Here is a 57,671-nt window from a genome sequence, read left to right on the forward strand (position 1 = left end):
CACATATCCGGATATATCACTGGTCGATTTGATCAGCATCACGGATGCACTGTCAACTCTCGATGAGTATGTGAAAATATGGTAATAGCATGGCGGGCCACTGCCCGCCATGAGCAATACAAAAATTTTGCCAGAAAACTAAGCAGCTTAATGACAGTTAAAATGAGCACGACTACGACAGCTCAGCTGGTCAGTAACAATAGGGCACAATAGGTCACCGGAAGAGATAGTAGAAATATTCTTCCGAACATTTATTCTATTTGCTGTCCTTGCAAAAAATAACAGTATAATTTTAGTATCACAAAGGCGAGCCCGGATTACCAGATACTCGCCTATTATCTCTCAACTGTATGGTTAAACAACTTCATGGGTTAAATTATTTGAACTTTAAATCTGTAATATGTGCCCTTAATTCTTTTACATTACGTATACTCATTAATTTTTTATCAGTAAGAAACTTAGCAATAATTATTTTTACAATTATAAATATTCTTTCTAATTCTTGACTTATCACTTTTTTATTTTTACCATGAGCTATTGAAGAACGTATAGTATACAAATCTTTTATTTCCTTCTCAAAACTTATTCTTTCGTTTCTTTCTTTACCAATTATAAACGCTACATACTCACTAATTTGTGCAGTAATACTTTTATTTATAAAACCGTCTTGTTCCATCAATATAGCCTCTAACGCTAAAAAACACTGCATGTATGCAATTCCATCATCATTTTGATGCGTAGCTTCTGATATACATATTATAGCTTCTTTTACCCTAGTTTCCATATCGTTTAGATATTGTTTTTCCATTAAATCCCAAACTCTTTTTGATAAATCAGATTCGAATAAATAATTAACGAACTTATCTATGCTTACGCTGCTCTTAATTTCAGATAATGAGACAAAGGTATTATTATTGTAACCATACATGCCAGATGTAGATTCATGATTCAGATTATAAAAGCCAATTCGTAATCTATCTGAATTATCATTTTTAAGTAAAAATCTAAAACAAGTGTCAATTAATTTAAATCTTTGAATTGCATATTCTTGTGCCTTATCCTCATCTTTCGCCGAACATTTTATTTTCATATAAATTACATCATCGTTTGTTTTAAGTTTATTATAAAAATGAGAGACTATTTCGTTATCTAATCTATTCTTATTTAGAAATTCTTCTATAAAATCTTTTTTTATTAGAGTTATGTCTCTATACTCTATAAAATCGGCACTATCAATAGTCATACCATAAGAAACTTTTATAAAATCAAACTCTTTTATTGGCTTCTTTCCATAATGTTTTACTATACTATTAAAATCATTAAATTCATTCAAACATATTAAGTGGTGTATGTGATGAGTAAATTCTTTAAGTGAAACGTCCTTTTCTACTTTGTATAGGCTCTTATAAAGTTCATTAATGTAATGATCCCATTTTTTTTATCTTCATTTAATATATATATTAGCGTCCCATTTCCTACATTTGTGATAAGTCTACATTTTGAATTATATTTATCAAAATTACAATCTACAAAAATAGTTTTTGATTTTATGTTTTCAATTATTTTATCCTCTTTCATAGAATCCCCCTAAATTTATATTCTCTTACATATTAAACCGTAATTTCACAAAAGAAAACCCCCATCTTTCGACAGGTGTATTAATTGTTAAACAATAGATTTTCAAAACGATATTGCAATGCCAATTAAATTATGTTATATTGAAGTTACAAAAGAGCAACCGCCACACAAGGTGGAAGCTCCCAGAAAATAGAAAAATGTCCTAACGGACACCGCCTATCCTGTTCGCATCAGGGTAGGCTATTTTTTTAACTTATTTATGTAAGTCAGCAATGCCAAGATGAACGTTGCAAATAGTATGATATCACTAAATGAGAACATATTTGACACCACCTCCCTTCTAATATGACGTAAAGACATAAAAGCCGGAAGGTTCCACCCTGTATTCGGTTACTCCTTTAAACATATTACCATACATTCCCTTAGTCCACAATCTTCTTTTCTGCAATCATACCCTGCAAACTGAAAAGGACAAATTCCCTTTTCGTACTTCATTCTACTTTTCCGGTAAACATTCCTTCCGCTTCTTCCTCTCTGAATTTTGCAAACAAAATAGCGTAGGAACAAGAAAATCCAAAACTGGATTATCCTATTCCCACGCCTTATTATGGCTTCTTTTTTACTATAATCTCATTTATTATTTTCATATAATCTTCATGATAAACTTCTTCTTGTTTAGAATTAACAAAAGCTCTGCTCTCTTCCTGTTGCGACATCGCAACTTCCATTCCCGGTAGTATTGGTAGCACACCGAGGTAATTCTTCACGATCACATATAGGTTTATTCACTATGCTACCGGGATCTGGTTACTTCTTACCTTCCCCCGGCCCGCAGCATTAATCTTTCCGGAAGTCCATTCCCATTAATACTATTGTATAAAGTTAATATTAAATGAACCGTCCTAAATTGAAAACAATATTAGAAAAGACTGAAAATTTTTTATAATATTATTTAAACCTCTGAGTTGGTACAATTTGCAATATAACTCAGAGGTTTCCTTTATGTCAAAGATCCCCCCTATAGTTCTGACTTTTTTGAAGCCGGCAGCTGTTAACGCTTTCACCGATTATTTTATATCTATATTTGGTACATCAATTAGTGCGCGGCCCTGCTTTACATCTGAAAATACTAATCGGGTAGGAGGCATTGACTAACCGCTGTCTTCCCAGTCGAGATGCAAATATAAATCTCATCGTCTCCGTTTCTTATATCGATCTACCGCCACAAGAAGCCGCTCCATCGCCTCTTCCAATACCCATAAAGGACAGGCAATGTTGATCCGCTCAAACCCTTTTCCGCCTGCTCCGAATATGTATCCCTCGTCTAAAAACAGCTGAGCCTCCATCTGCATAAATTTTTCCAGCTCCATATAATCCATACCCAGCCCATTGAAATCCAGCCACTGCAAGTAGGTTCCCTGAAGATCGTATACTTTCACTTCAGGCAGATTGGCGGCCACAAATTTCTCAATATATTTTTTATTGGCATCCAGATGCAAAAGCAATTCATCAAGCCAGGCCTCGCACTGGGTATAGGCAATCTCACACGCTTTATATCCCATCAAATTTAAGGAATGGTATCCTCTCGCCGCAGTGATTTTCTCCCTCATTGCTTCATCGGCGATAAAATGATTGGAGGTCTGAAATCCTGCCAGATTAAAGGTTTTGCTGGGAGCAGTGCAGATCACGCAGTTGTTCACATACTTTTCCTCCAGAGTACCCATGGAAACATGGTGATAACCGGGAAGAATCAAGTCAAAATGAATCTCATCAGAGATGATAAAGACTCCGTTTCTCAGGCAGATATCTGCAATCCTTATAAGTTCTCCCCTGGTCCATATCCGGCCTACGGGATTATGAGGGCTGCATAATATAAGAAGCGTTACATCCTCTTGTGCCGCTTTTTCCTCAAAATCCTCAAAATCAATCTCATAGGATACACCGGTATTAATCAGTTCTGTTGTTACCAGCTTCCGTTTATTATTTTCCACAGACATACGGAATGGATAATACACCGGTGTCATGATAAGAACTGAGTCCTCCGGTTCTGTAAAGGCAGCCACCATCTGGCCAAGCCCGGGCACCACCCCTGCTGTTTCTACAATCCATTCCTTTCTAGGAGTAAATCCATGTCTTTTTTCCATCCAGCCTATTACGCTGTCATAATAGGCATCGGTCGCTCCGGTATACCCTAATGTAGTCTGGTCTAAATAGGCTTTTAATCCTTCAATAATCTCCGGCGGATTTTTCCACTCCATATCTGCTACGGAAAGGGGCACAACGCTTTCCTTTATATCAGGATTTTTTTTCTTCATATCATTCCATTTAAAGGAACCTGCATTTTCTCTTCTCACCAGCGTTTCAAAATCGTAGTGCATTTTTCTTCCTCCATCTATTCTTTCTCTCTTACTCTTCACCGGCAGCCTGAGGATCCGTGATCCGCTTTAAAAACTGCCGCGTTCTAGGTTCCTTGGGATTCACAAGAATCTCGGAGGGTTTTCCTTCCTCTACAATGTTGCCTCCCTCCATAAAAATAATCCTTGATGCAACCTCTCTGGCAAATGAGATTTCATGAGTCACAACAATCATGGTGATCCCTGTCCGGGCAACGGTTTTTATGGTACTTAACACCTCACCTACCAGCTCGGGATCAAGCGCTGAGGTTGGTTCATCAAAAAGAATTACATCGGGATCCAGAATCAGTGCCCTCGCGATGCCTGCTCTTTGCTGCTGGCCTCCGGAAAGCTGGGACGGATAAAAATCACATCGCTCAGAAAGACCGACTTTGGAAAGAATTTCACGGCTCATTTTTTCCGCATCTGCTCTCATTAATTCTTTTACCGTTACCAGACCTTCCATGACATTCTCCAGAATGGTTTTATTCTGAAAGAGATTGTAGTTTTGAAAAACCATGGCTGTCTTCCTTCTCAGTTCAATGACCTGGGTCTTTGAATGCTTTTTACAGTCCAGACGGAAGCCATTTACCGTAACGCTGCCGTCATCGGCACTGTCTAAGAAATTGACAGTGCGAAGAAGCGTTGTCTTGCCCGAACCGCTGGGTCCCAGAATAACAACCACCTCTCCTTTTTCAATATTTAAATTAACTCCCTTTAAAATATGGTTTTTTCCAAATGATTTATGGATATTGTTCAGTTCCACCATATGTGCCATATTACCTGCTCCTTCCTCATTTTCATGTCCGCTGTCAGGCAGAAGCGCCTGCCCGGAACTTTTTAAGCCGGCTCTCACAGATGCGGAATAATTTATTAAATACAAAACTGATTGCTTCATAGATCAGAGTTGTCATGACATATGCTTCAATAAAATTAAGAGCCGGCATCGCCAATAAATTAGCGGTTGCCGTTATTTCATAAACTCCTACGTAATACGCAAGAGAGGTGCCTTTTACCAGACCGACAAAAATGCCGCCCAGATTGGGAATGGCTATGGCAAGCGCCTGGGGAAAGGTAATCCGCACAAGCGCCTGGGTTCTTGTCATTCCCACACTGAATGCCGCTTCCATCTGTCCCTCGTCTACAGCAGATAAGGCTGAACGGAATATCTCTGAGGAGTAAACTGCCTGATCAAGAACCAGCGCAATGATCGCATACACGATGGCAGGAACTGCATTGATATCAATGGTGATTCCAATGCTTAGACCGTAACTGTATAAGAGAATCGGTAAAGCATAGTAGGATATGTATAGAAGAATCACCATGGGTACGCCTCTCATGAAGGAAACGAACACGGCTGAAATCTGGGATAAAACAGGGACCCGGTGTTTTCTGATCAATGCAATGGAAAGACCAAGCAGCCAGCCTGCTGCAGCGGATACAAAGGACATGAAAAGCGTGATGGGAACTGCAAGCATGATCTTCGGCAACGCTTCTATAATAAATTTAAAATCCATCCTGTTTTCCTCTTTTCTTAACTTGTTGCCTTTTTCCGGCCCTTTGTATAAATCTTTTCTGTAAATTTACTGAAATACTCCAGGATAATACAAATGACCCAGAAAATGATTCCGGTTGCAATGTAGACTTCCAGCCGGTTCGCCCCATAACTGGAGGAGCTGATGGCCCTGGCTTTGCCCATCAAATCAATCACACCGATTGCAAACGCCAGAGATGTATCTTTAAACAGCATGATGATGTTATTGCCCAGGGCAGGAATTGCAATGCCAAATGCCTGTGGAAAAATGATCCGGTGAAACGCCGTAAACTCTTTCATTCCCACGCTGTATGCCGCCTCCCCCTGTCCCTTATCCACCGCCAGATAAGAGGCTCTCATCATTTCCGCCATATTAGCAGATGTTCCCAGAGAAAGACACGCAACGATAAATACGGTCTTGCTTACTTCCGATAAATCAATTCCTACGGTCTGTGCCAGCTGGGGAAGTCCCAGGTAGATGAGAAATATCAAAACCAGCGTGGGAATTCCTCTCATAAATGCGATGTAGCCATTTGCAATCACTTTCAGCCATTTTCTCTTTCCGATTCCGGCTATGGTAACGAGAGCCCCCAGTATCAGACTGATCAAAAGAGACAGCAGAAGAATCTCCATGGTAACAGGAAAAGCCCTTAATACGTCTGGAATATAACCTGGGATTGTGGCTGGTTTGAACGTGTTTTCCAAATCCTTTTCCCTCCATTCTTACTTAATCTTCACTCAGATAGATCGGTTATTTTGCTGTTATACTTACCATATCAGCATATTTGGAGAATACATCCTGACCAAGGTATTCCGCCGACAGCTTTGATAAGGTTCCGTCCTTTGCCATATCCTTCAATGCTCCGTCAATAGCCGTATTTAAATCATCTTTTCCTTTTGCGCACATGATGCTGGTATCCTCCACCATAACCACATCGGTGAGGGTGAGATTATCAAGGTTCAATTCCTTCTGCACACTGTCATAGGTGGACTGATAGGTAAGACTGGCATCTACCTGGCCGTTGGAAACCTGCTTGAAGCCGTCTGCAGTGGATAAATCGCTGACTGCATTGATCTTGATTTCTTTTCCCGGATTTTTTTCGTTGTAAGCCATCAGCATGGAATATTCGTAGCTTGTCGGCGACTGATTGATAGATTTTCCTGCCATATCAGCCAGAGTCTTTATTCCGCTGTCTTTCCTGACACACAGGGACATGGGGGAGAGACAATAATACTGCTCCGGAAATAAGTATTTTTCTTTCCTTGCGTCACTCTTTACAAGCTGATGAGATACCACATCCAGAGCACCTGAGTCAATAGAAACTATCAGAGTATTAAAATCCATGGACTGGATATCAAATTCGTATTTGTCCAGACGCTTATCAATCTCCTTTAATACCGCTACATCATAACCCACCGGTTCGCCCTTGTCGTCAAGGGAGCAATAAGGCGGCATAGCATTGCCGGTACCCACCTTCACTTTCATAGCACCGGAACTCTGGCTTTTGCCACAGCCAGCCAAAGATACTGCCAGTGTGAGAACCATAGCCAAACAAACTGCTTTTTTCATTATCTTCTTCATATTTTTCTCCTCCTGCATCTGCTCTCATAATTTGTATTCCGCTTCCATAAATTCCTGTCAAATGACAAAAAAGGCGTCTGCTTTTATGCAAACGCCTTTGTCTACCACCTGTTCCATTCCTTAATGGCTTCAGAACTGTTAGGCAAAGTATATTCCATTGCTTTCCCTTTGTCAATATTTTTTTATCAAGATAATAATATTTTATTATTTTCACAAATATTCATGATTCATCCTTTATTTTTAATACACTTTTTCACAAAATCATTAGATTAGCAGATAATTTACGGATAAGGATTTACAGATATGGACTTTTCGGTATATAATAATTAAAAATTTATCAGACCTAAAGGGGGGTAATCTCAATGACCGATATCATGAAACACTACGAAATGCTGACTTATTTTCTGGGAAATGTTTTAAGTGACAATTATGAAATAGCTCTTTTAGACTTAAGGGAAGGAAAACGATGCATAACAGCCATCGCCAACGGGCAGAACAGCGGGAGAACAGCCGGAGCCCCTTTAACCGATTTAGCTCTTAAAATCATCAAAGAAGGAATCTGGAAAAAGGAGCCATACCTGCTTAATTACAACGGTCTCACCAAAGACAAGAAGCCATTGATCTCCTCTACCCTTTTTATCAAAGACGGACAGGAATTGTTAGGCATGCTCTGTCTGAATGTGGACATACAGATTTACCGGGAATTGTGCCGTTCCATCTTAAATCTTGGAGGACTTTCCCCGGAACCTCCTTCCAGAGAGGTAATCAATTTGTCTCCGGAGCACACGGAGACATTTACAAACGACATTGGAGACATGATCACCAACACCATGCCAGATTATATCACGGAAAACAGGATACCTGTTAACCGGCTCACCCAGGATGAAAAGATCTCCATCGTAAGGCAGCTGAATGAAAAAGGGGTTTTTATGTTAAAAGGAGCCGTCAGCGAGGCTGCTTTGAAATTAAACTGCTCCGATGCCACCATCTACCGGTATTTAAGCAAAATCAGCAAATCCGAAACAAAAAAAACAGATTGACATTTAGAAAAAATGATGCTAAACTCCCTGATAATATTTTATTACAATAATAATTTTTTATCACGCTACTAGGGAGGCAACCAAATGAATACTATCATATTTTTTCATGCTCCGATAAAATCAGGTAAAAAAAGCCGCAGGGAAAGTTTGAGGTGGCTGGTATGGAACTAATGAAACTTTTACTGGTTTTTCTTGTAATTTTAGCACTTCTCTGGCTTAAAAGACCATTATGGCAGGCGATCGCATGCAGCATACTGCTGTCATTTTTCATCTTTAGAGTGCCTGCTTCCCGTATCTGCTCCATCCTTTCCCGCGCGGTTCTTTCCCGGAGCACCGCAACCATTCTTTTCAGTTTTTACACCATAACATTTCTGCAGCGAATGCTGGAAAAGAGGAATCTTTTGATGAAAGCCGAATCCTCTTTGAACCATCTGTTTCGAAACAGACGCATCACCGCTATTCTTGCTCCCATTTTCATCGGACTTCTTCCTTCTGCCGGTGCGGTATATATCTGTGGATCCATCGTTGATTCTTCCTGCGGGGACTATTTAAGCAGAGAGGATAAAACCTTTGTTACCAGCTACTACCGTCATATTCCGGAAAGCTTTCTTCCCACTTATTCTTCCATACTGATTGCACTGGGACTTGCAGATATTGAGACAGGAGCCTTTCTTCTTTCCATGCTCCCGGCTGTTTGTATCCTGATCTTTCTTGGTTATATTTTTTACTTAAGAAAAATACCGAAAGAAATTGCCGTAGACAAAGGTACCTCGAAATCAGCAGCATTCCGGCAGCTTGCCGGCAGCTTATGGAGCATTGCGGCGGCCATTGTTCTTATCGTTGTATTTCATTTTGAAGTATACATAGCCACTCCCCTTGTAATTATAGCGGCATTTTTCTATTACCGCTTTTCTTTCCGTGAGATCAAACCCTTTTTTCGCTCTGCCCTGGAGCCCAAAATCATTATCAATACACTTCTAATCATGATTTTCAAAGAGGTTCTGACTTATACGGATGTGATTTCCGGACTGCCTCAGCTTTTTGGTTCTCTGCCGTTTCCAACATACTTTGCGTTTGCGTTGATCTTCTTTTTCGGATCCATTATCGGCGGATCTACAGCAATTATCGTACTTTGCCTGCCTCTGGCCTTTGCTGCAATTCCAGATGGAGGAGCTGCTTTGATGATGCTTTTAATGTCCTCTTCCTACTGCGCCATGCAGATCTCCCCCACACATATCTGTCTGGCTCTGGTGACTGAATATTTCCATACAGGAATGGGGGATTTATTAAAGCGGACTCTTCCGGTCATCCTTATTTTCTTTTTACTCATTCTCATGTATTATCAGGTGCTGACTTTGTTCCCGTGACTTCATGGGGGAGTTATCCAGTAAGACCGTTTTTATTGATGGGACGAAACTGTAGGCATGTGTAAACAAGTATACCTTTGTATGGAAGAAATCCGTGGGGAAATGGGAAGAAAAGATGTTTGGAAACATAGAGAAAGCGATACAGCTGGTAAACTAAGAGCAGGGTAGGCAGCCAACGCCACACCATATTCTATGGCAGGATTTTGTCTACCCCCCTCAGAACCGTACGTACACCCTTCAATTATGAGATTTCCAAAACCCGGAAATATCAGAATGATTGTATCTTTCGTTATACTTTTAATAATACGGATAAACATATTCTTCCGCAGGCTTTTCAGCAGCTTCGATATTTTCTGCTTTTATGGTCGGATAACCATCCGTAACCTGAATTTTGCCTGTAACGGTAACCCAGTCATTTTCCTTAAAAGGAAAGCTTCCTTCATAATCGGTCATTAACCCCATGGGTGACATGTCTGCCGAACAGCACCACATGGACAAGCGGACCAGCGCAAATTCATTCTCTTTCCGTTCCTCCATGTCCAGGAATACGAACCCCTTCATAATGATGGTGTAACCCTGATACGCATCCGCGTTGGATCCCAGCTCATACATCCAGGTATAAAAATCTTCATCTGCAATGGTGATCGTCTTTGCTTCTTCATTGAGCCCGTTTAAGCCGCTGTCCGGCAGTGTTTCCTCTTCCGCAAGCTGCTGCCGGTCCACGGACCCATCCGTTGATGCATCCGGCTTTTCCAGATTCCCATCCATACCGTATCCATCATAAGAATCCGCCTCCTGGGTACTGTCAGACGCATCTCCGCTTCCCCCCGTGGGAGCGATTGGAATATTGGCGTTTGAATAACTTTTGATCATGGAGCCTGCAGCCGGCGGCGCAGGCGGAACCGCAAGGAGCAGAATGGGAATGATCAAAACCAGACAGCGGTGCAGCCGGCTTTTATACTTGGGTCTTAACATGTTTTTTCCGTTCACCGCCGCCCAGAAAAGCATCAAAGCAGACAAACCGTAAAGATAAGGCTTCATGCGCGGCGTCACATAATACAAATACATTCCGGTAAACGTGAGCCGGAACAACAATATTCCAAAAATCAGAAAACAGGCGCATTCGGTGAATGCCTCCAGATTGAATCCTTTTCCACGTAACCTCATATCCGGATCCCTCCGCTTCCCAAACTTGCAAACATCAGAACGGCCACAAAGCAGATGAGGAATGCAGTCACCAAAAGCCTTGCTGCAAATTTTGCCCGAAATCCGCCAAGAAGCATGGCAATATTTTTAATGTCCATCATGGGCCCGAATACCAGAAAGCCCATTAGCGCCCCAACCGGAAAAACGCCAGCCATGCTTCTTGCCACGACCGCGTCAGAGGAAGAGCACAAAGACAGGACAAATGCCATTGCCATCATGAAAAGGATGGAAGCCGCCAGAGGGATCCCGGCTCCTGACCGGATCATGGCGGGCTGCATATCCTGAAATACCGTTGAAACAAAAATACCCGTCAACAGATATTTCCCCACCGCAAAAAATTCATTCTGGGCATGGCGCATCATCATAAAAAACCGGGATGACCGCTCCGGATTTCCTGCAGGATCATCATAGACTCTGCAGCCTCCCGCCTGTCCCTGCATAAGGTCTGCTCCGCTCCGCAGACCACCTGCGTTTACCGGATGCCGGGCATCATCGGTTAAAAGGACCTTTTTGGGCGGGCAGACCAGACAGGTAAGGCCGGACAGGACCGCACAAAGAACGCCCAGCCCGCATCTGGCCGCAATCATTCTTACATTCCCGTTAAACGCATACCAGGTGGAGAGGATCACCACCGGATTAATGACAGGGGAAACCAGCATGAACGTCACCGCAGCCGGCATGGGGACTCCTTTTTTTACCAGACTCTTAAAAACCGGAATGGAAGCACAGTCACAGACCGGAAGACAAAAGCCTGCCACAATGGCAAACAGCTGGCCTGCTATTACCTGCTTCGGAAATTTCCTCTGGATCCATTCCGGCTGCACATATACCTGAATGGCAGAAGAAAGAAGGACTCCGATTGCCAGGAATGGAACAGCCTGCAAAAATACCCCCAGAAACACAGTAAAAAACGCCTGAAAGGAAAATCCAGACTGCCCCAGTGCCGGCATTACAGCCAGATAGAGAACCGTCAAAACTACAGCAGACAAAAGCCACATTTGCGGCTTTATGTCATAACGGAATAATCTTTTTGCAAAACGTTCCCATTTTCCCCCGGTAAAAATATGGATATCGGGATTGATATCAAAAAGCGCTTTCCCTTCCCCTGATATCTGCTCCGTCTCTCCCACCCGAAGATAGGCGCAGTCACTGGCCGCAATTTGCGACATGGATATGGCGCCCGCATCTGAAATCCGGCCCCGCAGTCTGTCTTCCTCGGCCGCATAAATAACCTTTTCGATACTGAGAACCGGCTTCATGGAAAATTGAAGGAGCATTTCTTCCAGCTTATGAAAATGTTCCATCCCGTTCCATTCAATTATGACCAGATCCACCGGGTTATCCATAAGAGAATCGCGGATGGACTCTGCGATTTCAAAAGGGGCTTCTTCCAGCCGGTCTTTGGAATAGACGAGCCTGCGGACCTGGCCGTTTTGTGTCAGAGGAATGTCACCGTTCTCAAACAGGATCGCCAGGATCTCCTGCTCCTCCAATTCTTCTTCAATCAAACGGTTCATTAATGTGGTCTTACCGGAATCCAGGAATCCGGTAATGACCCATGCAGGAGTGACCATACTATAATTCTCCCTCAAATAATGTTTTTATTTGCTGCTCACTCAGCCCTGTGCCGATAAAACAGACGCTGCTGCCTTCCGCCGTACAGGGCTCAATTTTCAGAATCCCCGGTATGTATTGGAATAACAGCCCCCCATCCCCGCTTCTTACGATTCCTTTTCCGCGTAAAATCAAACCGTCGGTATGCTTAAGCACCCTCGTTATCTTCTGCCTTAACTGGTCCTTTGACAGGGAGCCGCCGCAATCCAAGGTAACCGTAGTAAAAATCTCTCTGGCAAAGTGCAGGCGGGGATATCCTTTTTTCTCACCTCTCCCCCCAAATCTTATCATGCGGTTATACTTCGGGCCGGCAGACGTTACCGTCTCCAGCGTCCGTACTCCGTTTACCCTTTGCCCGGACTGGAACACTGAAACAGGGATGCTGTCCCAGAAATCAGCCAGGATCTGGGCTTCCTGGTTCATATCCCGTATCTTCCCAATGGTCTGTTCGATCTCATCCGCATGATCTCTTTGATGGCTTAAAAGAATCAGGTCCGCATACCGGATCTGATCCTGAAAGAACTCACCGTAATTTTCCTTGTATTTATCAAACTTCATCTCATCAACCACGGTAATGCACCTGTTTAACCGGACCAGATCCTTTTGCCTGAGGCAGGATTTTATAATGTCGGAAAGCTTTCCAACGCCGGAAGGCTCTACTAATATGGCATCCGGCTCATATTCCTTAACGATCCGGGCGATGGCCTTTTCAAAATCACCTGTCATGCTGCAGCAGATACAGCCGGCGTTCATGCTGGTGACCGTCAGCCGGCATTCCCGAAGCAGGCTGGCATCGATCTCCGCCTCCCCGAAATCATTTTCTATTACAACAACCTTCCGATCCCGGAAAACGGTTCTGACCATTGTCTGTATGAGAGTGGTCTTGCCGGCGCCCAGAAACCCGGAAATAATATAAATATCAGTCATTCTTAATCGCTCCTTACGGTGTTCTAGCCTTTTACTCCAAGCAGCTTCTTTCCCACAAAAATCAAAAGAAGGAAAATAACCCCCACCAGTACAATGGTACCTCCCGGCTTTAATCCCATATAGTAGGCTGCAAATAACCCTGCAATCATAAACACAACGTCAAAGCACACGGCATAGACTACGGTTTGCCTGTAATTCTTTCCAAACTGCATGGCACATGCCACCGGTATCACCATCATGGAGGATACGATGAGTGCCCCTACGGTCCTGGCTGCAATGGAAACCGTGACAGCCGTCAGTATGGTAAAAATAAAATTTACCCTTTTTACCGGAACTCCTGCCAGCCTGGCACTGCGCTCATCAAGGGCAATATAAAACAGTTCTTTATAAAGAAGCAGAAACAGGAGCAGGACCGTTAACGAAATCCCGATGACCAGGAACATTTCCATATCGCTGATTGCTACAATGCTGCCAAAAAGAAAACTGTTAAAATTCGCGGAATTCTTCACAAATCCCGATAAGACTCCGGCCAGGCCGATGCCTGCGGCCATCATGATCGCGATGGACATTTCCGAATACCGGGGCAGTTTTCTCCGGATCGCCTCAATGCCAAATGCTGCAAGAACACAGGCGGCTGCCGCACCGGCCACGGGATTGATCCCCAGGATCAGACCGGCCGCTACTCCGGCCAGTGATGTATGGGACAGCGCGTCACCGATCATGGACAGCCTTTTTAATACGATCACGACTCCGATACAGGGAATTACCATTGCCAGCAGGATGCCAACAAGAAACGCCCGCTGCATAAAGGCATAATTAAATATTTCCATTGTCATCCGCCTCCTGATCATTCGGGATCCTCTTCATTCCGCCATCCTCCAGCTGCCAGATGTCATCTGCCAGCCCCTGCAGGTGTTTTCTGTCATGGGTGACCATAAAAACCGTCACCCCTTCTTCGCGATTGAATTTCCGGATTAGCCGGTAGAATTCTTCCGTATTTCTCTCATCCACGCCGGAAGTCGGTTCATCCAGAATGAGGAGCTGCGGCTTATTTACCAGCGCCCGGGCAAGAAGGACCCGCTGCTGCTGGCCCCCTGACAGCTTTCCGATCAGACGTTTCCGGTACGGTTCCATACCTACCTGGCAAAGCGCACGGTGCACCTGCTCTTTTTCCTTTTTCCCCGCAAACCGGAACATGCCGATCCGGGCGTATAGGTTCGCCTGGACAATCTCTTCCACGGACGCAGGAAAGTCCTTATAGGATGCCATCCCATTCTGGGAAACATATCCCACATCTTTCCAATCATGAAACTGCCTTAAATCATGCCCCATAAGCTTTAAACTTCCGGTTTCCCCTGTCAGGGGAAGTTCCCCCAGCAGCAGTTTTATGAGCGTACTTTTTCCGGCTCCATTGGCCCCGATTAGGGCGGCAAACCGCCCCTTCGGAACCGAAAGATCCACACCCTCAAGAACCGGTGCGCTTCCATATGAAAAAGCCAGCCCCTTTATTTCAATCGCATTCACAAGTCTTACTCCTGTCTCTTTTTATTCCAGCGCCTTTTTTAAAGCGGCCAGATTTTTCTCCATGACGGAGAAATAATCCCCGCCGGCATTGATCTCTTCCTCAGTTAAGCCTTCCATCGGATTNGGGCCGGCAGACGTTACCGTCTCCAGCGTCCGTACTCCGTTTACCCTTTGCCCGGACTGGAACACTGAAACAGGGATGCTGTCCCAGAAATCAGCCAGGATCTGGGCTTCCTGGTTCATATCCCGTATCTTCCCAATGGTCTGTTCGATCTCATCCGCATGATCTCTTTGATGGCTTAAAAGAATCAGGTCCGCATACCGGATCTGATCCTGAAAGAACTCACCGTAATTTTCCTTGTATTTATCAAACTTCATCTCATCAACCACGGTAATGCACCTGTTTAACCGGACCAGATCCTTTTGCCTGAGGCAGGATTTTATAATGTCGGAAAGCTTTCCAACGCCGGAAGGCTCTACTAATATGGCATCCGGCTCATATTCCTTAACGATCCGGGCGATGGCCTTTTCAAAATCACCTGTCATGCTGCAGCAGATACAGCCGGCGTTCATGCTGGTGACCGTCAGCCGGCATTCCCGAAGCAGGCTGGCATCGATCTCCGCCTCCCCGAAATCATTTTCTATTACAACAACCTTCCGATCCCGGAAAACGGTTCTGACCATTGTCTGTATGAGAGTGGTCTTGCCGGCGCCCAGAAACCCGGAAATAATATAAATATCAGTCATTCTTAATCGCTCCTTACGGTGTTCTAGCCTTTTACTCCAAGCAGCTTCTTTCCCACAAAAATCAAAAGAAGGAAAATAACCCCCACCAGTACAATGGTACCTCCCGGCTTTAATCCCATATAGTAGGCTGCAAATAACCCTGCAATCATAAACACAACGTCAAAGCACACGGCATAGACTACGGTTTGCCTGTAATTCTTTCCAAACTGCATGGCACATGCCACCGGTATCACCATCATGGAGGATACGATGAGTGCCCCTACGGTCCTGGCTGCAATGGAAACCGTGACAGCCGTCAGTATGGTAAAAATAAAATTTACCCTTTTTACCGGAACTCCTGCCAGCCTGGCACTGCGCTCATCAAGGGCAATATAAAACAGTTCTTTATAAAGAAGCAGAAACAGGAGCAGGACCGTTAACGAAATCCCGATGACCAGGAACATTTCCATATCGCTGATTGCTACAATGCTGCCAAAAAGAAAACTGTTAAAATTCGCGGAATTCTTCACAAATCCCGATAAGACTCCGGCCAGGCCGATGCCTGCGGCCATCATGATCGCGATGGACATTTCCGAATACCGGGGCAGTTTTCTCCGGATCGCCTCAATGCCAAATGCTGCAAGAACACAGGCGGCTGCCGCACCGGCCACGGGATTGATCCCCAGGATCAGACCGGCCGCTACTCCGGCCAGTGATGTATGGGACAGCGCGTCACCGATCATGGACAGCCTTTTTAATACGATCACGACTCCGATACAGGGAATTACCATTGCCAGCAGGATGCCAACAAGAAACGCCCGCTGCATAAAGGCATAATTAAATATTTCCATTGTCATCCGCCTCCTGATCATTCGGGATCCTCTTCATTCCGCCATCCTCCAGCTGCCAGATGTCATCTGCCAGCCCCTGCAGGTGTTTTCTGTCATGGGTGACCATAAAAACCGTCACCCCTTCTTCGCGATTGAATTTCCGGATTAGCCGGTAGAATTCTTCCGTATTTCTCTCATCCACGCCGGAAGTCGGTTCATCCAGAATGAGGAGCTGCGGCTTATTTACCAGCGCCCGGGCAAGAAGGACCCGCTGCTGCTGGCCCCCTGACAGCTTTCCGATCAGACGTTTCCGGTACGGTTCCATACCTACCTGGCAAAGCGCACGGTGCACCTGCTCTTTTTCCTTTTTCCCCGCAAACCGGAACATGCCGATCCGGGCGTATAGGTTCGCCTGGACAATCTCTTCCACGGACGCAGGAAAGTCCTTATAGGATGCCATCCCATTCTGGGAAACATATCCCACATCTTTCCAATCATGAAACTGCCTTAAATCATGCCCCATAAGCTTTAAACTTCCGGTTTCCCCTGTCAGGGGAAGTTCCCCCAGCAGCAGTTTTATGAGCGTACTTTTTCCGGCTCCATTGGCCCCGATTAGGGCGGCAAACCGCCCCTTCGGAACCGAAAGATCCACACCCTCAAGAACCGGTGCGCTTCCATATGAAAAAGCCAGCCCCTTTATTTCAATCGCATTCACAAGTCTTACTCCTGTCTCTTTTTATTCCAGCGCCTTTTTTAAAGCGGCCAGATTTTTCTCCATGACGGAGAAATAATCCCCGCCGGCATTGATCTCTTCCTCAGTTAAGCCTTCCATCGGATTTAAAACCTGGGTAACGGCACCGGTTTCTTTCGCAATTGTCTCTGCTACCTTCGGGCTTACCAGTTCTTCAAAAAAGATGGTTTTCACGTTGTTCTCTTTTACAAAATCAATCACTTCCGCCATTCTGGCCGGATCCGGCTCCGAATCCGGTGACAGGCCTTCAATCCCCATCTGGGTGAGCCCATAGGCATTGCAGAGATAGCCGAATGCTTCATGGGACACTACAATGACTTTATTCGGAAGGGGGGATAAGGTGTCTTTAAAAGACTGATCCAGTTCATCGAACTTATCTGCATAGGTTTTATAGTTGGCTTCGTAATAATCCTTGTTATCCGGATCGGCCTCTATGAATGCATTCTTAATATTCTCCATCTCTTTTTTGGCATTCAGCGGGCTGAGCCAAACATGAGGGTCATACTCCGAAGCCGTTTCATTTTCCTGATCCGCTTCTTCGGAGTCTTCCTCATGACCATGTCCTTCTCTAAGCGTAACCCCATTCGATGCTTCTACCGTTACCAGTTTCTGATTTTCCAGACTTTTCAGCACATCTTCCACCCAGTGTTCCATTCCTGCACCGCTGTATACGAATACATCTGCCTGTTCCAGGTTTGTGATATCGCGGGTAGCCGGTTCCCAGTCATGGGGCTCCGTACCCGCCGGAACCATGTTCGTTACTTCTGCTTTCTCCCCGCCTATTTTAACTGCAAAGTCATAAACCGGGTAAAAGCTTGCCATTACTTTCAGCTTTTCGCTGTCTGTTTCCTTATCTTTATCCGTACAGCCTGAAAGGATGACGCCGGCTGCAAGTACTGCTGCAGACAGTACAGGGATCAACTTCATTGATTTTTTCATCATAATTACTCTCCGATTTTCTAAATATTCGTTCATAAAAATAAACCATCCGGCTTCCGGCCGGACAGTAACCTTATGTATAAAAACAAGTCAGACCGGTTCCGCCCGGTAAGATTCAATCGTCTAATCGGATTTTTAAACGAACCAAAGAGACCGGAATCAAAAAGAATCCGGCAAGATAGGCAATGATAATTTTTTTCATAAATATATATGCAAAGATGCTGACTGCTCCGGCTCCCACTGCTTCTGACAGTACATGAAGCGTTGTCATACACGCTCCGATCTCAGCACAGACATGACAGCCCTCACCTGTACATTTATGGTCCATATGTGTTAAAACAAAAAAATAGGAAAAGAGAAGAATAACCGTTACAAGAACAGCTAAAACCCAAGCAGTGATCCGTCTGTAATGTTTCATATACTTCATGCTCTTCTTCCTCCCCTTCTTCATTAAGTCTTCTGGCATTTCCTGCAGCAGCCATACAGCACCATGTGCTGCTGATCCAGCTTGAATTGATGCTCCTCGTGAATGTGTCTGGAAAACTCATCCAGCCTGGAACACTCAAGGGGAATGATGCAGCCGCACTTCAAACATACCAGTTTTCCCACACTGCTGTTTAATTCTTCCCCCGTATACCGGAACTGTGCCTTTGAACCGTCTACGGATGGTATCTTTATTACCACTCCATCTTCGGTTAACCGCTCCAGCGCCCGATATACGGTTGTCTGTCCCACATGGATCCCATCCCGGCGGAGGCATTCTATAAATTGTTCCACGGTACAAAATACTTCTTTTTGCTTTTTTAAACAGTTCAGAATGATTTCCTGCTGTTTTGTCCGGTATCTCCCTCGTTCTGCCATACTCTTCACCCGTATTCGAAATTAGAAATCATTTTCATATTATACCATTGATTTCAAAATTGTCAAGGTTCGTTAATCATTTTTTTCTAATAACCGCTTTAACTGTAATGAGGAAAGATTGTAAGTGCTGTACGGATTGCTTTTATACATTTCAAGCTTATCACCCAGATAATATCCCGCATTGATTCCGTTCTGGACAGCATAAAGCATTCCGTCATCCGAAGTGCTGCAGATTGACCGCAGGTCTAAGTCCTCCAGTTTCCCCGCCTGATGCATTCTAATATTATATCTTGCTATATTTCTGTCTATATTGGAAAAACACAGCACCCCAAACATGATGACAAATGACAGCAGCGCATATTTTGCAATATGAAATTTAAAATGAAATTGTTTGATAATGATCAGCACAAATATGACAGCCAGAAGAATCATAAACCAGGATGTATAGACTCTTAACTGTGTCAGGCCATACTGTCCGATATACATCACCATTTTACTGACGGCAGTAGATATAATAAGTAAAGTAAACACGGACAGGACCGCAGAATACAGCTTAAGGATCACCGGCTTGTTTTCACCGCCCTGCTTTGGCAACAGGCTGATGAAGACAAGAACCATCAGATTTATCACGGATATCACACATAGTTCAAAAAAGCCCCTTCTGGCATATTCCGCATAGCTGTAATCCTGAGGCAGGTTTCCCCCAAAAGCCGCAATAAAATACCGGACCTGCGAGATAAAAAACAGAGCATATAAAAAGCAGATGGGAGTAACCGCTGAGTAAACCGCAATATTAGGAGTGACCTGGAGTTGTTTTAAGCCTTTCTCACACTGTTCATCCGTTAACAGATCTTTCTTTGCTTTCCTGACATTGGAGAATAACATTCCAAACAGATATAAGGCAACCGGGATTCCTAACATGAACTGCATGATGATTTCTACGCATTTAACGGAAATATTATCAAAAAACATCCCCAGCATATCCTTTACGCCTTTATCTGCACTTATTAACAGTCCGGCAACCATAAGGGTAAGCGGGATCGTGACGATAAGACCCAGGAAGGCAAGCCTTATGTTATTACTGGTCTTTGATCTTTTTGATGAATAAGCGATTACCTTCGGCAGCCTGGTAAAATCAGTAAAGGGCATGATTATGGCTGCTTTCAGTATGGAAAAGACAAAGAACCGTTCTACCGTATTTTTTTCACTGCATATAGAATAAACCCAATAAATTCCCAATAAGGTCACAAAATTAAAATCAAGAAATTTAATAAAGCGATTGGCTGTGATTGAAAACACCAGGCTGAACAATAATATCAATACACATAGAAAAATATGAAATTTATTCATATGAAATTTACTTCTTCTAAGGTAGGCCAGACAGGCAGACATTGTTGCAATAAAAAATAAAGTTGTAAAAAAGCCGGTAACATTCCATAAAACAAAGCGGATAAAACAGAAACCCAATAACAGCACAATATAAACAAATACATGATCGAATCTGCTGTAGCTTGTAACCTCTTCCGCTGTATTCATATCAGGTAACTTATCCTCCATCACTCTTCCTCCCTATATTCTAAAATATCACTTGGCTGGCATTCAAGTGTTTTGCATAGCTTTTCTAAAGTAGAAAACCGGATCGCTTTCGCTTTATTTGTTTTTAGAATTGACAGATTGGCCGGCGTAAGACCTATTTTCTCCGCAAGCTCACCGGAAGAAATTTTACGCTTCGCCATCATTACATCCAAATTAACTATAATAGGCATATTCTAACTCCTTATATTGTAAAATCATTTTCAATCTGCAAGGCAACAGCCTGTTCAAACACATTTTTGAGGACTCTTAATATAAGGCCAAAAAAAGCTGCTGCGAATGAAAGGAAGAAGTAAACAGGAAACCGGAAACCAAATACCATGAATATTATGAAATCAATGGATACGGCAAAACAACACCATGAGATAACCCGTAAAATGGTTACATTCTGATCAATGAATATCTGTTCCTTTCTGATGTTTGAAAGCAGCCGGTCAAGTGCCGCAATGATGATAAACGCCGGGATTAAGGCTATATAAAGGGATATACATATCGGTATGAATAAATCTGATCTGCTGGAAACTAAATCAAACCATTTAACCCCCGCCGGAATGAGAAAAACCGACAGTATTAGTGTAAAAAATACCATTTTAACGAGTACTACTGATAATTTAAGTGACTTACATTTTGTCCACATGGATCAAATGCTCCTTTCCTTACTTTCAATATAAAATTCCTTTTTCTCGCAACTCGCGCGATTATTTTCATGTATTATAACACACACAATATCCTTAGTCAATATTTATATATTGTTTTTCAATATCAAATTATTGTTTTATAATATCTTTCGTTTATACCAAAAAGAGGCCGATTCCCTCTCAATTTTTTTGAAATCAGAGAATCCACCCCTAAATCGGATCTTGCATAAAACGTATATCAATTTAATGATTAAAGAAATTATCCGGATATCCAATTGACCCGGTTGTCTCAAAATCAAACAAATGAATTTTGTCAAAGTCCGGCATAAAAAAAACCTGTTCTCCAGCCATGGGTATATTTTCAGTGCAGATCGAAATAAATTCTGCTCCGTCAATCTCAAAAAATACTCCAACTCTATTTCCGTAGTCTTCTTTATATTTTACAATCCCCATTAATGCATTCTCCTGCTTAGCGGTTGTTATCTTTGTATGCTCAGGCCTTATGCCAAAATAAAGCTTTTCATTTTTATTTTTTAATATTTTACTTAGCCATGGATCCGGAAGAGTAACTTGCTGTCTGCCGATAAAAAGACTCTTATTATGGTATTTGGCTTCCGTCACATTCATGGAAGGAGAACCAATAAATTTCGCGGTAAATACATTTGCAGGCCTGTTGTATACATTGGAAGGCGTATCCACCATTTGAAGAACCCCGCCGGACATTAACGCGATCCTGTGTCCGACCGTCATGGCTTCGACCTGATCGTGTGTTACATAAACAAGCGTCTGGTTGTAAAGCTCATGAATTTTCACAAGTTCTTTCCTGGCATGCAGCCTGAGCTGTGCGTCAAGATTTGAAAGCGGTTCGTCCAGCAGAAAATAATCCGAACGCTTAACAACCGCTCTCGCCAGCGCAACTCTTTGTCTTTGCCCGCCTGAGAGATGCTTCGGCTTTCTGTTTTCAAGGCCGTTTAAATTAAGCATTGTGATTGCGGCGTTCGTTCTGTCTTGTATTTCCTCTGGAGCCAGTTTATTTACTTTTAATCCATATGAAATATTTTCTTCCACGGTCATATGGGGAAACAGTGCGTAGTTTTGAAAGACCATGGCCACATTCCTTTTACTGCTGGGAATGCAGTTTACAATTTTATCTCCCATGTAAAGATTTCCCGATGTTATATTCTCTAAACCCGCAATCATCCGTAACGTGGTTGATTTTCCACAGCCGGAAGGACCCAAAAGCACAAGCCGTTCCCCTTCCCGGATATCAATATTAAGATCATTTACGACCAAGTTTTTGCCATATGCTTTATTTACTCTCTCAAATCTGATATTTTTCATTAATATCTATTCCTTTCGCGTGCTTAAAATCCGGCTTGCGGATTCCCTGGTTTAACAACTCAAAAAAAGGGGGATCTCTACCATATTTTTTCAACCATCATACTCATCCTTTTATGCCGGACATTGCAAACGTATTGATGATGAACTTCTGAAAAATAAGATAGAGGCCCAGAGGCGGAAGCATGGTGAGAACTGAAATTGCCATGGCGACGGTAAATTCTGTTCCGCCTTCTGCGCTGATAAACGTCTGCAGCGCGAGGGAAAGAGTATAGTTTTCCCCGGACTTTAATATTAACATAGGCCAGACGTATTCATTCCATGAATTAATAAAAAATATAATTCCGGTAGAAATGACCGCGGGGCTTACAAGAGGCACGACCAAATCCTTCATCAGCCTGAAGTCCTCAGCGCTTTCCAGATAAACCGCTTCTAACAGGGAACGCGGAATCGTTTTCATCGACTGCCTTAAAAGAAAAATCCCCAGTGCATCGCTCAGCTGCGGCAGGATGACGCCAACAAGACTGTCCCGCAGCCCAAATGCCGAAACAGTCAGGTAATTTGGAATCATAGTTACAGTAAATGGAATAAACATCGTACTGATCAACAAAAAATACAATACCGTTTTCCCTTTAAATCCATAGTAAACAAAGGCATATGCCGCGAGGAAGCTGGTGACCGTTTTAAAAACCGTCACCGTTGCGGAGATAATAAAGGTATTCATGGTGATTTTTAAAAACGGCAGTTCTTTCAGCACATGGATATAGTTTTCAAGAGTCGGATGATCCGGAATCAAATCAAAGGATTTGCTGTAGGCTTCGGACAGGGTTTTAAACGAATTTGATACGGCAAATATGATCGGCATAATTGAAGCCATGATAATGACGATAATCAGAACATGCCATTTCAATTCTCTTGCATTAGTTTTCATAATAGACTCCTTTTTCAACAAACTTAAATTCCAGGTATAAGAGCATGGCGAAAAGTACCATGGTAACGATGGAAAAAGCAGCAGATGAACCGGTCTTATAGAGGGTGAAGGCCTGATGGTAAGAGTTGTAGATCATATTGGAACTGGCATAATTCGGCCCGCCCTGGGTAATGACTTTGATCGGCGTAAAAACGTACTGGAGACCCTGCACAATGGTAATCACAAGTACATAAATCCCGGTGGCAGAGCTCATCGGGAGCACAATGTCCAGAAATATTCTTAAATCGGGGACATTGTCGAGCCTTGCAGCCTCAATTGCTTCTTTTGACACACCGGAAACCCCGGTCAAAAGCACAATAAAATTGTATCCGAAAACCTTCCACGATGTGATAATGCTGATGACGATTAATGCCAGACTCTCACTTTTGGACCATACCGGCAGCGTGATTCCAAACATTTTTGCCACGGCTGAGGCCGGACCGGAAATCGGGTTCAATATCCACAAATAAAGCATTGACCCGACGACAAGCGAGATGACGCCCGGCAGAAATATCGCTCCTTTATACAAATTCCGTCCTTTATTTATAATATTTGAGAATATGAATGACAGAATATAGGGCGCTGCAAAATTTAATATTAAAAGAATCAGTATGTAACAAATTGTATTTTCCATGATTTTATAAGTAAGAGGGTCCCGAAACAGTTCGATATAATTTTCAAACCCTACAAATTTCTTTGCCGGTTTGATCATATTCCAGTCAAAAAAGCTTAAATAAACCGTATTGGCAAGAGGCCAGAACATGAACACTGCAAACGTTAAAAAGGACGGCAAAAGAAACAGATAAGCCTTTGTTTTCCTGTTCATTTTTATTATTCTCCATTGTAATGTGATTTTTCAAGCTCCAGCAGGCCTTTTAAATTATCAAATATTCTGTCAGGTAAATTTACATCGTCCTCTGCGATATCGTCTCGTCCGGTGATTCCTGTCAAAACCAGATAAGACATCATGCCACAGTTTTTTGCGAATGCAATATCAGTGGCCATATTATCCCCGACAACACAAAAATGCTGACTTCTTCCGGCACTGCGTTTTAAAATCTTCACCAGAAAATGAGGACTCGGTTTTCCAACGATCCCTGGCTTCCGCTTTAAGGAATCTTCAATAACTGCGTTTATGAAGCCCGTGTGGGGATATGAGTGCCGCATTCCCGGTATAAAAAAATCGTCATTTGTTGACAGACAGACCGCTCCGTCATGGATGAAACGAATACAATCCTCGATTTCCGCAAAACGTGTATTTTTATCATAGCTTACAACAACAACCTTTGGATCTTGACTGACAAGCCGGAAGCCTGATTTCAAAAGATGACTTTTGAGCCATTCGGCGCCCGCAACAAAAATCCCGTCATTTTTATAACATTCATTCAGGATATCGGTCAGCACATCCGCAGCGGTAATTATATTTTCCGTTTTGACTTCCATGTTCAGGTTCTTTAGTTTTTCACATATATTCTGGGAAGACAGGGCGCATCCGTTGGTGATAATATAGAATTCCCTCCGATGATCATTCAAAAAACCGATCAATTCCGGCGCATATGGCGTTGCATCATCTTCTAAAGTCAGAGTCCCGTCCAAATCAAACAGGTATGTTATATCTTTTTTATTTTTTTTATTCATTTAATATCTCATCTTATTAATAATATTTGAATTTACTTCGATTCTCTTGGAAGTTTTCTCATAATCTAAAAGCCCGAGGCAAACACATATGGCATCGAGCAAAACAATGTGCGCGACTCTGGACGTGATTGCTTCCTGAAAAATCTGCTGTTCTTCTGAACATATGATAAGGCTGACATCCGCGACTTCCACAATTGGACTTTTCGGAGAACTGGTAATGGCAATGGCAGAGGCGCCGGAGTCTTTCGCAAGTTCCAGAAACTCAATCGTATCCTTCGTCCGTCCCGTATGGGAAATCCCTACGGCGACATCCGCTTTTCCAAGTAAGCTTGCTGAAATTTTTGCCTCATACTGGTCGGCAGCCGCATAAACGGGATAACCGATCCTGTGAAGCCTGTTATAAGCATCCCGTGCGATGACTGAGGAAGTATAAGCACCATAAAATTCGATTCTTTGGGCGTTTTGTAACAGTTCAACTGCTTCTTTAAAATCAGCTGTGTTTAGTAACCGGCTGGTGTTTTCAAGAACACGTATACTGGATGCAAACACCTTCTGAATCACCACTTCAACCGAATCCGTTTTGCAGATGTCCTCGTAAATCAGGTTTGCGTCCGGAGTAATATTTCGGGCGAGATTGATTTTAAGCTGGGTGAACCCTTTTAAATCCAAAATCTGACAAAACCGCACAATGCTTGATTCCGCCGTGCCGACGTTTGCAGCGAACTGCGCAATCGTCATATCAATTATTTTCTCTTGGTTTTCAAGAATGAAATCCGCAATTTTCTTTTCTACATTATGAAATGTAGGATACATATTTTTTATCAGAAGCCTGCAGTCCAAATTCTGTTCCATAATCCACTTTCTTTCCAAATTATATTATTTAAGAATCGTTTTTAATGTGTTGATCGGTATTTTTGCGGCCATTTTGCTTTTCGCCTGAACCATTTCATGACAAACAAATATCTCCCTATCTCCGACCGTGCAAAGCCCAAATCCACAGCGGTCGGATACAAATGCCGACTGATCATCATAATCAAACCCAAAAGCGGATGATTCCGCAACCGACTGAAAGATTCCTTCACAAATAAAGCTGCTGCCTTTGTGGGTGTGACCGCAAAACACACCTCTGTTATTTGATTCTCTTATGCTCCTCAACAGTCTGTCAGAGTTTTCAATGGCTAACAGTGGGTTGTCCCAGAAAAGAGGATGATGGGAAACAATGATATTTCCTTTTTCACAGGGTTCCGACAGACTTCTTAAAAGCCAGTCAAGCTGCCGCTCATCGATAACACCGCGTCCATGGCCGGCCTCAGCGCTGTCAAGAACAATCACTTTCAGCCCTTTTACCTTTTGGGAATAATAATACCGCTCCAGCGAATCTTCATTTAAAAATACTTTGTTAAATTTATCTTTTCGATCGTGATTTCCTAACGCCAGAAATATCGGTATACTTATCCCACTTTCCGTAAGAATTTTTTTCAGGCATTCATAGTCTTTCGTATCGCCCTCATGTACCAGATCGCCGCTTATAATAACAAAATCAAGATTCATTTGTTTTATTTTATCAAGCAATTCTTTCAGATTAGCATTGGGGTCTTTAACTTCCTTAAATACATAATCCAGATTGGTTTCCAAATGATCAATCTTTACATGCGTATCTGACAAATGCGCAAATCTTATACTGTCCATAAAATACCTCTGCTTTTTTGATTGAATGCGAAAGGCAGGAACAGGATCGCTCCTGCCTTTCATATCACTGATCAGCTAATAAATCATTAATTTTATCTTGCGTTTCCGTGAGGCCATCCCTGGCTCCAACGGAACCGTTTAATATCTGATCCCTGATATCGATCAGCATCTGTTCTGCTTCAAGTCCGGCATCTCCGGGGAACGATGCCCATGATGTCACTCCTTCCATTTGTGATGCCGCAGCGTTGAACATTTCGTTTTCCTCAACAAAGGATTTCAGGCCGTTTTCTGCATCAATAACATCTTTACGCGGAGGGACATATCCCGTGCCTTTTGTCCATGCCGCCATAGACTCGACGCTATAAAGATATTTCATAAACTCCCAGGCAGCTTTTTTCTGCTCCTCATCCTTTGCTGTGATTGCGAGGAAACAGCCGCCCGCGGGTACGACTCTCTGTTTGCCTTCCCAGACCGGCGAGCTTACCGCCCTGACATCAAACGTTGCATTTTTTTCTATACTTGCCATAAATGCGATTGTAGTATGCAGCATCGCAACCTTTCCGTTTAAAAACGCCTGGAAGCCTTCGTCCCATGATGCATGGATCGCTGATTCATCTTTTAAGACCATATCGGCATATGCCTGAAACGCTTTAATACCTTCTTCGGATGCGAATGCAGCCTTCGTCTTGCCGTTTTGAGTTGTGATCATTTTACCGCCGTTGCTTTCAATCAATGCCTGCTGAGTCCAGCTGTCCGGACCTTCCCTTGTGTAAAAGCCGTAATTGCCGGTTTGTTCTTTGATCTGTTTTGAAAAGCTGATCACTTCTTCCCACGTCGCAGGTCCGTCTTCCGGAAGACCTGCTTGTTTTAACAGGTCCGCGTTGTAAAAGAGGACCGGCGTACTAAGCGAATAAGGCATCCCGACCTGCTCCCCGTCGTTTGTAGCAGCGAGGTTTAAAACATTCGGAAGAAAATTATTGCTTAAGAAATCCTTATCTTCCGGAAAATACTGGTCAATAACATCCTGTGGCCCGGTATACGTGAAATTGTTGGCGAAATAATTCAGATAGGTCCACCCAACCTGAACAATCGCCGGCGCGTTTCCGGCGGCCTCCTCAGCCTGAAGGTTCTGCATAAGTCCCTTATATTCATCCGCATTGTACCTGTTTACTACCTCAATATGATCGTTTGACGCATTAAACTTATCAATTAACTCTTTAACCGTCTTGCCTCCGACGCTTTCCGAATTGATATTCCAATACTCAATAACTGTTTTCTCCCTGCTCTCACCTGCCGCCTGCGACGATACGGTTTCCCCGCACGAAGATGAGCAGCCAGTAAGAAAAACTGCCCCAGCCAATCCCATAGCTGCAATTTTCGTAAAAATTTTTTTCATCATTATCACCTCTGAATATTGATTTTAAAAGTGTCCTGCAAAATAGTTTTAAAAAATATAATACAATTTAGAATTTTATTCCTGATTTACTGCCGGCGGAGGAATTTTATTCTTTGAGTTGAGTTTACTATAACAACAGGCCCTCTGCTATCAGCAAGCAGTAAATTTTAAGTAAATTTTCTGTTAAGCAGATAAAATGGAAATATTTATTTAAACCTCTTGACACAGCAATTACAAACTGCTATGATGTTCATTAAATGGAATATTTATCTTTTTTTGAACAAAAGGAGGGTATTATGCAAGCAATTATTCTGGCAGCCGGAATGGGACGGCGTCTAAAAAAGCTAACGGAAAATCAGCCCAAATGTATGGTTCATGTAAACGGTATCCCCATGATCGAGCGCATGTTAAAACAGCTGGATCATTACCATTTGAACCAGATCATCATAGTAACCGGACATAAGGGCAAAGAGCTGCGTTCCTTTATCGCCTCCCTCTCCATACATACGCCGGTCACATACATCGACAACCCGGTCTACAAAACAACAAACAATATCTATTCCCTTTATCTGGCAAAAGACCACCTGCTTAAGGATGATACGCTTCTCCTGGAATCGGACTTAATCTTTGAACAGGAGGTGCTCACTCAGATCATAAACGATCCCTATCCCAATCTGGCTCTGGTCGCCCATTTTGAAAGCTGGATGGATGGGACGGTCGTGTTACTGGATGAACAGGACAATATCATGAAATTCCTGACGCGGAAGGATTTTAAGTTCGAGGATATTCATACCTACTACAAAACCGTCAATATTTATAAATTCAGCCGCAGCTTTTCCGCCACCCACTATGTCCCGTTTCTGGAAGCATACAGCAAGGCTTTGGGGAACAACGAATACTATGAACAGGTGCTAAAGGTCATTTCCCTTTTGGATGACCATGATTTAAAAGCCACCAGACTGGAAAATGGCTTCTGGTATGAGATTGATGATGAACAGGATCTGGATATCGCCGAATCCATATTTACGGACTCCCAAAGCAGGCTTACCCGGTTATCCAGGCGTTACGGCGGCTTCTGGCGGTATCCCGGCCTGTTGGATTTCTGCTACCTGGTCAATCCCTATTTCCCCAACAGCCGGTTAATGGGAGAAATAAAAGCCAGTTTTGAAGAGCTTGCCACCAGTTATCCTTCCGGCCTTGATGTCAATAACCTGCTGGCGGCAAAATCCCTGGGGTTGGACAGAAACCAGGTCCTCACCGGAAACGGAGCAGCAGAGCTGATCAAGCCCTTGATCCGCAGCTTCAAAAATGCCGTCGGTGTTCTGCGCCCGTCCTTTGAGGAATATGGAAGCTGTGCGCAGAATGCAATTCCTTTCGCTGTTCCTTCCCCGGATTTCACCTATACGGCACAGGATATTATGGACTTTTATAAGGATAAGGAGCTGGATGCCCTGGTCCTTGTCAATCCGGATAATCCGACAGGCAATTATATTCCAAAGGCTGATGTCCTCTCCCTTGCCGGATACTGCAAGGCAAGGAACACGGTTTTCATCCTGGATGAATCCTTTATTGACTTTTCCTCTGCAGAGGAATCGCCGTCTCTTATGAGCCAGGAGATACTGGATGCATACGAGAACCTGGTTCTTATAAAAAGTATTTCAAAATCTTACGGAATCCCGGGATTACGGTTAGGGCTGCTCACCAGCAGCAATCCGGAGATTTTAAACCTGGTACGGCAGGAGCTTCCCATATGGAACATCAACTCACTGGCAGAATATTTTCTCCAGATCTTTGAGAAATACCAATCAGACTACCACGAAGCCCTGGAACGTTTTAAAGGCACCAGAGAGGAATTGTACCGGTCGCTCCGTTCCATCCGGCAGCTGAAGCTTTACCCTTCTGAAGCCAATTTTATCATGTGTGAAATAATTGACGGCTGTTCCGCTTCCCAGATCGCGGAGCTGTTACTAAACCGCTACAACATTCTGGTAAAGGATCTATCCCACAAGCCGGGAATGGAAGGCAGGGAGTTTATCCGCATCGCAGTCAGAACAAGAGCAGACAACGAGCGTCTGGCGGATGCGCTGAAACATATATTACGTTAATCATAAGGAGGCAAATATGAACGCACAGGAAACAACACAGGAAACCTGGAAACAGATCTGGACGCGGAAAGGACTGAAAGAGGGCTCTGCCACGGACCTTCTGGCATACGACGGCTACGAAGCCACGAAGGTGGATATGGAAGAAGTCGCTTATCAGATAACGAAACGGCTGGATATACAGAAGGACGACAAGGTTCTGGAAGTGGGCTGCGGCGCCGGGGCTCTGGCTCAATATCTGGACTGTGATTACGTAGGAATCGACTACTCCCCTACGCTGGTTCAAAAGCATATTGAAATTCTTCATCACTCTGTTTTAACCGGTGAAGCCGCAGACCTGCCCTTTAAGGACAAATCCTTTGACAAGGTCATCTGCTACGGAGTTTATCTTTATTTTGACGATAAGGAATATGCAGACAGGGCGACAAAAGAACTTTTACGTGTGGCGAGAAAAGGAGTATTGATAGGAGAAATCCCCATGCGCTCTCACCGGGCGGAACACCTTCTTTTCCGCAAAGAGGAATTTAAAGGCTGGGATATCAGCGACGGGTTTTATGACCCTTATAGAAATGACCGGTTTAATGCAGTTTATATTTTCTCTTAATACCGGCCTTAACCGCAAAAGACGGGCTATCGCCGCAAGGCTGATAACCCGTCTGAATTTTTCTCTTTTCCGTTTTCCAGGTGGTTTATATGCACTTTCTGACATCATATCAGCATTTTCTTTCCCGATTATTTCCATATGAATTCCTTTCAGTTACTCCATCAATCAAACAGAAAAAATGGAAAAAATTGTATATAGCAAGTTTTCAAGAAATCATTATAATTATATCCAATATGATGAATTGGAAATTAGATTTCTGGTATTTCCAAAAGGAGTGATGACAGGGCAACGCATGAAATGAAAAATGGATGAAGCATAATTTCGGATAAAGGAAAATAAAAGTAAGAGTTCAGAAATTATCTGTATAGTTTATTGAATAATGATTTTCTCTTTATAATATTTTATATTTTTCTATATAATGAAATTTTTTCCATATTTTACTTTCAATATAGTGTTTTTTTTATTAGATACACACATTTTCACATACTTCCCATAAACATATCCATTTGCTATGCTTTATTGATAATTATTGTCATTAATTGCAATAAAAGACGCAGTTTAACCAAAACCACGCCCCCCTATTTAGACAAATATCGACACCATTTATTATATAATATAGGATTATTGTTTGTCAATCGAAAGAAAAATAGTATTGAAAATAGAATTCAAATGGATTTTAATAAAAAATATGAAGCATTTCAGGCGAATTTCAAAACATTCGCCGTCAAAAATTACGTCACATCGAAAAGGAGCAATTTGAATATGCCACGTAGAGGAGAAAATATCTATAAACGCAAGGATGGCCGCTGGGAAGGCAGGCAGTTAAAAGAGGATGGAAAGTATCAATATTTTTATGGCAAAAATTATCGGCTGGTCAAAGAAAAGATGAAAAATTTCTTAGAGAACGGAAAATCGATTGAAAAAAAGCACCTTTCACCGGTCAAAAATGCGGCCCTGCTATTTGAAGCCTGGCTGGAGGGGGAAACTCTTGAACGGGTAAAGCCCTCTACTTATGAAAGCTATTATAACTGCATCCAAAAATATGTCATTCCATATTTTGCAAAGAGTGAGAATACACAAATTACAGCAGATTCGGTTTCCGGATTTGTGAGATCTCTGAAAGAGGATGCTTCCATTTCTGTATCATACAAGAAAAAAATACTTGCGGTATTCAAAACAGCCTTGCGGGAAATACTGAAAAATTCCCGGGATTGTTCCATCATTCTGGAATCAGTCAAATTGCCAAAGACAGAGCAGAATGAGGTGCAGATCTTTACCACGAATGAACAGAGGCTTATTGAACTGACAGCGCTGAACTTTGAGGATAAACGGGCTCTTGGCATAGTTCTGTGCTTTTATTCCGGAATACGCCTCGGAGAACTCTGTGCTCTTAAATGGAGTGATTTTGATATAGAGGCCGGAACAATGTCCATTAAACGTACGGTAACCCGAACCAAAAATTTCGATTCAAACGAAAATAAAACTACTCTGAATATCGGAACGCCTAAAAGCCGGACCTCCTCAAGAAAGATCCCCCTTCCGGCGTTCCTTATAAGAATAGCAAAGGAATATATTCTTTGTGCGGAAAAAGAGAACTATTATATATTAACGGGAACCGATAACCCCCTTGATCCCCGCGCCTACCAAAAGCTGTACAAAAAGGTGCTGGCAAAAGCAGGCGTCAAGGATCGTAAATTCCATGCGATCCGCCATACCTTTGCTACGAGAGCACTGGAACTTAACGTGGATATTAAAACGGTGAGCGAGATACTGGGACATTCCAATGTTGCTATAACCATGAATGTTTATGTTCATTCCCTTATGGAACAGAAAAAAATAGCAATTGAAAAGTTCAATGATATGCATCTGGCAAGCATGGAACTTGCAGCAATCGCCGTCACTGCTTCCGTCATAACTGCCTGAAAATCCAGTAAAACCAGAGATTTTCAGCCGGCATAACACAGTCTTGGTTAAACTGCGAACTTCGTAATGTCCGCAAAATATTGTTTTTTATTGTATACCGAAAACGGAGCTTCGGACGTTGTGACGTATACAGCAGTTCGTGTTTTGAGGAACATGGCAGACGAAATAGAAGCAATTATACATAAAAAACGAATGAGAAAACCAGGAGGCTATCAGAATGAAAAAATTCAGCGATTTTAGTATTACTCGAAAACTGCTCACAGCTTTTTTAAGCATGGTAATTACAATGCTTTTAATCGGCGGCGTGGGCATCTTTGGCATGCTTCAGATCAATAAAATGGATACATTTATGTATGAAGAACAAACGGCCCCCATTGAACACCTGATCACTGCAACTAAAAATTTGTATCAGTTTCGTGCGGATTCCAATGCAATGATTATCCATGCAGGTGATGCAAAGGAAACGGAAACCCTGGAGCAAAATTATCTGACTGAAAAAAATAATTTTTTAAGCAGTGCCGCTGCTTATCGTACAAGCATTAAAAATGCGGAATCTCTTGCTTTGCTTGATGAATCAACACAGATATTTACCGATGCTTATGACCCTGCTATACAAAAATGTCTCACCGCAGCAAAAGCCGGAGATAAGGACGCTGCATTAACCGCTCTTAGCCAGGAATCGGATAACATTCAAAAGATATATGACAATTTCGACAAGCTGGTTAATCTTCGCATGAGTATGGCTCATCAAACCAGCAGATCAAATGATTCAACAGCAATTATGCTGACTGTAATTCTTTGCATCATTGTTGTGGCCGGTACCGTTTTTGCGGTATATTTAAGCCTTAAGATATCCCGAATGATCAGCAGGCCCATCGGACAGGTTGTGGAAGCTGCGAACAAAATCGCCCTGGGACATTTGGATATTGACCTTCAGGATGTTAATTCCAAGGATGAAACCGGCCAGCTTGCCTCTGCGTTTACCGAAATGCTGGAGGGCATCCGCAAGCAGGTGCTGATAGCGGAAGAAATCAGCAATGGTGATTTTACACAGGAAGTACCCCTTCGTTCCGGAGAGGATGTACTGGGTCTTGCACTGCAGAAGATTGAAAGAGATCTCAACCGGACGCTGCTTCTTATCAGCGAAGCTGCCGATCAGGTCAATACCGGTGCAGAGCAGGTATCCTCTGCTGCACAGGCGCTTGCATCCGGTTCTACCGAGCAGGCTGCAACCGTTGAGGAACTTAACGCAGCCATTTCCACAGTGGCAGGACAGGCAGATCAAAACGCCACCAATGTCCGCTTAGCCTCTTCGTATATGGAGCAGGCCGGGGCCGGAGTGGTTGAAAGCAATACCCACATGCAGAACCTTAACACCGCAATGAACAAAATCGGAACAGCCTCAGAAGAAATTTCCAACATCACAAAAGTGATTGAAGATATCGCCTTTCAGACAAATATCCTTGCTTTAAACGCCGCAATTGAAGCAGCCCGTGCCGGCAACGCCGGAAAAGGCTTTGCGGTTGTTGCTGACGAAGTACGCAATCTTGCAACGAAATCTGCGGAAGCTGCCAAAGAAACAGCAAACCTTATCATGCATTCCGTGGAAACCATTTCCGAAGGCGAAGAAATGGCAACCGAAGCCGCAAGGATCCTTGAAGAGGCCGCTGAGAAATCAAAACTCGTTGAACAGGCGATTCTGGAAATCGAATCTGCATCTACCGAACAGGTGGCTGCGATCGAGCAGATCAATCAGGGCCTGTCACAGGTATCTGCCGTAATACAGACAAACGCAGCTACCGCAGAAGAAAGCTCTGCCTCCAGCGAAGAGCTGGCGGCCCAGTCTCAGACATTACAGCAGGAAGTCCGGAAATTCAAATTAAACGGAGAAGAATCGGATTTCCGTAAAGAGTACGTTCCTGCCAGGAAGAGCCTGGATCCGGAATCCAACGCCAGACCGGCTGCCGGATACGGTTCCGGAAAATACTGAGAAAGCAGGTGGCATTGACGGATCTTTCGTCAATGCCACCCGCTTTTTTTGTGTCACATAGTTTCTTCAAAAGCCGTATCATACCATTCCAGGCAAAGCGCCTCCCATTCTTCCCATGCCCTTTGGCATTCTTCCTTTAACCTTTCATAGTCTCCGGCTTCTTCCCATGGTCCGCCGTTCCAGAATTCTTCCGATTCCATCCACTTTTCCTTCATCATTTCCACGCAGGAAGATAATTCTTCCACCCGTTCCTTTGCCGGCAAAAGCCTTTCTAAAACCAGACCAAGCTTCCAGTCCAAATAAGCTTCCTCCACCGGAATCTCTTTAAGCCTGTGCCGCTCTGCTTTTGGGACAGCCCGCATCCCGGCGATCAGAGCCTGTTCCTCAGCCTTCATCCGTGCGGCAATGTCATCTCCGCTCTCCGCTTTTCTTCTTCGCTCCAGATAATGTTCATAGCCAAAAGGATAGGAAAAGACAGTCCGGTCCTCAAATATCAGAACCGATTCTGCCACCCGGCTTAAAAAATAGCGGTCATGGGATACAAATAAAATGGTCCCTGTATATGCGCGGAATGCAGATTCCAGGGTTTCCTTTGCCCTTATGTCCATATGATTGGTAGGCTCGTCCAGGATCAGGAAATTGGGTCTGCTCTGCAAAAGCTCCGCCAGGACCAGCCTGGATTTTTCTCCCCCTGACAGAAGGTCCACCCGTTTCCCGGCTTCCTTTCCTCCGAACAGGTACGCCCCCAAAATGCTGCGGACCTCTTTTTCCGTCAGGGAGGGGAATAAATCATGGAAATGCTCTGCCACGGTTTTTGTGGAATTCATTTCTGACGAATGCTGGTCAAAATAGCCGATGGTGATCTGATTTCCCAGGGAATATTCCCCGGAAACAGGAGATAAAAGTCCTGCAGCCGTTTTTAAAAATGTACTTTTTCCGGCGCCGTTGGAACCAAGGATTCCGATCTTCTGACCTCTGCGGATTCTCATGGTTATCTCTAAAATAGGTTTATCATAACCGATTTTCAAGTGCTCTGATTCAAACACCCATTTGCTGCCTGGAAAGGCCGGCTCCAAAGGTCCGGTAAACATATGGATATCGTTCTCTTCCGGCCTTGGAACCGGAACGATCCTCTCGACCGCCTTCTTTTTCGACCTGGCAAACGCCGCTTTGTTCGGCTTATTCTTAAACCGTTCCACTATGGCCTCCAAACGCCTGATCTCCTCCTGCTGTCGTTCATAAGCCTTTGTCTGAAGCCGGACCGCCTTTCCCTTCTCTTCCCGGTAATGCGTGTAATTGCCCGGATAGCGGGTAAGCCTCCTCCCTGACAGCTCATACACGACAGATACCGTCTGATCCAGAAAAAACCGGTCATGAGATACCATAACCACCGCTTTTTCATACTGCTTCATATACTGCTCCAGCCACTCCGTTGTTTCGATATCCAGATGGTTGGTGGGTTCATCCAAAAGCAGAATATCCGGTTTTAAAAGCAGATGGCGTATCAGGGCGATTTTTGTCTGTTCACCGCCGGAAAACTCAGAAAGCTTCTTTTTTTTATCAGCTTTTGAAAATCCCAGTCCGGTAAAAAGCGTATCGTACTCCCGCTCATATTCAAACCGCTCTATGGCAAAGGAATCCGGACAGGGACAGGAGGATAAAAGCTCTTCCCAGACTGTCCTGTCCCTGTCCGCAAATGCCTGCTGCTTTAAATACCCCACAGTCGGCTTCCCGGAACAGAGGATTCCCGGGCCTTCCCTTCTATCATCCCGGTCTAAGTCCAGTTCACCGGCAATCAGCCTTAAAAGCGTCGTTTTGCCGGCCCCGTTATTTCCCACTACCGCTATTTTTTCTTTGCCATGTATTTCAAAATCAATATGTGACAGAATCAGATTCCCGCCGGCGGTGACTGTTCCATCCTTTATCTGATATAACATTTTTGCTTTCCTCTGATTTTTCTTTTTGCCTTACTGTTCATTCCTCCCATAGTATAACCCTTTTCTCATCTTAATGCCATAATGACTTTGCAAAGTATGCTTTATAATCGTTACCTACAGCGATACATGAGTCTTGGCCCTGGCGATCCTGTCACGGATGGATTGGAGTACCGGCACCATGAAGGTTGCGATGAGGCCGCCTGCAAACCCGTTGTTATAAAGGTTCATCCCTCCATATACGATCCCCACGTTAAGGGCCACGGAAGAATGGAGGAATCCTGCCAGGATTCCTGCGATAACTCCGAATTCCCCTGCAACCGGCGCCAGTGTTGTGGACAGAAGAAGGGCTAAGAGCGCATTGGGATCCGTAATGCTCCAGATTTTAGTACCGCCTCCCAGAATGACTCCCGCCATGACCGGTAAGATGTTGCGGATGTGCTTCCCTGTAGCGCTGAATCCCACAATGGTAAATATCCCGCCGATGGTAGGTCCATTTAAATCGCCTCCCACCATCAGTATGACCAACATTGATACAATGCCGTTAATTCCCATATTAAGTAAGGTCGGCGCAAAGCCCTCACTTTTTACATAATCGGTCCCGCTGATGCCATAGGTTTTTAATATTTCCAGGTACCGCCTTCCGACATTGTCCGATAACAGGAAGGAAAATATCACCATTCCAAGAAATAAAAACAGGAGCAGCCTGGCAAACAGCTCATTCTGGCCCACAGACCAGATCAGCCTGGCCTCAATATCAATCCCAAATGATTTCATCAGGGATACAATAACCGTGGCAATGATGCCGGAAGCAAAACCTACATTATAAAGGGAATATCCCTTATGAGAGTAATGAGTATGGGTAGATAAAGGCGGGAGCACAAAACCAATGCTCAGCCCGACGAAAATGCTTAGGATCAGCCTGACCGCCAAAGGAAGATTGCCGATCTGCATGATCTGCGTAATGACCGGGGACAGACAGGTCCCGTAAAAGCCCACATAAATATAACGTGTTATGGAAGTTTTGTGATAATAAGAATACAAACAGATTCCCATCATGATGGCCCATATGTTCAGGATATTTTTCCCAAACAAAGAAAAACCAAACATGAGGAAGCATGAAGTTATCGTATGGCCGCTCATCTCCATACCCAGAAAATACACAATTGCAATGCTTAATAAAGTTAATACGCCCGCGTTAACAAACGCGGCTCCAATGCCCCCAATGGCAATGTAATCCGTAATCAGGAAATCCGGCTCCCTGACGATCGTAATGATACCCCTCCAGATTTCATCAAACGGCTGCAGCAAGAATCCTGCAACAATAAAATAAATCGGCACCAGGGCAAGAATCTGAAATTTTGTCCGCCTGGACAGCGGTCCGCAATTTCTGAATTTGAATGAAGGTTGTCCTGTCATGTCGTTCCTTTCCTCTGTATGAAATTTTAGATACGGAAGTATTTTATCATTTTTAAAAAAGAGGTTCAACTCTTTTTTTCAAAGATTGAACCTCTTTTTCTCAGGGATTATTTTCTGCTCTCTTTTAATACTTTTATAAACTGTATGATGAGAGAAGGTATGATTGCAAGACCATATATAATACCGATCTGAACCCCGGAAAGGGCCGTAACGGAAAACAGTTTTCGGAGCAATGGTACAAACATTACAAGGCTCAGCAATGAAACACCGGCCACGAATGCTCCCAGGCTGTACCAGTTGCCGGAAAATCCCAGCCGGAAGATGGAATGGCTGCTTCTGCAGTTAAAACCGTGGAACAGCCGGGCCAGCGTCAGCGTACAGAAGGCCATGGTGCTGGCGGTGGAGGTACTGCCATTTCTTAATCCAATGTGGAAAGCCGTCATCGTACATGCGGCGATCAGCGCTCCCTGCAGTAATATCTTAAGCATAAATTCTTTTGTCAGGATCCCCTCCTTGGGATCCCTTGGTTTCCGGCTGAGCAGATCATGCTCCGCAGGCTCCATGCCGATGGCAATTGCCGGAAGCGAATCTGTAAGCAGATTAATGAAAAGCAGATGAACCGGGGCAAACGGCACCGGAAGAGCCATGATCGAGGTATAAAGAACCGAAAGGATCCCTGCCATGTTGCCGGAAAGTAAAAACTGGATGGCATTCTTTATATTCCGGTATACGTTTCGTCCGTTTGCAACGGCTTTGATAATCGTAGCGAAATTATCGTCTGCCAGAATCATGGAGGCCGCGTCCTTGGACACCTCTGTCCCGGTGATTCCCATTGCAACTCCGATGTCCGCTTTCTTTAATGCAGGGGCATCATTGACTCCGTCTCCTGTCATGGAAACAATATTTCCGCGGCGCTGCCATGCATCCACGATCCGGATCTTATTCTCCGGAGACACTCTGGCATAAACAGAAGTCTTTGTAATGTTCTGATCCAGTTCTTCATCGGTCATTGCGTCCAGCTCCGCACCGGTCACCGCCATATCGCCTTCTTCAAAAATCCCGATCTGCTTTGCTATGGCAGTTGCCGTAATCTTGTGGTCTCCGGTTATCATCACCGGCCGGATTCCGGCCCGTTTTGCATCTGCTACCGCGGCCTTAGACTCCTCTCTGGGCGGGTCTACCATGGAAATGAGCCCGAGGAAAATGAAACCATTCTCAGAATTTAAGGAAAGAACGTGTTCCTCATCCACTTCCTTATAAGCAAAGGCAAGAACCCGCAGGCCATTGCGGGAAAACTTCATATTCTGTTCTAAGATATCTTCCCGGTCTTTTTCAGTCAGTTCTCTCACACCCTCTGAGGTTCGGATGTGGGTAGTCCGGTCTAATAAAACATCCACCGCTCCTTTGGTTAATATGGTATGGATCCCATGAAGCCTGTACTTGGTGCTCATGAGCTTGCGGTCCGAATCAAATGGAAGTTCCTCCAGACGGTGCATCATATCCCGTATAATATCATGGCTTACGCTGACTTTCCCTGCCATTTCAAGGAGCGCATACTCGGTAGGGTCTCCAATCCCCTTTCCTTCCACAATGGAAGAATCATTGGTCAGGACCGCATCGTAGAGGAGATACCTGTGAAGCTGGCTGCGGAGGTCTAAATCGTCGGGCTTATACGTCCGGTTATCCACATAGACCTCCTGGACCGTCATCTTATTCTGGGTCAGCGTTCCTGTCTTATCCGAACAGATCACGGAAACACAGCCCAGACTTTCCACTGCCTTCAGCTCTTTTATAATGGCATTTTCCCTTGCCATCCGCTGGGTTCCCATGGCCTGGACAATGGTTACAATCGAGCTTAAAGCCTCCGGGATCGCAGCCACTGCAAGGGCCACCGCAAACATCAGAGAATCCAGAACCGGCATCTTCCGGTAAATGCTTAAAAGGAATACTATAACACAGATGACCATGATGACCATGGCAAGACGGCTGGAAAACTGGTCCAGACTGGCCTGCAGCGGTGTTTTCTTCTCCTTTGTGGCATTCATCAGACTGGCGATTTTTCCGATTTCCGTATCCATCCCGGTGCCCGTAACTGCCACAACGGCTCTTCCGTAAGTAACCAGACTGCCGGAATAAACCATATTCGTCCGGTCAGCCAGAGGCACTTCCTTCTCCAAGGTTCCTTCTTCTTTGTCCACGTTGGTGGATTCGCCGGTTAAGGAACTCTCATTTACCTGAAGGGAATAATTATTTAAGATCCTTCCGTCAGCCACCACCATATCTCCTGCTTCCAGAAGCAGTATATCTCCCGGAACCACATACTTTGAATCAATTTCAATTTTTTGCCCGCCGCGGATCACCCTGGCATTGGGAGATGACAGGGATTTTAAACTCGCCAGGGATTTCTGCGCCTTTTCATGCTGCACCGTACCCAGAATGGCGTTCAAGACAATAACCGCAATAATAACGATGGTGCTCTCTGCATTTCCGGAAAGCATGGAAATGACAGCCGCCGCTATCAGAATGACTACCAATAAATCGCAGAATTGTTCAACAAATACCTGAAGGGTGCTTTTTTTCTTTCCCTCCTCCAGAACATTCTCCCCTTTGCTGGCAAGAAGCCCGGCAGCTTCTTCCGCGCTCAATCCTTCTTTTGTCGTGTGAAGTTCTTTTAATATTTCTTCTTCTGTTTTTTGATACCAGTCTTTCAAACCTTCCTCCATTCTGCCGCCCTTTTTGGACGGCCCGCATCAAAATGTACTTAAGTCTCTGATTATTATTGCCATAAAAGGGAAAAGAAAAAGACTTTCAATGCACTTATTCTGAAAAATATTAACTGTTCAGAATAAACACATTAAAAGTCTGGTAACCATTATCTGGCATGCACCGCCAGACTGCCATCGACAGTCAGGATGTTGACAGTGCATTGAAACTACTCCCTTTTAATGAAACATATTTCATCGTAAATCAGAAACTTACGGCTTTGACTTAGACCATTATACGTGCTAATGTTTCATTTGTCAACAATATTTTCAATCCGGTCCCGGAGTATCATTTTTACTATAGTTCCATGTAGATTTTCCATTTATCCGGTCTTTTCTTAAAGCAATACACTTTTACATAAAATCAGGTTTTGCTGCTCCTGTCAAATACACAGGTACCATTTACAAAGGTCCCGCAAACTGCAACGTCTTTTATCCTCTCCGGGGCACAGCTTCTTAAATCTTCCGCCAGAACGGTAAAATCAGCCGCCATTCCGGGGATCAGCATCCCTTTTTCTTCTTCCTCAAAGCTGGCTCTTGCCCCCATGAGTGTATAGGTTTCCAGTGCTTCCTCCACGGTAAGAGCCTGATCAGGCAGAAAGGTTTTTGTACCATCCAGAGTCGTTCTTGTCACCGCGCACTGGATTCCGGCCAGCACACTGGGACGCTCCACCGGTGCGTCCGAACCATTGGAAACAGAAACCCCCATATTCAGAAGGGTTTTGAACTGATAGGTATAAAATGCCCGTTCCTTCCCGACCCTTTTTTCAACGACATGATTGTCATGATCCAGAAAAACCGACTGGATGTAAGCATGGAGCTTCAGTTTCCGAAACTTTTCAAGCAGCTTTTCCGTGGTGATCTGGCAATGGACGATTCCGTGGCGCAGTTTGTTTTCTGTGTGGCCTGCCATGGCCTTTTCCATGGCGTCCGCCGCCATCTCCATAGCGCGGTCTCCTATGGCATGGACCGCTACCTGCATCCCGTGTTCAGAAGCATATCCGATTCTTTCATCAAGCTCTGACTGGCTGTAGATCGAAATTCCACAGCCATCCGGTTTTTCAGGATCATCGGCATAGGGCTGACTTAAAAAAGCAGTCCTTGCACCCAGGGAACCGTCGGAAATGATCTTTAAAGGGCCGATGGTGAAAAAACGCCCCCCTTTTCCAGTCCGGTACCCACTGGCAATAAAACTCTTAAGCGCATCCATATCGGAAAGCAGGCATTGTTCATATACCTTTACCGTCATAAGGCCTTCCGCTTCAAGTTCACGGTAAGTTTTTAATACTACTTCATAGAAAATTCCCGGAAAAGCCGCCAGATCATCGCTCTGAACCGATGTGATCCCATATGCATTTAATTTTTTCATGGCCTGAAGGATACAGGTCCTGATCTCTTCTTTATCCGGCGCAGGAATTACCCGGCTGACCAGATTGATCCCATATTCCCGAAGCACTCCGGTCGGCTCCCCTTTTTCATCCAGATCAAAGCATCCCCCTTCCGGCTGGGCAGTCTTACCGGTTATCCCTGCTGCCTGAAGCGCTGCCGAATTGACACTGGCAATATGGCCGCAGGCCCGGTAAATGATAACAGGCCGGTCTGCAGAGACCCTGTCCAGATCATAGCGGTTGGGGAAACGTTTTTCATCCTGGAAAAAATCGTGGTTCCAGCCTCTTCCCACGATCCAGCTTCCGTTTTCCCCCTCATGTTCCGCTTTATATTTCAATAGCCCTTCCAGCATGCCGGACATGGAGGTGGTGCACGATGCCAGATCTGCAACCCTCAATCCGTAACCATATCCCAACAAATGCATGTGGGAATCGATAAATCCCGGAACCACAAAGCAGCCGTTCACATCACACCGGACATTCTCCGTTCCTTCTGCCCATTTTTCTACGTCTTCCAGATCTCCGATCACTGCAATTCTTCCGTTTTCCACGCCCATGGCTTTGACATCCATGCATTTTTTGACATAGAAAGTGCCATTATAATAAATATATTTCATATTTCTCCGCCTTTCCGCTTTTTTATACAAAAACAGACAGCAGAGAGATGCTGATCTGTCTGCTGTCTGCTGCACGGCATAGCCGTTTTATTATGATTCTTTTGTTTCTTCTTTGGCTTCCTCAGATTTTGCTGCAAGATCGCCGGGCTTCATGCTCAAATTGATCCTGCCCATCTTGTCGACTTCAATTACCTTAACGGTTACTTCATCGCCGATGTTTACTACATCCTCAACCTTTGCCACTCTCTTATCAGACAGCTTGGAAATATGAATCATACCATCCTTATTGGGAGCCAGTTCAACGAAAGCTCCAAAATTCATGATCCTTACAACCTTACCTGTGAAGATCTGGCCTGCTTCGATTTCGGTTACGATGCTTTTGATGATCTGGACCGCACGGTCAATCATTACCCGGTCCGTCCCGCATACGGATACATTGCCGTCATCGGAAATATCGATCTTAACACCGGTCTCTTCGATGATCTTGTTAATCACCTTGCCCTGCTTTCCAACCACATCACCGATCTTCTGAGGATCGATGGAAATCTGATCGATCTTAGGAGCATACTTGCCTACTTCCTTACGCGGCTCTGCAATGGCCTTTGCCATAACCTCATCAAGAATGTAAAGTCTGGCCTCTCTGGTCCTGCGGATGGCCTCTTCGATGATCGGTCTTGTAAGGCCATGGATCTTGATATCCATCTGGATCGCAGTGATTCCCTTGTGGGTGCCGCCAACCTTAAAGTCCATATCGCCGAAGAAATCCTCCAGTCCCTGGATATCGGTCAGGACAATATAATCGCTATCTGTATCTCCGGTCACCAGACCGCAGGAAATGCCTGCAACGGCTGATTTAATCGGAACACCTGCTGCCATTAAGGACATGGAAGAGGAACAGATGCTTGCCTGAGAAGTGGATCCGTTGGATTCCATGGTCTCGGATACGGTACGGATCGCATATGGGAATTCTTCCTCTGATGGAAGAACCGGAACCAATGCTCTCTCTGCCAGTGCACCATGGCCGATCTCACGGCGTCCCGGTCCTCTGGAAGGCTTTGTCTCGCCTACGGAGAAGGACGGGAAATTATAGTGGTGCATATATCTCTTGGAAGTTTCCATATCATCAATGCCGTCCAGTCTCTGGCTTTCCGATAACGGAGCTAACGTACAGATATTTAAGATCTGAGTCTGTCCGCGGGTGAACATGGCGGAACCATGCACTCTCGGAAGCATATCGATCTCTGCTGCCAGAGGACGGATCTGATCCATGGCACGGCCATCCGGACGCTTGTGGTCTTTTAAGATCATCTTGCGGACGGTCTTTTTCTGGTACTGGTAAATGGCTTCTCCCAATACGGACAGCCATTCTTCTTTTTCTGCAAAAGCTTCTTCCAGCTTCTCGGTGATCCTTCGGATGTTTTCCTCTCTTACCTGCTTCTCATCGGTAAATACGGCAACTTCCATCTCTTCCGGGGTGACGATTTCCCTGATTGCTGCAAATAACTCTTCCGGTACTGCACAGCTGGTGTATTCATGCTTCGGCTTTCCGCATTCTGCTACAATGGTGTCAATGAATTTGATGATCTCCTGGTTTACCTCGTGAGCCTTGAAAATAGCTTCGATCATCTTATCTTCCGGAACTTCATTGGCTCCGGCCTCGATCATGATGACTTTTTCTCTTGTGGAAGCAACCGTAAGGGCCAGGCCTGATACCCGCTTCTGGGCCTGGGTCGGGTTAATGACTAATTCCCCGTCTACAAGACCTACCTGGGTGGAAGCGCAGGGGCCGTCAAACGGGATATCGGAAATACAGGTTGCGATGGCGGAACCTAACATGGCAGTCAGCTCCGGGCTGCAGTCCTGGTCTACGGACATGACGATGTTGTCTAATGTTACGTCGTTGCGGTAATCTTTTGGAAACAGGGGCCTCATGGGACGGTCGATGACACGGGAAGTTAAAATGGCGTTCTCGGATGCCTTTCCTTCTCTTTTGTTGAAGCCGCCCGGGATTTTTCCTACAGCGTATAATTTTTCTTCATATTCTACGCTCAGGGGGAAGAAGTCGATTCCATCCCTTGGCTTGTCGGATGCAGTTGCGGTCGCTAATACTACGGTATCTCCATAATGCATAAATGCAGCGCCGTTCGCCTGCTTTGCTACTCTGCCGACATCAACGGTTAATGTTCTGCCAGCCAGTTCCATGCTAAAACTCTTGTACATAGTGGTATCTCCTTTTACTAAATAATTGATTTATATTAATAGTAGAAGATGCCGAAACTACTGATCTACGCGTAAGTAATGAGTTTGATTGTGTTGCCCGCAAGGGAATAAGCAGATTCTGCCGGAGGCAGAATCTGCAGCCGCAAACTCGGGACTGACGTCCCTCGTTCGCGGTTGCTCGCCAAAAGATTGGGATGCGGGCAGGATATGCGAGCATATCCTGCCCGCATCCCAATCTTTTGGCTCTGCTTATTACGCGCACATCAGCGGTCTCGGGGAATGCTTCTACTTTTAACATTCTTTTCTTAATAGACAGATAGGGTGGAGAAGTTCTCCACCCTAAATGGTTTATTATTTTCTGATTCCTAACTTCTCGATTAAGGAACGATAGCCTTCCAGGTCTGTCTTCTTTAAGTAATCAAGAAGGCCTCTTCTCTGGCCAACCATCATCAGAAGTCCTCTTCTGGAATGATGATCTTTGGGGTTCTTCTGAAGATGATCGGTTAATTCTGTGATTCTCTCTGACAGAATTGCGATCTGTACTTCCGGTGAACCTGTGTCGCCGGCTTTTCTACCATATTCAGAAATAATAGCTGCTTTCTTTTCCTTTGAAATCATGTTGATTTCCTCCTTTAGTCTTTTAATCTCACCTCATACCAGGTATCGGCTGGAGTATCCAAAATACTGGGTACCGGCGTATATTCATACTGCTACAGTTTACCACAGGGAAATATAGTTGTCAATTGCTTCCGTTTTGTCTGTATAACTTTTTCCGGCTGGCATACTTAAACCACAATGATGGTTCTTTGTTAATCTGAACTTATTTTGATGATAACCTTCTTATACACAATATTATGATCATGAAGCAGATTTTTCTCTCTATAAATTTTTTCCAGATTTGAAGCATTATAAACCTTTTTTCATATAGATAAAAAATTTCCTATAAAATGTTTCACATCATGTGGGCGGCAAAATCGGTCTTCTTCATCTTTTCCAAAAGTGCCTCCCTGATTTTTACCATGTCCGCCTTTAATAGTTTTTTATTTCTCACCAGGCATTCTCCTGCCACATACACTTCTTCTACATTGGAAGGATTGGCGCTGTAAACCAGGGCGGAATAGGGGTCATAAACCGGAAACATGTTGACTGAGCGTGTCTCAACCAGAACCAGATCAGCCTGCTTTCCCGGTACCAGAGAACCGGTAACAGGACCCAGGCCCAGGGCTTCTGCTCCCATAACCGTAGCCATTGCCACGACCCTTTCTGCGGGAAATGCGCTCCTGTCCCTGGTCTCATTTTTATGAAAATCAGAACAAAGTTTCATTTGCGTAAAAATATCCAGAGTGTTGCCGCTTGCCGGGCCATCCGTGCCAAGCCCCACAGGAACTCCCAGATGCAGCATGGCGCTTACCGGAGCCACGCCCTTTGCCGCCTTCGTATTGGAGCCGATACAGTGGGCCACTTTTGCCCTGCGGTCCTTTAAAAGCTGTAAGTCTTCTTCTGTCATGTGAATGCAGTGAACGGCCAGAGTCTCTCTCCCCAGAACGCCGATGCTGTCTAAGTACTGCACCGGGGTCATGCCGTATTCATCCCGGAAATAATCCATTTCATAATCCATTTCCGCCGTATGTAGGGTAAACGGGACCCCTAAGGACGCATTAAGGCGGTAAGCTTCTTTCAGTACCTCTTTCGAACAGGTACTGGTCCCGTGAGGTGCTATGCAGGCTGAGATACGGGGATGAGATTGATATTTTTTTATCAGTCTTTCGCCGTAGGCCAAGGCTTTATATGGGTCCGTAAAATCACAGGCTCCTTCTTCCATGACCGTCTGGCCTGCAATCCCCCTCATCCCCATCTCATCCATCGCCTTAGCGGCCTCTTCCTCAAAGTAATACATATCAAGGACCGAAGTGACACCGCCAAGCAGCATTTCCCCTGCAGCATAGCGGGTGGACAGATAAACCAGCTCTTCATCCATGGTTTTCTGTTCCATGGGGAGCAAAAATACCCGGAGCCGGTCCCTGCAGTCATCTCCAAGCCCACGGAACGGAACCATCCCCATATGAGTATGCAGATTCACCATTCCCGGCATAAGGATGCCATTCTTCCCGTCCACCAGTTTTGTATCCTTTTGCCTGGCCTCTTCCGGCAAATCGCTCATGACTCCTGCGCCTGTGATGGTATCGTTTTCAAACATCACAAAACCGGGATTATAGATTTCCCGCTTTTCATTCATTGTTACCACTGTTACATTTATAATTATCGTTCTCACACTGATCAACCTTTTCCTTATTATTGCCCACGTTCTTTGGGCATAAAGGGATACCCGAAGGGTGTTTCCTTATTATTGCCCATGCTTTTTGGGCAGGGCCCGCCACGCTTTATCGGGTGTAAAGGGATACCCGAAGGGTGTTTCCTTATTATTGCCCACGCTTTTTGGGCAGGGCCCGCCCGCCCCGCTTTATCGGGTGTAAAGGGATACCGCAGGGTATTTCCCTTTTTAACGCTCATATTTTTCTGCCAGCGGAACGCTCTGTTTCGTCTTCACATCAAACAGCCCTTTGTCGCTGAGCTTTAATTCCGGGGAAACCAGGAGTGTTAAGGTGGAAATGGACATGATGACATTATTGTTTACATACCCCATGGCCTCAATTTCTTCCCTTACTTCAGCCAGTTCTTCCGAAAGCTTTAAAAGGCTTCCATCCGACAGAATCCCGCCCACGGGAAGAGCCGCCGAAGCTGTCACCCTGCCGTTTCCGGCCGTCACATATCCGCCCTGCATATGAACCACCTGATTCTGGACAAGCACCATATCTTCCACAGAATTTCCAAGCACCAGCAGGTTGTGGCTGTCATGACTCCAGGTGGTTGCCACCGCGCCGGGAGACTTTAAGGCATTTTCCACAAGCCCGTAGGAAACACCGCCGGTTTTTCCATGACGCTCAAATACGGCTGCCAGACAAAGTCCCGCCTCCTGCCAGCAAATGCACCGGTTCCGGACCGGAATTTCCCTTTTCACATGCTTCACCCTTGTTCCAAAGCTTTGAATCTGCATTACATTTACGGTTGCCATTCCTTCGGATATCCCGCACCGGTTCAGTTTAAAGTCAGAGGCCAGAGCCAGCCGGCATTTCACGGACTGGTAAAAATGATCCGGGAAAGCAGCCCTGGGAGAATCCTTTTTTTCTTCATAACGCCTGCCGTTTTTGTAAACTGAGGCAGGGCGAAAGCTTATCAGATCATCAAGGATAACGAAATCCGCCCGTTTTCCCGGCGCGATCATCCCCCGGTCATGAAGCCCCATTCTGCGGGCAGGCGTTAAGGTCGCACAGTAAATGGCTTTTTCTGCCGGCATTCCCTGCTCCACCGCAAGGCGGACGATCTGATTCAAATGACCTTTTACCAGATGGTCCGGCATGGTATCATCTGTTACAAGAGCCACATTTTCATAAAGATCGTGGGATACCACCGTTTCCACCACATCAGGAGTCAGGGATTTGGCCTGCAGCTCCAAAAACATTCCCATATCTGTTTTTTCCAGAACCGATAACCGTGACTGCTGGGTATGGTCCGCATCAACTCCTGCCCGGATAAAGCCTGCCAGCTGTTCTCCGGACAGGGCAGGACAATGCCCCTCGATCCTCAGCTGGCGCCCTGCATCCTGACACAGCCTGACGATGCGCCTGATCAGGGTATCATCCCCGGAAACCAGGTCTAAGTCATTCATCACTTCACCCAGACAGAGAAACCGGTCATCCTTTAAGAGTTCCCGAACCTCCTCTTCCCCGATCTGCCCGCCGGAGGTTTCAAGACTGGTACTGGTGGACGGAACGCTGGACGGGATTCCGTAATAAATGTCCAGTTCCGTCTCCTGATCCATAAAGCTTTTGATCCCTTCCAAGCCGAAAACATTGGCGATCTCATGGGGATCCGCCACGACGCAGGTGACTCCCCACGGCAGAACCGCCCTGGAAAATTCTTCCGGATATGTCATGGAGCTTTCGATGTGCATATGAATATCGATCAGCCCCGGTATGATATATTTTCCTGTACCGTCCACCACAAGGTCTGCCTCATAATATGAGGAAGGGGAAATGTCATAAAACCTTTCCCCTGCAACCGCAATGTCCGCTTTTTCAAAACACTGCCTGTATGTCCGGTAGACCCACCCATTTCGAATTAATAAGTCAACCTTCATTTTGTCCCCGTTCCTTAGCTGTTGATAATCCGATTCCATTGATCGATCCAGTCGCTTAAGATGGGATTGACAAAGGAATAATCAAGGACCTTTGCATTTTCCGCTGCGGCTCCGTAAGTCATATTTACCGCATTTTCTTCCGCGATCTCAACCTGATTATTGGTAGGTGCTTCATTTAAAGCCTTGCTGGTTTTCCCCTGAAGTTCCTTGCTTAAACGGTAATTGATGTATGCGTAAGCTAACTCCTTGTCCTTGCAGTTTTTGGTAATGCTGATGGTATTAAAGTTAGCATAAGTCACATCCGGAGTTACATACTTAAGGTCCGGGTTTGCCTCTTTGATGGTCGGAACGCCGAAGTCACCTACAATGGCTGCTTTGATCTCACCGGAAGTAAACATATTGATTAAGTCGGAAGACTTTGCATAGGTCTTTACAAGGTTCGGCTTTAATTCTTCCAGAGCCTCAAATGCGGCTTTCCCGTTATCGCTTGTTACATCCACGCCCTTATAATCGCTTGCCATATAAACCATGGCAGGTCCGAAGGTGGTTGTAATAACCGGAATGGCAATGCTTCCTTTAAGCTCTGCCTTCCATAAATCGTCAAAGCTCTTGATTTCAAATCCAACAGCCTCCGGATCATACATGATGCCGATGCTGTTGATGGTGTAGGCAACCCCCTGTCCGGCATCTGCCATGGTCTTGGCTGTTGTGATCAAATACTGGCTGTTCTCGATCTTGCTTAAATCCAGGGGCTCAAACAGGCCTTCTTCGATTCCTTTTGCTGTCATGGACTGGGAAAGCTCGATCACGTCAATGGTGCTTTCCGTATTCGCAGAAAGCTTTGTATAGCGCTCATTGGTGCTTCCGGTCTCCGTGACGATCTTGCAGTTAAACTGATCCTCAAAGGGCTTGTACACTTCCTCCTCGGAAATGTCTTCGCTTAAACCATAAGTAGATAACACCAGTTTCTTCTCTTCCTTGCCGCTCCTACTTTCTCCTGCAGAACCGGCACTGCCGCAGCCTGTCAATACAATGGCCGCACAAAGGGATAATGCCAATACTCTTTTCATAATCGTAATCCTCTCTTTTTTTATAATTGACCGGCCTGGTCAGCCGTTGTTACCTTTGTTTCCCCTTTAATCCACAAGAATCAGCTTCTGTTCCGGCAGATAAAGACGGATCAAGCTGCCTTCCTCATAAGTCTCCTCCGCTGGCCTGTTTACCAGGAATTTCCCTGCCGCCGTAAGGACTTCATACTGGTAGCTTTTTCCGAGAAATGTCCGGACCCCTACCGTTCCTTCCAGGATATTTTTATTCTGCCCCTCTTCTGCCACCCGGATATCTTCCGGCCGTATGGTACCGATACAGGCATCCTCCCTGTGTGCAGTCTCTACGTTAAATACTGCGCCGGTCTCCGTTTTATATACATCTCCCTGCCTGTTCAAAGGAAGAAAATTTTCAAACCCGATGAATCTGGCCACAAATTCGGTTTCCGGCCTGCGATAAATATTTTCGGGCGAATCGAACTGTTCGATCACACCCTGATTCATGACCGCCACCTTATCCGATATGGAGAAGCATTCCTCCTGGTCATGGGTGACAAACAAGGTGGTTATGCCAAGCTTTTTCTGGATTCTCTTGATTTCCATGCGCATATTGATGCGCAGCTTGGCATCTAAGTTGCTGAGAGGTTCATCAAGCAGCAAAAGCTTCGGCTCGATCACCAGCGCCCTCGCCAGAGCCACCCGCTGTCTCTGCCCTCCGGACATCTGCTGGGGAAAACGTCCGGCAAACTCCGTAAGGCCGCAGATTTCCAGGATCTGATTTACCTTTTTACCGATCTCCGACTTATGGAGCTTTCTCATCTTAAGCCCAAAAGCCACATTGTCATAGACGCTTAAATGGGGAAACAGGGCATAGCTTTGAAATACGATCCCAAAATTTCTCCTGTGGACCGGAACCTTCGTTAAATCTGCTCCATCCAGCGTAAATACTCCGTTTTGAGCCTCGATCAGCCCGGCGGCCACCCGCAGCGTCGTGGTTTTTCCGCAGCCGCTGGGTCCCAAAAGAGAAACCAGCTCCCCTTCCTGTACCTCCAGGTTAAGTCCCTTTAAAATCTGTTTTTTCTTATCATAACGGACATCAATATCCTGCAGTGTCATAAATGCCATGGTTCTTTCCTCCTATTTCGCCAAAGCGGCAATTCCCAACGTTTTATCAACAATTACCATGATAAAGACCGTCACGGCCATCAGCAGCACGGAAACAGCCGATACGGTAGGGTCATAATTATATTCGATGTAATTCATCAGGGTCGCCGGAAACGTGGATACGCCGGGGCCCGAGAGAAACATGGAAACCGGAATATTATTAAGGGAGTTGATAAATGCAAGCATAAACGCAGCGGAGATTCCCGATGTGATATTGGGAAGCACCACCCGGAAGAAAGCTCCTGCCTTTCCGCATCCCAGACTCCAGGCTGCTTCTTCCACCGAAAAATCAAACTGGTCCAGGCTGGAACCCACCACCCGGATCACATAAGGCAGGGTAACCATAAAATGTCCGGCCAAAAGCCCGATAAACACCGGAATCCTTAAGGTCAGCACCAGGAACTGATAGAGAACGAAACCAATCACAATTCCAGGCACGATCGTCGGAGAAAGAAATACGGATTTTAAAATCCCATTTCCCTTCATACCGGACCTGGCCAAAGCATAAGCGGCCGGAATTCCCACAATGAGAGCGATCACGGTCGCAAGCATTGCGATTTCCAGACTGGTTAAAAATGAGATCCGGAAGGATTTTAATGCAAACACATTGGCAAACCATTGAAAAGAAAAGGAATCAATGGGAAACGTGATGGCACTTCCCTTTCCAAAAGCGGTCACAGTAATAATGATAAGCGGCAGGATCAAAAACGCAAATACCAGCACGGCAAAAGCGGTCAGCATTTTATTCTTACGCATGGCTTCCTCCTCTTCTGTCCAGTCGGGCCGCCAGGGCATTAAAGCCTTTGATGACAGCCAGGGTCACAACGATCATGATCAGGGAAATAACAGCGGCTCCATCCCAATCCCCCACACTCATGGCCCTCTGGTAAATAAAGGTGGACAGGACCATATTTTTATTGCCTCCCAGAAGCTGGGGCGTGGTATAAGCAGTCAGAGTTCCGGTAAACACCAGAATGCCTCCAACAATAATTCCCGGCAGGCTCATAGGAAAGATCACCTTCATAAAAGCCTTGAACCGGTCTGCTCCCAGGCTCATTGCCGCCTCCATCATATCATCGCCGATATTTTCCATGACACCGGCCACAGTGACAATCATCAGAGGAAGAAACAGATACACAGAACCGATGATGATGGCAAAATCCGTATACAGCAGCTTCACAGGTTTTTCCGCAAATCCGGCTGCCATAAGGAATTTATTGATGATACCATTGCTTCCTAAAATATTGATCCAGGCAAAGCTCCGGATCACAGAATTGGTCATCATAGGGAAAATGGAAACAGACAGCAAAATCCCTCTCCATTTTTTCCTGCACCGGCTGATAAAATACGCGGTCGGAACCCCTGCGGCCATGCAGAAAGCCGTGGTAAGGAATGCAACCTTAACCGTTCTCACAAAAATCTTCCAGTAATACCCGTCCCGGAAAAATTCAACATAAGCGCTGAATGGATAGTCCCCGGTATGAAAAGACGGGACCAGTACCTTCAAAAGCGGAAGGAACAGACACACTGCCAGAATCACAAGTCCCGGCACGATCAATACAAATGCACTACTCTTCTTCATCTCGACCTCTCCATGCTTTCTTCACGTCATTCATTGTTTTCTCTTATAGTTATTTATAAGTATTATTAATTTATCTCTGTACTTTTATTATAATTTATGATATACTGTACGTCAAATACATATAATCTATATTTTTTATGCAGTAAAGCTATAGTAAGACACCATTCCCGATGCCAAAGGAGGAATCACTTATGGAACTGAAAGAAGCAAGATACATCCTGGCCATTGCCAGACTGGGGAACATCAGCAAAGCAGCAGAGACTCTGTTTATCTCCCAGCCATCCTTAAGCAAATATTTAAAAAACTTAGAGCAGCAGCTCGGGACCCGCCTTTTTGACCGGATCGGAAGCGGGTACTTTCCCACTTACATCGGAGAGCGCTACATCCATTATGCAGAAAAGATCGTGGAATACGGCATGGAATGGGACATGGAATTCGATGATATTATGCACCGGAACCATGGCCGCCTAAACATTGCCATCCCCATTATGCTGGGAAACAGCCTGATCGGCCCGACTTTAATGAAATTCCACCGGCTGTACCCCCATGTCACAGTCAACATGATGGAGGAAGTCAATTTTGTAGCCGAACACACCCTGACCGACCATACCGTAGACTTAACCATTTACAACGTCCACGAGTTTCCAAACGATTTAGACTACCAGATCATCGGAAAGGAAGAAATCATACTGGTCTTATCCGCCACAAACCCTCTGGTAAAAAAAGCTGTTCGGAAACAGGGGTTTCAATATCCATGGATCGATTTAAGCCTGCTTCACCAGGAACCTTTTATCCTTCTCTTTCCGGACCAGAATACAGGCGGGCTTGCCCTGAAGCTCTTTGAAGATTACGGGATGGAACCAAATGTCCTTCTCCACACCCGAAACAGCGAAATGTCCATCCGGCTGGCCATGGAAGGCCTGGGGGCAGCCTTTGCCCCGGAAAGCTATTACCACTATTTAAAAACCCGGGAACCCAAGGCCTCGGTCTGTCTTTCCGTCGGGAAAGAAAAAATTGAAAACACCCTCATAGCCGCCTACCAGAAAAACCGCTATCTCCCCAAATACGCCAAAGCCTATCTGGATATACTGGCAGAATATTACGGAACCCGGCGAAAATAAAAAGGTAAAAAGCATTCTGCAAAACAACAGAATGCTTTTTACCTTTAACAATTTTTCGTATTTTATGTATGTTTATAAAATTACAGCGAGACCAATAAGAGCTATCAAAACCTGAATGACAATGCAAAGAACTAAGACAGCCGTACAGACCGCCAATGGGTTCTTGCTTTTCGGAGATATGGATTTCATAATAATAAACATTCCTCCAAATAAACCAGCCAGGATCCCAAACGCTCCGCTTAAGAACCAGCCACTGATGATTAACGCTATGGCAAACCCATGGGCCCAGCCCGGCATGCTGCTAAGCGGAACATATGGCTTTTTTGAATTTAAATAAACATCATCAACCGCCAGATCCACTTTTGAACCGATTGCCGTAAGATGCAGTGTTTTTCCTTCCAGCTCAATCGGCTCATCAAATAACTGGATGAACCAGCTCGTGTTTTTAACAGGAGTAGAAACACCATCTACGACCTTACGCCTCTTTAAGACACCTGGTTTATAGGCAATCTCATGTGTACTGCCGTCAATTGTTACCTTCCATTTCTTCATGCATATTTCCTCCAAAAATTTTAATATATCAAATAACTGAGTTATTTGATACCTGCTGCAACTAATTGAATCTTCGCTGCCGTCTGCGCATCTAAACCGGCAAGATAACCGAGCCCCTCCGGTGACTGATCATATAAAACCTTATACAAAACACATGCGGTAAGATAAGTGCCCGCAGGCGATGGATGATTCATATCTTCATCCCAAAGCTCAATTTCCGGATAGCTGTCCGTACACCGCATGAACGCGATTCCTGCCGGTGCCAGCATGGCATCCAGTTCATTGGCAATGCTCATATAATTCTGTGCCATTTGTGTTTGCATTTCTTCTCTTGTGTTCTTTAATTCCAGACCTAACAGATTGAATGAGTATCCTTCTTTATAAGCCCACGTCATGAGAAAAACAGATTCCCCCTTTGCGTTCCGGATCATGCTGTCAAGCGTCCTTGCGGCAGGGTACATGGATTCTTCCGCCCCCATTGCAGCGATACCGCTCTGCTCCTGCAAAATCACATAATCCCAATTGTAATTTTTCAGTGCATCGTACACCTGCGCCCCCATTTCATCCGTCTCATCTGCAAAATATTCAAGACGGTAAGAGCCTTCTGTGAGTTCATACACATCCGGAACGAATCCTCCGCTCTGGCTTAAATACATAAATACTGTCGGAAGATCGTTAACATACGTCATGCTGTTTCCTAAAAACAGAATGGCCGGGTCTGTTTTTACCTGTACCGGTTTTTTTAAATTTAACTCCTGATCAAAATCCATCACCTGGATTTTTTCACCCTTTAATGCATTGGCGATTAAAAAATACCCGGCTATAAAAATAATAACCAGAACTGCCAGGAAACCTATTATTACCTTTTTTAATTTTGAACTTTTCATACTCCCGCCTTTAACTATTTATTTATGAAATATATCGGCTAGAATTAAGCAAACAATAGAAATTATTTCGTTATTTTGTGAAATTTGGTAATTTCTACTAATTTATACAATAAATTATAATTTCATGGTATCATTAAATGCCATAAACTCCCGGAAGCGATTTTACAAAACTTAAAACGACAGCTTATGAAATTAATTATTCCAGCACCAGGAAATGGATGCAGCTTATTAAAAAAATGCAGAAAAAAAGCGCGGCAGACCGCCGCGCTTTTGTAACAAACAGATCAGGAAACGAGTTCTATCCCCGCGTCCATACTGCCGGACCGGAACCCCTCCAAATCCATGGTGATGTAGGAAAATCCCAATTCCTTTAAAAAGGAAGTAATTTCCCTGCTCTTTTCAAGCAATGTCCCCATAGCCTCCCGGTCCACTTCGATCCGGACGATGTCCTTATGAAGCCTTAAGCGCACATTTCCCTTCACCAGGGATTTTATATACTCCTCCCCTTGCCCGATGCGTCCAAGGACCTCATAGTCGATCTCCGTATTATAAGGGAGCCGGGTTGCCATACATGGTGCGGAAGGCCTGAAAGCCACAGAGATTCCATACCACGCGGCCAGCTCCTTCACCTGGGCTTTCGTTATGTGCAGTTCTGCCAGAGGGCTTATGATCCCAAGTTCTTTTAAGGCTTTGATTCCCGGCCGGTAAACATGGTGGTCATCCTCATTGGTGCCATCCATAATGGTACGGATGTTCATTTCCGCCGCAAAACTTTTAAGAGACTGGAAAAGCTTCTTCTTGCAAAGATAGCACCGGTTTACAGGATTAAGGCGGATTTCTTCCTGTTCCAGTTCATTGACGGAGATCACCTTGTGGATTCCTCCCAGTTCCTTTGCAACTCTGGCCGCAATCTCCAGATCACAGGACGGATGAAGGCGGCTGTCAAAGGTTACCGCATAAACCTTTTTTCCCGTCTTTTCTGCCGCATTTGCTGCTGTTTTCAACAGCAGGCTGGAATCCACTCCCCCGGAAAAAGCCAGACAGATATCCTCTTTGGCATACTCCGCCATCACCTGTTCCAGCTGCGTTTTTGCAATATTCATCTTTTCTTCCATGATTTTTCAGCCTCTTCCCTTATTTTACAGTATACGGTCTGGTAATCCAGCCCGTTCTGCATGCACAGCCTTCTGACACTTTCAAATTCCGGATAAAAGAACACTCTGTCTTTATGAGCACAGACCTTTACCTCCGCCTCTCCGAAATCCGTTCCGATTTTCTTTTTCTCCCGGCTTAGAATGGTTCTGGTAACCGGATATCTTCTCACTCCTATGGTGGTGGTCTGAAGGAACAGGATATCTTCCATCCTGCTTACATCCTCTTCCCGGCAGATCAGGGCAAGCATATAGGCCGGCCGGTTCTTTTTCATATAAACAGGCGTATCCCATACATCGGCGGCTCCTGCCTCCAATAAGGACTCCATGGCAAACCCCAGTGCTTCTCCGCTGCAGTCGTCGATGTTGGCTTCCAAAACCCACATCTGCTCTCCTGATTCCTCCGTTTCTTCCAGGATCATCGCCCGCAGTACATTGGCCTGCTTAAAGTCTTTTTTCCCGGCTCCGATTCCTGTCTTTAATATCCGGCATGAAGCTGGAAGGCCTTCCCTGGTGCGGAGGGCTGCTGCTATGGCCGCTCCGGTGGGAGTCACCATCTCCCCCTCATTTTCCGTAAGCTTAAGCTTCAATCCATAGGCTGATGCTATGTTTACCGTGGCCGGTACCGGCACCGGAATGACTCCATGCCGGCATCGGACGCTGCCGGATCCTTCCGCCAGAGGGGATACCACGATTTCGTGAAGCCCAAGATTGTCCACACAGACCGCAGCGCTTATGATATCCACGATGGAATCAATGGCTCCCACCTCATGAAAATGGACCTCTTCCACCGGAATGCCATGTGCCTTTGACTCGGCTTCTGCCACAATCTCAAACATCCGTTTCGCCATCTTTTTCACCCGGCCGTTGGAATCCA

General features: G+C 44.8%; 51 protein-coding genes (1 of these 51 running past the window's edge). 7 read left to right on the forward strand and 44 right to left on the reverse strand.

All coding sequences use genetic code 11. The annotated features are described in order from the left end of the window. Positions 1-376: 376 nt before the first annotated feature. The 7 genes from BQ9856_RS00425 to BQ9856_RS00455 form a co-directional block, all read right to left on the reverse strand. On the reverse strand, positions 377-1,333 hold the full coding sequence (locus BQ9856_RS00425) for a HEPN domain-containing protein (RefSeq protein ID WP_077609233.1): 957 nt from the start codon (positions 1,331-1,333) through the stop codon (positions 377-379). A 53-nt stretch (positions 1,334-1,386) separates the two neighbouring features. Continuing rightward, the gene (locus BQ9856_RS00430) at positions 1,387-1,578 is read right to left on the reverse strand and encodes a hypothetical protein (protein ID WP_077609234.1); all 192 of its coding nucleotides are present in this window, start codon (positions 1,576-1,578) and stop codon (positions 1,387-1,389) included. Positions 1,579-2,768: 1,190 nt separating this feature from the next. Continuing rightward, the gene (locus BQ9856_RS00435; RefSeq protein ID WP_077609235.1) at positions 2,769-3,956 is read right to left on the reverse strand and encodes a MalY/PatB family protein; all 1,188 of its coding nucleotides are present in this window, start codon (positions 3,954-3,956) and stop codon (positions 2,769-2,771) included. A 28-nt stretch (positions 3,957-3,984) separates the two neighbouring features. Continuing rightward, the gene (locus BQ9856_RS00440; protein WP_077609973.1) at positions 3,985-4,740 is read right to left on the reverse strand and encodes an amino acid ABC transporter ATP-binding protein; all 756 of its coding nucleotides are present in this window, start codon (positions 4,738-4,740) and stop codon (positions 3,985-3,987) included. Positions 4,741-4,783: 43 nt separating this feature from the next. Continuing rightward, the gene (locus tag BQ9856_RS00445; protein WP_077609236.1) at positions 4,784-5,488 is read right to left on the reverse strand and encodes an amino acid ABC transporter permease; all 705 of its coding nucleotides are present in this window, start codon (positions 5,486-5,488) and stop codon (positions 4,784-4,786) included. Positions 5,489-5,505: 17 nt separating this feature from the next. Continuing rightward, positions 5,506-6,210, reverse strand: a complete 705-nt coding sequence (locus BQ9856_RS00450; RefSeq protein WP_077609237.1) for an amino acid ABC transporter permease — start codon at positions 6,208-6,210, stop codon at positions 5,506-5,508. Between the two features lie 46 nt (positions 6,211-6,256). Next, on the reverse strand, positions 6,257-7,087 hold the full coding sequence (locus BQ9856_RS00455; RefSeq protein WP_159441909.1) for a transporter substrate-binding domain-containing protein: 831 nt from the start codon (positions 7,085-7,087) through the stop codon (positions 6,257-6,259). A 362-nt stretch (positions 7,088-7,449) separates the two neighbouring features. Between BQ9856_RS00455 and BQ9856_RS00460 the strand changes: the two genes are divergently transcribed. Beyond that, a complete protein-coding gene (locus BQ9856_RS00460) occupies positions 7,450-8,127 on the forward strand; it encodes a helix-turn-helix transcriptional regulator (protein ID WP_077609239.1) in 678 nt (225 codons plus the stop codon). 161 nt (positions 8,128-8,288) lie between these two features. Next, entirely contained in the window at positions 8,289-9,494 is a 1,206-nt protein-coding gene (locus BQ9856_RS00465) for a DUF401 family protein (protein ID WP_077609240.1), read from the forward strand. A gap of 297 nt (positions 9,495-9,791) precedes the next feature. On the opposite strand, the gene BQ9856_RS00470 is transcribed toward BQ9856_RS00465, so the two are convergent. The 21 genes from BQ9856_RS00470 to BQ9856_RS00570 all read right to left on the reverse strand — a co-directional run bounded on the left by BQ9856_RS00470 (position 9,792) and on the right by BQ9856_RS00570 (position 28,137). Then, positions 9,792-10,661, reverse strand: a complete 870-nt coding sequence (locus tag BQ9856_RS00470) for a TIGR03943 family putative permease subunit (protein WP_077609241.1) — start codon at positions 10,659-10,661, stop codon at positions 9,792-9,794. Then, positions 10,658-12,274, reverse strand: a complete 1,617-nt coding sequence (locus BQ9856_RS00475) for a permease (protein ID WP_077609242.1) — start codon at positions 12,272-12,274, stop codon at positions 10,658-10,660. Before BQ9856_RS00475 ends, BQ9856_RS00470 begins: the two co-directional genes overlap by 4 nt. A 1-nt stretch (position 12,275) precedes the next feature. Continuing rightward, positions 12,276-13,241, reverse strand: coding sequence for a CobW family GTP-binding protein (locus tag BQ9856_RS00480; RefSeq protein WP_077609243.1), 966 nt, complete (start codon positions 13,239-13,241; stop codon positions 12,276-12,278). Positions 13,242-13,264: 23 nt separating this feature from the next. Next, positions 13,265-14,071, reverse strand: coding sequence for a metal ABC transporter permease (locus BQ9856_RS00485; protein WP_077609244.1), 807 nt, complete (start codon positions 14,069-14,071; stop codon positions 13,265-13,267). After that, a complete protein-coding gene (locus tag BQ9856_RS00490; RefSeq protein WP_077609245.1) occupies positions 14,058-14,765 on the reverse strand; it encodes a metal ABC transporter ATP-binding protein in 708 nt (235 codons plus the stop codon). The genes BQ9856_RS00485 and BQ9856_RS00490 overlap by 14 nt, the downstream gene beginning before the upstream one ends. A gap of 21 nt (positions 14,766-14,786) precedes the next feature. Continuing rightward, positions 14,787-15,512, reverse strand: coding sequence for a GTP-binding protein (locus BQ9856_RS00495; protein ID WP_077609246.1), 726 nt, complete (start codon positions 15,510-15,512; stop codon positions 14,787-14,789). 23 nt (positions 15,513-15,535) lie between these two features. After that, positions 15,536-16,342, reverse strand: coding sequence for a metal ABC transporter permease (locus tag BQ9856_RS00500; RefSeq protein ID WP_077609244.1), 807 nt, complete (start codon positions 16,340-16,342; stop codon positions 15,536-15,538). Further along, positions 16,329-17,036 carry a metal ABC transporter ATP-binding protein gene (locus BQ9856_RS00505; RefSeq protein ID WP_077609245.1) on the reverse strand — a complete coding sequence of 236 codons (708 nt, stop codon included), beginning with the start codon at positions 17,034-17,036 and terminating at the stop codon, positions 16,329-16,331. Before BQ9856_RS00505 ends, BQ9856_RS00500 begins: the two co-directional genes overlap by 14 nt. A gap of 21 nt (positions 17,037-17,057) precedes the next feature. Further along, positions 17,058-18,011: a metal ABC transporter substrate-binding protein gene (locus BQ9856_RS00510; RefSeq protein WP_077609974.1), complete on the reverse strand. Its 954-nt coding sequence runs from the start codon at positions 18,009-18,011 to the stop codon at positions 17,058-17,060. A 115-nt stretch (positions 18,012-18,126) separates the two neighbouring features. Further along, complete coding sequence (locus tag BQ9856_RS00515; protein WP_077609247.1) at positions 18,127-18,438, reverse strand: AraC family transcriptional regulator; 312 nt, start codon at positions 18,436-18,438, stop codon at positions 18,127-18,129. Positions 18,439-18,461: 23 nt separating this feature from the next. Continuing rightward, positions 18,462-18,872 carry a Fur family transcriptional regulator gene (locus BQ9856_RS00520; protein ID WP_077609248.1) on the reverse strand — a complete coding sequence of 137 codons (411 nt, stop codon included), beginning with the start codon at positions 18,870-18,872 and terminating at the stop codon, positions 18,462-18,464. A gap of 72 nt (positions 18,873-18,944) precedes the next feature. Continuing rightward, positions 18,945-20,429 (reverse strand): DUF4153 domain-containing protein, encoded by a 1,485-nt coding sequence (locus tag BQ9856_RS00525; RefSeq protein ID WP_077609249.1) that lies wholly within the window; start codon positions 20,427-20,429, stop codon positions 18,945-18,947. Next, positions 20,429-20,638: a helix-turn-helix domain-containing protein gene (locus BQ9856_RS00530; RefSeq protein WP_077609250.1), complete on the reverse strand. Its 210-nt coding sequence runs from the start codon at positions 20,636-20,638 to the stop codon at positions 20,429-20,431. Before BQ9856_RS00530 ends, BQ9856_RS00525 begins: the two co-directional genes overlap by 1 nt. A gap of 11 nt (positions 20,639-20,649) precedes the next feature. Beyond that, positions 20,650-21,102 (reverse strand): DUF2975 domain-containing protein, encoded by a 453-nt coding sequence (locus BQ9856_RS00535; RefSeq protein WP_077609251.1) that lies wholly within the window; start codon positions 21,100-21,102, stop codon positions 20,650-20,652. A gap of 244 nt (positions 21,103-21,346) precedes the next feature. Beyond that, a complete protein-coding gene (locus BQ9856_RS00540) occupies positions 21,347-22,444 on the reverse strand; it encodes an ABC transporter ATP-binding protein (RefSeq protein ID WP_077609252.1) in 1,098 nt (365 codons plus the stop codon). Positions 22,445-22,547: 103 nt separating this feature from the next. Beyond that, a complete protein-coding gene (locus BQ9856_RS00545; protein WP_077609253.1) occupies positions 22,548-23,372 on the reverse strand; it encodes a carbohydrate ABC transporter permease in 825 nt (274 codons plus the stop codon). Next, entirely contained in the window at positions 23,362-24,237 is an 876-nt protein-coding gene (locus tag BQ9856_RS00550) for a carbohydrate ABC transporter permease (protein ID WP_077609254.1), read from the reverse strand. The genes BQ9856_RS00545 and BQ9856_RS00550 overlap by 11 nt, the downstream gene beginning before the upstream one ends. A gap of 5 nt (positions 24,238-24,242) precedes the next feature. Beyond that, positions 24,243-25,049 (reverse strand): HAD-IIA family hydrolase, encoded by an 807-nt coding sequence (locus tag BQ9856_RS00555; RefSeq protein WP_077609255.1) that lies wholly within the window; start codon positions 25,047-25,049, stop codon positions 24,243-24,245. Next, entirely contained in the window at positions 25,050-25,901 is an 852-nt protein-coding gene (locus BQ9856_RS00560) for a MurR/RpiR family transcriptional regulator (protein WP_077609256.1), read from the reverse strand. A 24-nt stretch (positions 25,902-25,925) separates the two neighbouring features. Continuing rightward, positions 25,926-26,738, reverse strand: a complete 813-nt coding sequence (locus BQ9856_RS00565; RefSeq protein ID WP_159441910.1) for a metallophosphoesterase family protein — start codon at positions 26,736-26,738, stop codon at positions 25,926-25,928. Positions 26,739-26,802: 64 nt separating this feature from the next. Further along, a complete protein-coding gene (locus BQ9856_RS00570) occupies positions 26,803-28,137 on the reverse strand; it encodes an ABC transporter substrate-binding protein (RefSeq protein ID WP_442855451.1) in 1,335 nt (444 codons plus the stop codon). A gap of 293 nt (positions 28,138-28,430) precedes the next feature. Here BQ9856_RS00570 and BQ9856_RS00575 point away from each other — a divergent pair, with 293 nt between their 5' ends. The 4 genes from BQ9856_RS00575 to BQ9856_RS00595 all read left to right on the forward strand — a co-directional run bounded on the left by BQ9856_RS00575 (position 28,431) and on the right by BQ9856_RS00595 (position 34,753). Continuing rightward, the gene (locus BQ9856_RS00575) at positions 28,431-30,239 is read left to right on the forward strand and encodes an aminotransferase class I/II-fold pyridoxal phosphate-dependent enzyme (RefSeq protein WP_077609259.1); all 1,809 of its coding nucleotides are present in this window, start codon (positions 28,431-28,433) and stop codon (positions 30,237-30,239) included. Between the two features lie 16 nt (positions 30,240-30,255). Continuing rightward, positions 30,256-30,840 (forward strand): class I SAM-dependent methyltransferase, encoded by a 585-nt coding sequence (locus BQ9856_RS00580; RefSeq protein WP_077609260.1) that lies wholly within the window; start codon positions 30,256-30,258, stop codon positions 30,838-30,840. A gap of 762 nt (positions 30,841-31,602) precedes the next feature. After that, positions 31,603-32,763 (forward strand): tyrosine-type recombinase/integrase, encoded by a 1,161-nt coding sequence (locus BQ9856_RS00590; RefSeq protein WP_077609262.1) that lies wholly within the window; start codon positions 31,603-31,605, stop codon positions 32,761-32,763. A gap of 217 nt (positions 32,764-32,980) precedes the next feature. Beyond that, positions 32,981-34,753 carry a methyl-accepting chemotaxis protein gene (locus BQ9856_RS00595; RefSeq protein WP_077609263.1) on the forward strand — a complete coding sequence of 591 codons (1,773 nt, stop codon included), beginning with the start codon at positions 32,981-32,983 and terminating at the stop codon, positions 34,751-34,753. Between the two features lie 53 nt (positions 34,754-34,806). Here the strand turns inward: BQ9856_RS00595 and BQ9856_RS00600 are convergent, their stop codons facing one another. The 12 genes from BQ9856_RS00600 to BQ9856_RS00660 all read right to left on the reverse strand — a co-directional run bounded on the left by BQ9856_RS00600 (position 34,807) and on the right by BQ9856_RS00660 (position 53,083). Next, on the reverse strand, positions 34,807-36,690 hold the full coding sequence (locus BQ9856_RS00600) for an ABC-F family ATP-binding cassette domain-containing protein (RefSeq protein WP_077609264.1): 1,884 nt from the start codon (positions 36,688-36,690) through the stop codon (positions 34,807-34,809). A gap of 114 nt (positions 36,691-36,804) precedes the next feature. Continuing rightward, positions 36,805-38,106, reverse strand: a complete 1,302-nt coding sequence (locus tag BQ9856_RS00605; protein WP_077609265.1) for a DUF1576 domain-containing protein — start codon at positions 38,104-38,106, stop codon at positions 36,805-36,807. A gap of 107 nt (positions 38,107-38,213) precedes the next feature. Beyond that, the gene (locus BQ9856_RS00610) at positions 38,214-40,817 is read right to left on the reverse strand and encodes a cation-translocating P-type ATPase (protein ID WP_077609975.1); all 2,604 of its coding nucleotides are present in this window, start codon (positions 40,815-40,817) and stop codon (positions 38,214-38,216) included. A 415-nt stretch (positions 40,818-41,232) separates the two neighbouring features. Next, entirely contained in the window at positions 41,233-42,873 is a 1,641-nt protein-coding gene (locus BQ9856_RS00615) for an amidohydrolase (protein ID WP_077609266.1), read from the reverse strand. A gap of 90 nt (positions 42,874-42,963) precedes the next feature. Then, positions 42,964-45,093 carry a polyribonucleotide nucleotidyltransferase gene (locus BQ9856_RS00620; protein ID WP_077609267.1) on the reverse strand — a complete coding sequence of 710 codons (2,130 nt, stop codon included), beginning with the start codon at positions 45,091-45,093 and terminating at the stop codon, positions 42,964-42,966. A gap of 351 nt (positions 45,094-45,444) precedes the next feature. After that, complete coding sequence (rpsO, locus tag BQ9856_RS00625) at positions 45,445-45,711, reverse strand: 30S ribosomal protein S15 (protein WP_077609268.1); 267 nt, start codon at positions 45,709-45,711, stop codon at positions 45,445-45,447. A 334-nt stretch (positions 45,712-46,045) separates the two neighbouring features. Further along, complete coding sequence (locus BQ9856_RS00630) at positions 46,046-47,365, reverse strand: amidohydrolase (protein WP_077609269.1); 1,320 nt, start codon at positions 47,363-47,365, stop codon at positions 46,046-46,048. Positions 47,366-47,593: 228 nt separating this feature from the next. Beyond that, positions 47,594-49,291 carry an adenine deaminase C-terminal domain-containing protein gene (locus tag BQ9856_RS00640; protein WP_077609271.1) on the reverse strand — a complete coding sequence of 566 codons (1,698 nt, stop codon included), beginning with the start codon at positions 49,289-49,291 and terminating at the stop codon, positions 47,594-47,596. A 14-nt stretch (positions 49,292-49,305) separates the two neighbouring features. Continuing rightward, a complete protein-coding gene (locus tag BQ9856_RS00645; protein ID WP_077609272.1) occupies positions 49,306-50,361 on the reverse strand; it encodes an ABC transporter substrate-binding protein in 1,056 nt (351 codons plus the stop codon). 66 nt (positions 50,362-50,427) lie between these two features. Then, on the reverse strand, positions 50,428-51,462 hold the full coding sequence (locus BQ9856_RS00650; protein ID WP_077609273.1) for an ABC transporter ATP-binding protein: 1,035 nt from the start codon (positions 51,460-51,462) through the stop codon (positions 50,428-50,430). Between the two features lie 12 nt (positions 51,463-51,474). Beyond that, entirely contained in the window at positions 51,475-52,257 is a 783-nt protein-coding gene (locus tag BQ9856_RS00655; RefSeq protein ID WP_077609274.1) for an ABC transporter permease, read from the reverse strand. Then, positions 52,250-53,083, reverse strand: a complete 834-nt coding sequence (locus BQ9856_RS00660) for an ABC transporter permease (RefSeq protein ID WP_077609275.1) — start codon at positions 53,081-53,083, stop codon at positions 52,250-52,252. Before BQ9856_RS00660 ends, BQ9856_RS00655 begins: the two co-directional genes overlap by 8 nt. A 191-nt stretch (positions 53,084-53,274) precedes the next feature. Between BQ9856_RS00660 and BQ9856_RS00665 the strand changes: the two genes are divergently transcribed. Continuing rightward, a complete protein-coding gene (locus BQ9856_RS00665; protein WP_077609276.1) occupies positions 53,275-54,204 on the forward strand; it encodes a LysR family transcriptional regulator in 930 nt (309 codons plus the stop codon). Between the two features lie 72 nt (positions 54,205-54,276). Here BQ9856_RS00665 and BQ9856_RS00670 read toward each other — a convergent pair whose 3' ends face one another. The 4 genes from BQ9856_RS00670 to larC all read right to left on the reverse strand — a co-directional run. Further along, positions 54,277-54,756: a hypothetical protein gene (locus BQ9856_RS00670; protein ID WP_077609277.1), complete on the reverse strand. Its 480-nt coding sequence runs from the start codon at positions 54,754-54,756 to the stop codon at positions 54,277-54,279. A 41-nt stretch (positions 54,757-54,797) separates the two neighbouring features. After that, on the reverse strand, positions 54,798-55,643 hold the full coding sequence (locus BQ9856_RS00675; RefSeq protein ID WP_077609278.1) for an SGNH/GDSL hydrolase family protein: 846 nt from the start codon (positions 55,641-55,643) through the stop codon (positions 54,798-54,800). A gap of 284 nt (positions 55,644-55,927) precedes the next feature. Next, positions 55,928-56,758: an ATP-dependent sacrificial sulfur transferase LarE gene (gene larE / locus BQ9856_RS00680; RefSeq protein ID WP_139348623.1), complete on the reverse strand. Its 831-nt coding sequence runs from the start codon at positions 56,756-56,758 to the stop codon at positions 55,928-55,930. Further along, positions 56,743-57,671, reverse strand: partial view of a nickel pincer cofactor biosynthesis protein LarC gene (larC, locus tag BQ9856_RS00685; protein ID WP_077609279.1) — the 3' portion only. 331 nt of this gene lie beyond the right edge of the window; 929 of the gene's 1,260 nt are visible here — the last part of the coding sequence; the start codon falls outside the window, past its right edge — the gene reads right to left on this strand; its stop codon occupies positions 56,743-56,745. The genes larE and larC overlap by 16 nt, the downstream gene beginning before the upstream one ends.

It is taken from the genome of Clostridium sp. Marseille-P2415, assembly GCF_900155545.1.
Lineage (GTDB): Bacteria > Bacillota > Clostridia > Lachnospirales > Lachnospiraceae > Lacrimispora.

Excerpts from the sequence above, each read along its gene's own strand:
- BQ9856_RS00515 (WP_077609247.1), bottom strand. The coding sequence starts at position 18,438 with ATGAAGTATATGAAACATTACAGACGGATCACTGCTTGGGTTTTAGCT.
- BQ9856_RS00575 (WP_077609259.1), top strand. The coding sequence starts at position 28,431 with ATGCAAGCAATTATTCTGGCAGCCGGAATGGGACGGCGTCTAAAAAAG.
- BQ9856_RS00460 (WP_077609239.1), top strand. The coding sequence starts at position 7,450 with ATGACCGATATCATGAAACACTACGAAATGCTGACTTATTTTCTGGGA.
- BQ9856_RS00600 (WP_077609264.1), bottom strand. The coding sequence starts at position 36,690 with ATGTTATATCAGATAAAGGATGGAACAGTCACCGCCGGCGGGAATCTG.
- BQ9856_RS00535 (WP_077609251.1), bottom strand. The coding sequence starts at position 21,102 with ATGTGGACAAAATGTAAGTCACTTAAATTATCAGTAGTACTCGTTAAA.
- BQ9856_RS00475 (WP_077609242.1), bottom strand. The coding sequence starts at position 12,274 with ATGGTCACTCCTGCATGGGTCATTACCGGATTCCTGGATTCCGGTAAG.
- BQ9856_RS00465 (WP_077609240.1), top strand. The coding sequence starts at position 8,289 with ATGGAACTAATGAAACTTTTACTGGTTTTTCTTGTAATTTTAGCACTT.
- BQ9856_RS00510 (WP_077609974.1), bottom strand. The coding sequence starts at position 18,011 with ATGAAAAAATCAATGAAGTTGATCCCTGTACTGTCTGCAGCAGTACTT.
- BQ9856_RS00435 (WP_077609235.1), bottom strand. The coding sequence starts at position 3,956 with ATGCACTACGATTTTGAAACGCTGGTGAGAAGAGAAAATGCAGGTTCC.
- BQ9856_RS00445 (WP_077609236.1), bottom strand. The coding sequence starts at position 5,488 with ATGGATTTTAAATTTATTATAGAAGCGTTGCCGAAGATCATGCTTGCA.
- BQ9856_RS00455 (WP_159441909.1), bottom strand. The coding sequence starts at position 7,087 with ATGAAGAAGATAATGAAAAAAGCAGTTTGTTTGGCTATGGTTCTCACA.
- BQ9856_RS00650 (WP_077609273.1), bottom strand. The coding sequence starts at position 51,462 with ATGGCATTTATGACACTGCAGGATATTGATGTCCGTTATGATAAGAAA.
- BQ9856_RS00565 (WP_159441910.1), bottom strand. The coding sequence starts at position 26,738 with ATGGACAGTATAAGATTTGCGCATTTGTCAGATACGCATGTAAAGATT.
- larE (WP_139348623.1), bottom strand. The coding sequence starts at position 56,758 with ATGGAAGAAAAGATGAATATTGCAAAAACGCAGCTGGAACAGGTGATG.
- BQ9856_RS00470 (WP_077609241.1), bottom strand. The coding sequence starts at position 10,661 with ATGAGGTTACGTGGAAAAGGATTCAATCTGGAGGCATTCACCGAATGC.
- BQ9856_RS00660 (WP_077609275.1), bottom strand. The coding sequence starts at position 53,083 with ATGAAGAAGAGTAGTGCATTTGTATTGATCGTGCCGGGACTTGTGATT.
- BQ9856_RS00605 (WP_077609265.1), bottom strand. The coding sequence starts at position 38,106 with ATGACAGGACAACCTTCATTCAAATTCAGAAATTGCGGACCGCTGTCC.
- BQ9856_RS00590 (WP_077609262.1), top strand. The coding sequence starts at position 31,603 with ATGCCACGTAGAGGAGAAAATATCTATAAACGCAAGGATGGCCGCTGG.
- BQ9856_RS00620 (WP_077609267.1), bottom strand. The coding sequence starts at position 45,093 with ATGTACAAGAGTTTTAGCATGGAACTGGCTGGCAGAACATTAACCGTT.
- BQ9856_RS00440 (WP_077609973.1), bottom strand. The coding sequence starts at position 4,740 with ATGGTGGAACTGAACAATATCCATAAATCATTTGGAAAAAACCATATT.
- BQ9856_RS00485 (WP_077609244.1), bottom strand. The coding sequence starts at position 14,071 with ATGGAAATATTTAATTATGCCTTTATGCAGCGGGCGTTTCTTGTTGGC.
- BQ9856_RS00655 (WP_077609274.1), bottom strand. The coding sequence starts at position 52,257 with ATGCGTAAGAATAAAATGCTGACCGCTTTTGCCGTGCTGGTATTTGCG.
- BQ9856_RS00640 (WP_077609271.1), bottom strand. The coding sequence starts at position 49,291 with ATGAAGGTTGACTTATTAATTCGAAATGGGTGGGTCTACCGGACATAC.
- BQ9856_RS00580 (WP_077609260.1), top strand. The coding sequence starts at position 30,256 with ATGAACGCACAGGAAACAACACAGGAAACCTGGAAACAGATCTGGACG.
- rpsO (WP_077609268.1), bottom strand. The coding sequence starts at position 45,711 with ATGATTTCAAAGGAAAAGAAAGCAGCTATTATTTCTGAATATGGTAGA.
- BQ9856_RS00525 (WP_077609249.1), bottom strand. The coding sequence starts at position 20,429 with ATGGAGGATAAGTTACCTGATATGAATACAGCGGAAGAGGTTACAAGC.
- BQ9856_RS00530 (WP_077609250.1), bottom strand. The coding sequence starts at position 20,638 with ATGCCTATTATAGTTAATTTGGATGTAATGATGGCGAAGCGTAAAATT.
- BQ9856_RS00555 (WP_077609255.1), bottom strand. The coding sequence starts at position 25,049 with ATGAATAAAAAAAATAAAAAAGATATAACATACCTGTTTGATTTGGAC.
- BQ9856_RS00615 (WP_077609266.1), bottom strand. The coding sequence starts at position 42,873 with ATGAAATATATTTATTATAATGGCACTTTCTATGTCAAAAAATGCATG.
- BQ9856_RS00670 (WP_077609277.1), bottom strand. The coding sequence starts at position 54,756 with ATGAAGAAATGGAAGGTAACAATTGACGGCAGTACACATGAGATTGCC.
- BQ9856_RS00595 (WP_077609263.1), top strand. The coding sequence starts at position 32,981 with ATGAAAAAATTCAGCGATTTTAGTATTACTCGAAAACTGCTCACAGCT.
- BQ9856_RS00560 (WP_077609256.1), bottom strand. The coding sequence starts at position 25,901 with ATGGAACAGAATTTGGACTGCAGGCTTCTGATAAAAAATATGTATCCT.
- BQ9856_RS00500 (WP_077609244.1), bottom strand. The coding sequence starts at position 16,342 with ATGGAAATATTTAATTATGCCTTTATGCAGCGGGCGTTTCTTGTTGGC.
- BQ9856_RS00480 (WP_077609243.1), bottom strand. The coding sequence starts at position 13,241 with ATGACTGATATTTATATTATTTCCGGGTTTCTGGGCGCCGGCAAGACC.
- BQ9856_RS00520 (WP_077609248.1), bottom strand. The coding sequence starts at position 18,872 with ATGGCAGAACGAGGGAGATACCGGACAAAACAGCAGGAAATCATTCTG.
- BQ9856_RS00540 (WP_077609252.1), bottom strand. The coding sequence starts at position 22,444 with ATGAAAAATATCAGATTTGAGAGAGTAAATAAAGCATATGGCAAAAAC.
- BQ9856_RS00645 (WP_077609272.1), bottom strand. The coding sequence starts at position 50,361 with ATGAAAAGAGTATTGGCATTATCCCTTTGTGCGGCCATTGTATTGACA.
- BQ9856_RS00430 (WP_077609234.1), bottom strand. The coding sequence starts at position 1,578 with ATGAAAGAGGATAAAATAATTGAAAACATAAAATCAAAAACTATTTTT.
- BQ9856_RS00665 (WP_077609276.1), top strand. The coding sequence starts at position 53,275 with ATGGAACTGAAAGAAGCAAGATACATCCTGGCCATTGCCAGACTGGGG.
- BQ9856_RS00545 (WP_077609253.1), bottom strand. The coding sequence starts at position 23,372 with ATGAAAACTAATGCAAGAGAATTGAAATGGCATGTTCTGATTATCGTC.
- BQ9856_RS00550 (WP_077609254.1), bottom strand. The coding sequence starts at position 24,237 with ATGAACAGGAAAACAAAGGCTTATCTGTTTCTTTTGCCGTCCTTTTTA.
- BQ9856_RS00570 (WP_442855451.1), bottom strand. The coding sequence starts at position 28,137 with ATGATGAAAAAAATTTTTACGAAAATTGCAGCTATGGGATTGGCTGGG.
- BQ9856_RS00675 (WP_077609278.1), bottom strand. The coding sequence starts at position 55,643 with ATGAAAAGTTCAAAATTAAAAAAGGTAATAATAGGTTTCCTGGCAGTT.